Origin of the sequence: Colwellia sp. C1TZA3 (assembly GCF_007954265.1) — a bacterium.
In the GTDB taxonomy this organism is placed as follows: domain Bacteria; phylum Pseudomonadota; class Gammaproteobacteria; order Enterobacterales; family Alteromonadaceae; genus Cognaticolwellia.
In genome coordinates this window covers 1-51,899 of record NZ_VOLS01000030.1, presented here as the reverse complement: position 1 = coordinate 51,899, position 51,899 = coordinate 1, and the positions used below count along the sequence as shown (strand labels likewise).

Here is a 51,899-nt window from a genome sequence, read left to right as displayed (position 1 = left end):
TTAACGCTTATCACGGCAGACTTCACGGCTGGATAGCTCGGTTTCACGGCGTAGCAACGAAATACCTCGATAATTACCTAAGTTGGTATAGGTTTATTGAATCAAGTGATAACCCCAATGAAAACAGTCTGTTGTTATCGCAGACACAGTTAATTGGGACATAGCCAATCAAATTGGTATTAGTCGATGAACCTAGCTTTACAGGTTAGTGACGTCGACTTGGTAACAGTAGGCATTCCTTCTTTAAGTAAGCCGTGCCGTATTCGATTACAACAATGGTACGTTGTTGATAACAAAAGTAAATTGAAAGGCCACTTTCAAAGTGCCCTGCAATAGCTTTACCAACTTGATAAGAGGTTGTGACGATATCTTTATTGATTCTAAAAGCATTTTTAACGACAAAGTCACGGTTAAGCCACCAAATAACTTGTAACTTATTATCTTCAGCATACTCTGATAATTTGCCAAATAAGGTTTCACCAAGGCGAAATGGATGGTTATCAGTTTCGCCAATCCAATTTTTAGGTAAGGGTCGAGTGATTAAACCTCGTGCGGTTAATATTTTTTCTAAATCACCTTTTGGCTCTGGTAAATAGACAATATTATTACGAATTTGAGGGCCATCTCCAGTCATGTCGCCGCGTATGCTAGCGTAATAGCGAGAAAGTCCATCAGCAGCAGCATTGGTATTTTCTTCAGTTTCAACAGTTTCTTCTTGTGCTACTGGCTCAGTTAGCTCTTGCTCTTGATTGTTCAGGTCGACCTTTGTGGTAACCACTCCTTCAGTTGGCTGTTGGTTGTCTGAAAATAATGGCGTTTGGTTTAGCCATAATGCTGATGCCAAGGCAATTAGGATCAAGCCTAAAATAATGTTTCGTAACCAAAATTTCATAAATTACTTATAGTTAAATTTATATTTTGATCCACACAATAGCTAATGTTAGCTATTTATACAATGAGGGATCATCTTCGTTCGGGCGAGTTTTAAAGCGGCGATGTAACCACATATATTGCTCAGGTTTCATCATGATTGCTTTCTCTAACTCCTGATTTACTCTTAATACGTCTGCGGTGTCATCACCGGTTGGAAAATTTTCCAGCATAGGTTTTATCTCTAGCGTGTAACCACTGCCGTCGTCATTGCGAGTAGGGATTAGTATGTGTGTTTGGCTATTTTTTTGCCGAGCAAAGATTAATGTACCTGTGGTTGATGCTGCTTCAGGTACCGCAAAAAAGGGTACAAAAACACTGCGACTGCGACCATAATCTTGATCAGGTAAGTAAATACAGGCTTCACCATCATTTAGTGCCCGAAGTAAGCCTCTGACATCACGTTTGCCCAACATATATTTATTTGACCGGCCTCGACCACGAAACTGAAAGTATTCCATTAATTGATTATTATGAGGTCGGTAAAATACTACCATGGGATGACCGTACCCAATGCCTCGGCAATTGATTTCAACACTAAGATAATGCATGGTCAGTAACAGTATACCTTTACCTTGCTTTTGTGCTGCTTCAATATGCTCAAGGCCAATAACTTTGGTATGACGTTTTACACGCCAATTTGGCCACCACCAACCCATCCCCGTCTCTAATAAGGCAATACCAGTATTTTCAAAATTGCGTTTTAGCATAATTTGGCGTTCAGCGTTCGGCATCTCAGGGAAGCACAGCTCTAAATTTCGTAAGGCAACTTTTTTGCGGCTTGAACCTATTTTGTATAGCAAACGACCAATCATTTTACCAAGAAAAAGCTGAAACCGATAAGGTAACCAAGAAATGGTGTAAAGAATAAATACCCCCATCCAAGTTGGCCAATATTTAGGTAACAGGTAGGATATTTTAAAATTTGGTTGTAAAACTTTGTTTTTACTCACGGGATGATTTCAACTCATTGAATTGCTTGTGATACAATATTACTTATTATATCTGTTATAGGGTACAGGATGAAAGTAGATATTCCTGCTTTTGAAAAAGCACGTGTTTTAGTCGTTGGTGATATCATGTTAGATCGCTATTGGTCTGGACCAACACAACGTATTTCACCCGAGGCACCTGTGCCGATTGTTAAAATACTGCAAGACGAAGATCGCCCAGGAGGCGCAGCCAACGTCGCTTTGAATATTGCGTCACTAAATGGTCAGGTAACCTTACTGGGCATTACTGGCCAAGATGAAGCGTCGACAACATTGCAAACTCAGTTGTCAGCAATGAATATAACTTGTCAATTTATTCACTCGCAAGCTCACCCAACGATCACTAAATTGCGTATTTTAAGTCGTAACCAACAATTATTACGCTTAGATTTTGAAGAATCATTTGCCGAACTTGATAAACAGCCGCTGATTGAACAAACCAAAAGCTTAGTTGCCGAGCATGATCTTTTGCTATTGTCGGATTATAACAAAGGCACTTTGTCAGAAGTTCAAGCGCTGATAGAAGTGGCCAAAGCACAAAACATTCCGGTGTTGGTTGACCCAAAAGGCACCGACTTTTCACGCTATCGTGGTGCGACGTTAATTACGCCTAATTTAGCAGAATTTGAAGCGGTAGTTGGACATTGTAAAAGTGAAGCAGAGATTGTTAGTAAAGGCCAAGCACTGCTAAAAGCATTAGATTTAACTGCCATGTTAGTCACTCGTAGTGAACAAGGCATGACCTTGTTACGACATGATCAAGAAGAATTTCATTTACCTACGCAAGCGAAAGAAGTTTATGACGTTACTGGCGCGGGAGATACCGTTATTGCCACCCTTGCCCTTGCCATAGCGGCAAAAGCTGAGTTAACCCAAGCCAGTGCTTTAGCTAATATTGCTGCGGGTATTGTTGTCGGTAAATTAGGCACCTCGACGGTAAGCGAAGCTGAATTAAGTGCCGAGTTATTATCGGGTCAAGAAAGTGGTTTCGGCGTAATGTCGGAAGAACAGTTAAAAATTGCTGTTGAATTAGCGCAAGCACGTGGTGAAAGCATTGTAATGACCAATGGTTGTTTTGATATTCTTCATGCCGGCCATGTTTCTTATTTGACCACCGCAAACACGCTAGGCAGTCGTTTAATTGTTGCGGTAAATGATGACGCTTCTGTAACCCGATTAAAAGGCCCAGGTCGCCCTGTTAACCCAGTCGATCGCCGAATGGCGGTATTAGCCGGTTTAGGCGCTGTTGATTGGGTAGTACCCTTTAGTGAAGATACCCCGCAGCGCTTAATCGCCAATATATTACCCAACACCTTAGTTAAAGGGGGCGATTATAAGGTAGAAGATATTGCTGGCGGTCAAGAAGTTATTGCGGCGGGTGGCGAAGTGAAAGTACTTAATTTTGAAGATGGTATTTCCACCACTAAAATTATTAATGCGATAAAACAAGAAAATTAGTCACATTGATTGTGCTGCTAACATCGTCACTCTTTCATATTGAAGTACTAGATGTCAGTTATTAGCGTAATGCAGGAGCAATTACCAAGGTGTGCTAGTGCCTAAAAGACTAGATGTCGAAGAACGGCCATGCGAATACGACATTGCTTACATGAACCTAAGCACTTAGCTTTTGTCGGGAACAAAAAACTGACTATTCGTCCTGAACATCGTTGTTCTTTCACATCCATGTGAACACAACATACTGTTCGTCCTGAACATAAAAAAGCAGCATTACTGCTGCTTTTTTATTGCACTTTATTAAAGACAAACAAATATATTAATTTATTTACTTTCAAGTCTTAAGCTAAGGGGGTTATTTAGCGGCGATTAAACCTTGGTTTATGTCAGCTAAATCTTGCTCGGTAATGGTGCCGCCAGCACGCTTTAATGCTAATACATTTTGAATATAATTATATCGCGTTGACGATAAATTACGTTTGGCGTCATATAAATTTCTTGTACTGTTTAAGACATCAACAATGGTACGCGTACCTACTTCAAAACCTGCTTCAGTTGCTTTTAACGCACTTTGTGCACTAACCACGGCTTGCTCTAACGACTTAATCGCTGAGACAGCAGTAATAACAGTATTGTAGGCATTACGGGTGTTACGTACTACGTTACGATGCGCTTGTTCCATATTCTGGCTGGCGGCAACATAATTACTTTGCGCTTGACGAACGCTGCTTGATATTGCTCCGCCTGAATAAATAGGCACATATAAAGACACCCCAATTGAGTGGCTGTCTAGTGCTGGGTTATTAAAGTTGCGACCATTTACTTCATTATCTTGCTCGCGACTACCGTAACTGCCATTTAAGCTTAAGGTTGGGTAATGTCCTGATTTCGCGATGTTGATATTTTCTTTGGCAATATCAATACTGATTCTTTCTGCGATAAGCTCTAAATTTTTCGCTTCTGCGGTCTGCTGCCATTCGTTTGCGCTATCTGGGTATGGGCGAGAAGTACTAAAGCGTTCGGTATTTAAAATGTTCAAATCACGGGGATAAACATTTGTAATAACACGTAATGCTTCTTCGGCATTAAACACTTGATTTTTTGATCTAATTTCACCCGTTACGGCATTGTCATACTGAGCCTGAGCTTCATGTACATCGGTAATCGCTGTTAAACCAACAGAAAATCTTTGTTTTGTTTGCTCTAACTGACGTTCAATGGCCGCTTTTTCAGCAATCGAAAATTCCAAATCATCTTTTGAACTAAGCACCTGAAAGTAGGCTTGCGTTACACGAACAATTAAATTTTGTTTAGCTAATTGGTATGAGACATCACTTTGGTGCGCAACTTTCTTTGCATTATCAAGTTTTAACCAAGTACTATGATTATATAACTCCATGTCTAAGTTAATACCATAACTAGTCGTATCACTTTTATTAGTCAGTAATAGACCTGACGACTGTCCAGTATCAGAGGTAGGAATAAACTCACTTTCACTTTCTGAATAGCTTGCAGACGCACTTAATTGTGGCAACAAAATAGCACGCGCTTGCTCAATACCTTCTTCTGTTGCTAAATATTGCGCATGGGCTCGAAGAACAACCGGATCACTAGTTTGAGCTTGCTGGTATACTGACAGTAAATCTTCGGCATTAGCTAAAGAGCTACTTGCAGCATAGGCAAGGCCAATAAATAATGCGGTTATTGTTTTTTTCATCTTGAAGAGGTTCCTATAATAATGAACTGGCTATTATTTTTCTAATCTGACTATCTTATCGCGAAAAAATAATTAGCTAAATAAAATAAGTGTTTAGGAAAGTATTCTAGTGTAACAAAATGTTAAATGCTAGGGTATCGAAAAATTGCCTAACAGCCTAAGAGAGAACTAACGATGAGTATAACCAGAGACGCTTTATTACGCTTTAATTTAACAGACGTAGAGGTGATTAAAAAATCGAGAAAATACCAAGGATTTTTTGCGCTTGATGAGTACCAATTACGTCATAAACTTCATGCTGGTGGCTATAGTAAGGTATTAACACGGGAAGTTTTTGAGCGCGGTGATGCGGTGGCCTTATTACCCTATGATCCGATAAGCGATTGTGTGGTGTTAATTGAACAATTTCGCCCAGGGGCATTACGCAGTAAAACAGGGCCTTGGCAACTAGAACTCATCGCGGGTATGTTTTCAGCAAACGAAGTGGCATTAGACGTTGCGATTCGAGAAGCCAAAGAAGAGGCAAACTTGGATGTGGAGCCTGAAAACGTGATTAAAGTGCTGGATTACCTTTCAAGCTCAGGTGGTATGAGTGAATGCATTCACCTTTATTGTGCCTGTGTTGACAGTGAACATATTTCTGGTGTTCATGGTTTGGAGACCGAAGGTGAGGATATTTTAGTGCATGTTGTTACACGCCAAGACGCTGAAAAGTTACTTGCAGAGGGAAAGATAGCTAATGCTGCCACTATTATTGCGTTACAATGGTTAGCTCTAAATCTTGATAAGCTCAAAGCTAGCTGGAAATAAATGTCAGTTGTTGTAAAAAAATATCGTCCTCATTTACCTACTTTAATGACCTTGTTTGAGGTTAACTATATGTTATTGTTGCGCGTACTTGCTGATAAAGAGCAGGTAGGCGAACAACGCTGTTTTTTTATCTCTGATTTTTTGAGCTATCGAGTGAGAGTCGATGAAGTCACTAAATACACAACTTTACTGACGATTAATCAAGAAGCAAATATTCAAGGTTATAATTTAACCGAGCTATTTCGCCCTAAAATGGTGATCCGCTTATATCATGACGCTCGTATGGCTGAAGTGATCAGTAATCAAGATGTACAGCAAATTAAGCCGCGTTATGATTACCCCAATAACAAAATGCATTTGCCTGATGAAAAACAGCAAATTAACTATTTCTTAAAAGAGTGGTTACAGCTGTGTCTGCAATTAGGCCAAGTGCAGATCAATATTAATATCCTGAAAAACTCCTAAGTTAATATTAAAGAAACTAAAGTGAAGACGCTTAATGTCAGATAAAACTATGTCCAATAGCTCAAGGTCAAAAAAGCTCACCTTAGCGCAAATTAGTGATAGTCATTTATTTGCTGACTACAATGGCTTGCACCACCAAGCTAATGTTTACCAGCATTTAAAAGATGTGCTGTTGGCGATCAAAAAGCAGCCGTCAGTCGATGTCATTGTTTTTACCGGTGATTTAACACAAGATCACACACCAGAGTCTTATCAGCTCTTTGTCAGGGCCTTTGAAGCATGTGAAATTACCACACCGGTTTATTATATTGCCGGTAATCATGACGAGCCGCTGTTATTATCACGCTATTTGTCAGGCGGACCTTTTTGCCAAGACAACATAATCGAAAATGATGATTGGCAAGTGTTATTGTTGGAAAGTAAAAGTGCTACGCCTGCTGGTGAAATTAGCAAAGCACAGTTTGCTATGGCGGGTGGCACTATTGACCCAACCAAAGCTCAGTTGTTATTAATGCATCATCATCCGGTTGATGTTGGTTATTTTATTGATCAGCATGGCTTAACAAACCCAGCAGAATTTCAACAGTTTTTAACTGACTATTCCTCGATAAAAGCCGTAGCGTGTGGCCATATTCACCAAGCATTGAGTTTGTCGATAAAACTACCAGATAGAACGGTGAGTTTATATAGTTGTCCGGCAACATCGATTCAATTTGACATTAATGCAGAAACCGCCAAGTCAAATGGCCAACCGCCTGGTTATCGAATATTTACCTTGGCTAGCAATGGCGAGCTCACCAGTAGGGTCTATTTTGTTTAAATTAATCACAGGAAACAAATTATTATGATTAATATATTGTACATTCATGGTTTTAACTCCTCACCCCGGTCCATGAAAGCCGAGCTCACGCGAAAGTTTTTCGCTAAAAACCATCCAGAAATAAACTTCCATTGCCCACAAATAGCCTCTTCACCCCATACTGCTATAGCGCAACTTGAGGCTATTATTACCCTTGAACCCCAGGCGACTTGGTTATTAATAGGCTCGTCTTTAGGCGGATATTTTGCCACCTATCTCGCTGAAACATATCAAGCAAAAGCGGCGCTGATTAACCCTGCTGTTAAGCCATTCGAATTGATAAAAGGTTACCTCGGTGAGCAAGTAAACCCTTATACAGACGAGTGCTATCAAGTTAAAGCGCAACATATAGTTGAATTAAAAGCGCTTGAACAGGAAAGAATTTCTAATAATAATTACTTGGTCATGGTACAAACCGGCGATGAAGTGTTAGATTACCAACAAGCTGTTGAAAAATACCGCCAGTGCCAATTGGCAATAGTGCAAGGGGGAGATCATAGTTTTATTGATTATGAAAATACCTTGCCTAACATAGCGTCATTTTTCAACTTACCTCTATACCAGCCTAATGATCAGAACCTATAAATGAGCGAACAATATAATTCCGACTCCATTGAAGTCTTAAGTGGCCTTGACCCGGTACGCCATCGTCCTGGCATGTATACCGATACTACTCGTCCTAACCATATAGGCCAGGAAGTTATCGATAACTCTGTTGATGAAGCATTAGCCGGGCATGCACAAAATATTACTGTCATTCTTGATAAAGACCAATCATTAGAAGTGATTGATGACGGTCGAGGTATGCCAATTGATATTCACCCAGAAGAAGGTGTGTCAGGGGTAGAACTTATTTTTTGTAAGCTCCATGCGGGTGGTAAATTTTCTAATAAAAATTATCAATTTTCTGGTGGTTTACATGGTGTGGGTATTTCTGTTGTCAACGCTTTATCTACCCGTGTAGACGTGTCGGTCAGGCGTGACGGTAAAGTCTATGAAATGGCTTTTGAAAGTGGCTACAAAGTAGAAGAGTTAAGAGAAACTGGCACTGTTGGTCGTCGTAATACCGGCACCCGGGTGAAATTTTGGCCTGACGCCAGTTATTTTGATTCTGCCAATTTTTCAGCACGCCGGTTAGTACATTTGCTAAAAGCTAAAGCCGTACTTTGCCCCGGATTAACCATAAAATTTCATGATAAAAATGAAGATAATAAATATCAATGGTGTTATGAAGACGGTTTAGTCGACTATCTAAAAGAGTCAGTTAAAGGTTACCCAAGCTTGCCAGAAGAGCCTTTTGTTGGCAATTTCACCTCAAAACACGAAGCCGCTGAATGGGCGATAACCTGGTTGCCAGAAGGCGGTGAATCAGTGGGCGAAAGCTACGTTAATTTAATTCCTACTGTGCAAGGCGGTACCCATGTTAATGGTATGCGCCAAGGCTTATTAGAGTCAATGCGTGAGTTTTGTGAATTTAGAAGCTTACTGCCACGTGGTGTTAAGTTAACGCCAGATGATATTTGGGATAAGTGTTGTTATATTCTCTCAGTGAAGATGGAAGACCCCCAATTTGCTGGACAAACTAAAGAGCGACTCTCTTCACGCCAATGTGCAACATTTATTACTGGGGTAGTAAAAGACGCTTTTAGTTTATGGTTAAACGAGCATACTAGCATTGCAGAAACATTAGCTGAATTTTGTATTTTTAATGCCCAACGACGTTTACGTGCTGGCAAAAAAATCATACGTAAAAAAGTCACTCAAGGGCCAGCTTTACCGGGTAAGTTAACCGACTGTGGTAGCCAAGATATTTTGCGTACAGAGCTATTTTTGGTCGAGGGTGACTCAGCCGGCGGTAGTGCAAAACAAGCCAGAGATCGTGAAATTCAAGCCATCATGCCGCTACGGGGTAAAATCTTAAATACCTGGGAAGTTGACTCTGGACAAATCTTAGCCTCTGAAGAAGTACATAATATTTCGGTGGCTTTAGGTATTGACCCTGATAACGATGATTTATCAGGACTGCGCTATGGTAAAATTTGTATACTTGCCGATGCCGACTCTGATGGTCTACATATCGCTACTTTGCTTTGTGCGTTATTTACACAACATTTTTTGCCTTTAGTTCAAGCTGGGCATGTCTATGTGGCTATGCCACCGCTGTATCGCGTTGATGTCGGTAAAGAAGTATTTTACGCTTTGGATGAAGCGGAAAAAGACGGTATTTTGGATCGAATTGAAGCAGAGAAAAAGCGTGGTAAAGTCAACGTACAGCGATTCAAAGGTCTAGGTGAAATGAATCCATTACAATTACGTGAAACCACCATGGACCCCAACACCCGCCGCTTAGTGCAGTTAACGGTTGATGATCATAGTGAAACTATGGAATTGATGGACATGTTGCTCTCTAAAAAACGAGCCGGTGATCGGAAAATTTGGTTGCAATCTAAAGGTGACTTGGTTGAATTGGATTAAGTTTTCAGCATGGAATCAAAAAAATCAGTGGATTATTTTACAATATTAATGAATATTAATGAATATTAAAGCGCTTTAACACCATATGTTTTTTAGATTGAATATGTACCTTCTAGCTTATGTAAGAATAATTTATTATTGAGTAGTGTCTTTTACCCAATAGATGCTATGCGTCAGTGACCACTAATAATTTATATGGCTAATATTACCAACCCGTGTTGCTAATATTAGCCATCGAATTCGTTCACCAGTATCAACACCCTGTGGCATAGCCTAAGGATTACCCTGAGTTTTGGTTACAGCAACTTTTTGATAAAATGTTGGTGCCAGCGGGTAAAGGCGTTTATGTTGGTTTTATTGCGTTAAGTTAGCAGGCGAACGATGACTTTTATTTATGTGCTGTGACATTAGGTAGGCGTTGCAACGTCGAACTCAAAGCAAGGGCATGATAGGGTGCAGCTGATTATGGTTGCCTTGTTGTTGACTTTTATGGTGGTAAAGTAGTAGCAAGTAACTGAAAAATAATTAAAAAAACAATCTTGATGATAGGTAAGTTATTGCTTTTTAGTATAAAAAATAATAGTTATCATTTACCTAAATTCGTTTTATACTATTAATTTCATATTATCACATGGATTGTTGGAGCACAGATTTGTTAAGAAGTTTTGTAAAATTAACCTTTCAAAATAGTGCCCTGATTTTTTTTGTTTTTTTGTTAATATCTTGTAAATCAAATGCTTTGCAGTCTTTAACTAAGAGCGATTTTAATAGTGTTTTATTACGCGCAGAACAGCTTAATAACAGCGATCCAAAAGCTGCATTGGTTTTATTAAATACACATAAAACCGAGCTAAACACCCAACCTATCACCAATCAAGTAAATTACTATCGTATTGAATCTGCGGCCTACGCCGACCAAGCGTTATACAGCTTAAGTGAGGCATCGTCAGTGCAGGGCTTAAAACTTGCTAAGCAAATGAATAACCCTAGTATATTTATTGCTGAGCTCGCTTACACCAAAGGTTTTTCGATAGAAAGCCTCGGTGATTTTGAAGGGGCTTTTTTAATTTATCAAAACGGATTAGACGTTGCTCGCTCGATGAATAATCAGAAATTAACCGCGCGTGGTCTGATGAATATTGGGGCAATATTATATTTACAAAAAGATTATAAACAGTCATTAATTACCCTTAATCAAGCGTTGGAACTGGCAAATGACATTGCAGAGGATACACTTTTAGGCCACATCAATAATGAGTTGGGTATTTTATATAAGCGTTTAGGTGAAAAAAGCCAAGCAAATGATTATTTTCAGCAATCGTATCAGTATTTTAAGAGTGCGGGTAAGCATAACTATGCGCTCAAAAGTTTGATGAATGTGGCTAATAACCACACTAACCAAAAGCGTTATGAGCAAGCTATTAGTGTTTATCACGTGTTAGAAAGCGAAATTCAGCCTAATACCAGTCATGAATTTATCTATAGCGTCTATTTAGGTCTAGCGTGGGCACTGAGCAATAAAGATAATGCTGATCAGGAAAAAGCCTATCAATATATTCTACTTGCAGGTGAATATGTTAAAGATGTAGAGCAACATTTACTCAAACTTAAATACACCATAGATAAAGCTTATTTTTTAGAAAAAATGGCGCGTTACCAAGAAGCATTAGCGAGCCTTGAGCAAGCTGAAATATTACTTGAGCGTAAAACCAGTAATATTTATGATACTAGTGAGCTGAAAATTCTTTTTTTAAGCGCTAAATTGCATTATGCCTTAGGCAATTATAAGCAAGCATATCAAATTCAAACTGAACATTTTACCCAGTTTATAGCAGGTGAGCAGGTACAAGAAACCACTGAAATTGATGAGTTAATATTGCAATATGAAAGTGAAGCTGCTCAACGACATAAAAATATTTTAGAGAGAAAGCAGCGTATACAAGACTTACAACTTCAACAAATGACACTTGACGTAGATAACCGTAAGGCATTTGTTGGCATATTAGCACTGTGTACTTTGCTATTAGCTTGGTACTTATATCGTGTTATCAAAGGGCAAAGAAATTTAATTCATGTTACTCGCACCGATAGTCTTACCGGCGTAGTTAATCGACGTAGATTACTTGAGCTAGGTGAAGAGTACTTTATAAACGCCCAAAACAATCAACAAGCCTTTAGTGTTTATATGATTGATATCGATTTATACAAAAAAATTAATGACCAGTTCGGTCACATTATTGGTGACAAAGCGTTAAAAGAAATTGCTATTCAAGGTCAAAACCTAATGCGAACTAGTGATGTTTTTGGCCGCTTTGGCGGTGAAGAATTCATTGCTTTATTGCCAAACACCGGAAGCAGTGAAGCATTAGAAGTGGCACAGCGACTACAAGAAAACATCGAACAAGCAAAATGGCAAACTCAGCAAATCAAGCTGTTAAAGGTAAGTATTGGTGTCGCAACATTTGAACAAGATAATTATACCAACTTTTCAGCTTTGTTAAAAATTGCCAACGAGCAGTTACTAAAGGCCAAACAGTCTGGTTGTAATACAGTGAGTTACCATGAATAAATATTCGCTGCTTAAGGGCGTGACTTTATATTTTTTGATGATCTTTATCAGTACGGCTGTGAACGCTGAGGAAATTATTGGCCAGCAAGAGGTCTTTAATCAGCTTGATAGCTTCTATGCTAAACAGCAAAGTAGCACTGTTTTTTTGGCGATCAATAACAAAATATTATCACTCAACACCTTGAGTTTGCGTGACAAAGTGGCAGCACAAGTTAAGTTTTTGGCTTTACAAGAGTTGTCTTTAACATTTAATGTCGCTGAACAATACCTCTTATATGTTGTACGTGCCAATATTGATGATACTGCAGGGCAGGAATATAAAGTTATTAATTGGCTTAATAAAGCGCTTAAACTTGAACCGTTACTGGCTAAAAATCAACTCAACACACCCTTATTTGCAGGTGCTTATTTAACCCTTGCAAACATCTATGCAAGTCAAGGTGAAGATAAAAAAGCCTTTGATAGTAAAAAACAGTACATTACAAAGTATTTTGCCTATTTGAAACAACAAAAAGCATACCGTGTTAAAGGTTTAAATGAAAAATATCAGATTGAAAAAAAGCATGAAGAAAACGAGTTACTGACACAAAATAGCCAAATACAGCATTTTGCACTTGCCCGTGCTGAATCTGAACGTAGTCAACAGCATCTTAACATTGCCATTTTTATTGCCGTAGGAAGCCTGTTTCTCTTATTACTTTTACGACAATTTAAAATTCGTCAAGCGTTAAAGTTACTGGCAAAAACCGATAGTTTAACGCTATTGCCTAATCGTCGTTCATTTTTTAATAACGGTGCTACTTTTATGACCCAAGCATTAACTGCTGATAAAGCACTTAGTGTTTTAGTTTTAGACATCGATAATTTAAAGGATATAAACGACAACTTTGGTTATGATGTGGGCGACAGTATTATTTGTCATGTTGCCGTGTTGGCCAGTGAAACGATGCGTTCTCGAGATTTTCTGGCACGTATTGGCGGAGAAGAGTTTGCCGCTATTTTACCCGAAGCCAATATCGAACAGGCACGTGCTATTGCAGAACACATACGTGAGAAAATTCAAGCTAATGTTAGCAAAAATCAAAACAATAATATTGAAGTTACTGTCAGTATAGGTATTGTCAGTATTGCTGATGTTAGAGAAAATTTTGATAGTTTGTTACATGCGGCTGATTTGGCTATGTATCAAGCAAAGGCCAAGGGTCGCAATCAAGTTTTTAGCTATGCTATAGAAAGAAAAGAAAATCAAGATTAATCACTTTCGAGCGATATTTATCGCCTAAAAGTGTTCTTTCCACTGGTATAATCAGCTAAGCTACCCCAGATCAATAATAATAAAAGTGACGCTTAATAATTCGGCATTAAGTGAGCTTTTTAGGAAAATACTTTCATGTCAGATGCAATCGACTTTAGTTTAGACGGCGTTGAACAACGCCCTCTAAGACAATTCACTGAAGAAGCTTATTTAAATTACTCGATGTATGTCATCATGGATCGTGCCTTACCCCATATTGGCGACGGCTTAAAACCGGTGCAACGTCGTATCGTTTATGCCATGTCAGAATTGGGCCTGTCCGCATCAGCAAAATATAAAAAATCTGCCCGTACTGTCGGTGACGTACTAGGTAAGTTTCATCCCCATGGTGACTCTGCCTGTTACGAGGCTATGGTATTAATGGCGCAACCCTTTTCATACCGTTATCCATTAGTTGATGGGCAAGGCAACTGGGGCGCTCCTGACGATCCAAAGTCATTTGCCGCCATGCGTTATACCGAAGCGCGTTTATCACGCTTTAGTGAAGTTTTATTAGCAGAGTTAGGCCAAGGTACGGTTGATTGGTCGCCTAATTTTGATGGTACCATGCAGGAGCCTAAAACCTTACCTGCGCGCCTACCACATATTTTACTGAACGGTATTACTGGCATTGCTGTCGGCATGGCAACGGATATTCCACCGCATAATGCTAGAGAAGTGGCGAATGCTTGTATCCATTTAATTGAGCAACCAAAAGCTGAATTAGCTGATCTACTCGATATTATTCATGGGCCAGACTATCCGACTGATGCTGAAATTATCACCCCTAAAGCAGATATTGAAAAAATTTATCAAACTGGTCGCGGCAGTATTAAGATGCGTGCGGTTTATGAGCAGTTGCATGGTGAAGTGGTTATTACTGCATTACCACATCAGGCTTCTGGCGGAAAAATATTAGAACAAATTGCTAATCAAATGCAGGCCAAAAAGCTGCCAATGGTGGTTGATTTACGTGATGAATCAGATCATGAAAATCCTATTCGTTTAGTGATTGTACCCCGGTCAAATCGTGTTGATATTGAACAACTGATGCAGCACTTGTTTGCCACCACTGATTTAGAAAAAAACTTTCGTGTGAACTTAAACATGATTGGTTTGAACAACAAACCTGCCGTTAAAGATATTAAAACCATATTAAGTGAGTGGTTAGAGTATCGACGTGAAACAGTACGTCGTCGTTTGCAGTATCGATTAGATAAAGTATTAGCTCGTTTGCATCTTTTAGATGGCCTATTAATCGCTTATCTTAATATTGATGAAATTATTGAGATCATAAGAGGCTTTGACAACCCAAAAGCTGAGTTAATGTCGCGCTTTGAGCTGTCAGAACGCCAAGCCGAATCAATATTAGAAATTAAACTGCGCCAACTCGCTAAGCTTGAAGAAGTTAGAATTCGTGCTGAGCAAGATGAGCTAAATATAGAACGTGAATACCTTGAAAAAATACTCAGTTCTAAAGTTCGCATGAACACTTTAATGAAGAAAGAAATTTTAGAAGCCGCTGAAAAATACGGTGATGACCGTCGCTCGGTTATTGTTGAGCGACAGGAGGCAAAAGCTTTATCTGAAAAAGATCTTATGCCGAGTGAGCCTGTTACCGTTGTGGTCTCCCAAAAAGGCTGGGCACGTTGTGCAAAAGGTCACGACATTGACGCACAAGCATTAAGCTATAAGTCAGGTGACGAATACTTATGCTTAGCAAAAGGGCGTAGTAATCGTCCTGTGGTATTTTTTGACTCCGCGGGTAGAGCTTATGCCACTGATGCCCATAGTCTACCTTCAGCGCGCAGCCAAGGCGAACCGCTAACCGGACGTTTTAACTTGGTGAGTGGTGAAAGTTTTGAAAAAGTGCTAATGGCTGAAGATGAATGTCGTTACTTACTCAGTAGTGATGCTGGTTATGGGTTTGTGGCTAGCTTTGCCGATATGGTCAGTCGTAATAAAAATGGTAAAGCATTATTAAGTCTGTCTGCAGCGGCGAAGGTGATGACACCAAAAGTGATTAGCAATTTAGAGATGGAATTAGTGCTTTCAATTACCTCGGAAGGGCGCATGCTGGTTTTCCCAATCAAAGATTTACCTATTCTGAGTAAAGGTAAGGGTAATAAGATAATTAATATCCCTACTGCGAGGGCTAAAGCACGTGATGAATATGTAACATTACTTGAAGTGTTACCACCCGATAGTGCCATCACCTTACATGCTGGTAAGCGCAAGCTAACGCTAAAAGCGAGTGACATTGAACATTATAAAGGTGAACGTGGCCGTCGAGGTAATAAATTGCCAAGAGGTTTACAACGGGTTGATCATATCGTTGTCGAGCAACAAAACTCAGATATAGAGCCTGAAACTCCTGAGAGTTAACACTGGTTGTTTAGCAACTAAGAGTTAATAAAAAAAGCCTTAAGGTTAAATACCTTAGGGCTTTTTTATGCTCAGGACGAGCGGTATGTTTTTTTGTTTACGGTAGTAATACCAGTTCCATTAAGTTTGTGATCTTGTTGTGCGCAGGAAAAATAATTCAAGGTAAGGCGCTCGATTGAGCAATAGCTGGCTATTGGGAGTGAGAGCAACACAGCCTTGAGCTATTTTAACTAGTACAAGTGAGCAATAACTTAATGGGATTGGTATAATACCAAGTTGATTAATTACCTACTCATTTTTAATGGTTAAAATGAATAACTACTTGTTCAGGACAATAGGCTCCTGCATTGTCTAATAAGCTGCATCCATGCACCCACCCATGCATCCATGCAGCGATAATGATTAAATAAATAACGCCGTAGTGGGTTGTTTTAATCAGGTGAAATGATCAGATAATTAATGAGATTGGTATAAGGACAAATAGTAACGCCTAGTTCAAGATTAATGGCGAAATCATGACTTGGCCAAGTGCAATTATTACACCATTCTAGTTGCTCAGCGTAGCCTTTGCCTAATATAGGTGTAGTTTTGATTAGGCTTAGAGCTTAATAAACTAGAGCTTAATAAACCAGAGCTTAATAAACCAGAGCTTAATAAATCAGGGGCTGAAAAAAGTAAGCAATGATTACTTTCCGCTTGTAATAGCAGCTTGTCTTTTAAGTCTTGCTAGCAAGTAAACTTTTCTGGTGATAATTCAAATAGCAACTTAGCGTAGACATTAAAAGTCTTGCGCCAATGGTTACCGGTTTCATCAGTGATATGGGCAATTTCATCTGCCACTAAAGCTTTAACGCTAGTCAGGTTTTGGTAATACGGCAGTGGTGGACAGTTTTTTATATAGAAAAAATTGTGCTGTTAAGAGCGCCTAAACTTACAGCTTTATTTTTCATTGACTTCCTTCAATAAAAATCCAATAAAAAACCCGGTACAATCCGGGTTTTTAGTCGTTTCTATTAGCCATACTAAGCTTAATTAAAACTCTTTCAACATGTTTTCCAAAGAATAATCATAAGCCTTTAATTCTTTTTCCAGTTGAAATTTTTCTTTCAGTTGTTCAATTTCACGCCACTTTCTTTTTTTATTATTACTTGAACTTGATTTAGGCCGTTTGCCTAAAGAGTCCAATACTTGTTGAAAATTTTCCATGGTATGCTCCTTATTTCTACAACTGTAGTATTTAGTATCACAGTTATTAACAAAAAAGAAACATTATTCGCATCTTTGTTACAAATTCATGGATTTCACAAGCTTCCTAATTTAAAAATTTAAAGCATTGCCTTTAATTGTTGCTCAAGTTTAACTTGGTCAATGGTAAAGTTGCGAATGCCTTCTGCGAGCTTCTCTGTTGCCATGGCATCTTGGTTCATTTGCCATCTAAATTGTACTTCATTAAGTGCAGGTTCATTGGCTACTGCTGCGTGGTCGCTGAAAAGTTTTTGCGATAATGTCGCTGTTGAATTGGCTAACTCGTCCATTAAGTTTGGGCTGATCGTTAGTCGATCACAACCGGCTAATTCAAGAATCTCACCAATATTGCGGAAACTCGCACCCATCACCACAGTTTTGTGGCCTTTAGCTTTGTAATAGTTATAGATACTCGTTACTGACACTACGCCCGGATCTTCGCTGGCTGAGTAGTCACTACGGCCAGTATCTTTTTTATACCAATCTAAAATACGACCAACAAAAGGTGAAATCAGATAAATATTGGCTTCGGCACAGGCCTGTGCTTGAGCAAAGTTAAACAACAACGTTAAATTGCAGTTAATGCCTTCAGCTTCTAATTGCTCGGCTGCTTTAATGCCTTCCCAAGTCGAAGCTATTTTGATTAAGATACGATCATTACTAATGCCAGCTTCGTTGTACATAGCGATAAGTTTATAGGCTTTAGCAATCGATGCTGCTGTATCAAAAGATAAACGCGCATCCACTTCTGTTGAAATTCTACCTGGGACTATCTTTAAAATTTCTAAGCCAATGAGGACTGAAAACTTATCAGCAGCATCAGTGACTTGCTGTTCAGCACTTGATGATTGAGTTTTTGCCCACGTTACAGCGCTAGCAAGTAGTTGCTGATAATTAGCTAAAGAAGCTGCCTTTAATAGTAAAGACGGATTGGTGGTAGCGTCTTGTGGTTGAAACTTAGCAATAGCTTCAATATCGCCCGTATCAGCAACAACCGTGGTCATTGCTTTTAGTTGAGAAAGTTGAGAAAGTTGATCGGTCATAATATGTCCCTTGACGTTAATAATGTAATCAGGTGGTTTTATTGCGTAAATTTTGGTGAAATATTACAACATTTACAAGCATTTTGATTAAAAATAGTGAGGTTTCACTGTTATTCTTTCCTATTTGTATCAAATTTTCATAATTTAGCAAGTGTGATGATGAAATAATCTAGATAAAACGCCTTATTATCTGTTTGTTCGCTAACAGTTCAGTGAGCAATTCATCATGAAGATAATTATATTCGTTTTTTCCTGTGTTATAGTGGCAAAAACTTTAAGATAGAGTAGATAAATAATGTTACTTGTTGTTTCTCCGGCGAAGAACTTAGACTATGAATCCCCTGTTGCTACCGAGCGATATTCACAACCTGAACTATTAGCACATAGTAAAGTGTTGATGAAAAAGTGTAAAACATTAACGCCTGCGGATATTAGTTCATTAATGACTATTAGCGATAAACTAGCTGGCCTAAATGCGGCGCGTTTCGGTGAATGGGCAACGCCTTTCACGCCAGAAAATGCTCGACAAGCGGTGTTAGCTTTTAATGGTGACGTATACACTGGTTTAGATGCTAAATCGTTTAGTGAAGATGACTTCAGCTTCGCTCAGCAGCATATGCGGATATTATCAGGCTTGTATGGCCTATTAAAACCGCTCGATTTAATGCAAGCATATCGATTAGAAATGGGTAAAAAATTAGATAATGATCGCGGTAGTAATTTATATCAATTTTGGGGCGATATTATCACTGAGCACTTAAATACCGCTATTGCCGCCCAAGGCGATGATGTGTTAATTAACTTAGCGTCAAATGAATACTTTAAAGCGGTTAATAAAAAAGTATTAAAAGCCGAGGTGATAACGCCAGCATTTAAAGATTGGAAAAATGGTCAATTTAAAATCATCAGTTTTTTTGCCAAAAAAGCTCGAGGCTTAATGGCGCGTTATATTATTGAGCACCAAATTACTGATCTTGAAAAGCTAAAAGACTTTGATGTTGCAGGCTATCAATATTCCAGTGAATTAAGTAAAGCTAATGACTGGGTGTTTACCCGTAAAGAGGTCGGTTAAACCAATTTATTACAGGGTCATTTATTTTACTCTTATAGCACTACGGAGTGCTTAACACTTTACAAAATATTACTCATTAACTCTACATTAGTGGTCATCTTGACTAAGCTACTAGATGTAGCTTAGTCAATTTATCATAATGACAAGAAGATAATAGCCAAAATAGGTCAATATCATTAAGTCAGCAATATTGACCTACTATTGACTTTTTAGACTGAGTTTTTATGTATTGAAAGTATATCTTCAATAACAGCGTACCCTGTTTCCAAGCGACCAGCACCTGGACCAATTAAGGTAATATCACCGAGTAACTCTGTTGAATAAGTAATAGCATTTGTTGCGCCTTTAATCGACGCTAATGGATGTTCACTCGATACCATCTCAGGTTTAACTGATGCTAAGAATCCATCGTTATGCTTTTCAACGGAGCCAATTAATTTCCAATGCTTATTTAAAGCAGTAGCGTTAGCGATATCATCATTTGTAATGTGGCTAATGCCTTCACGATCTATATCATCTAATGTAAGCGATAAATCCATTAGAAGATTTCCTAAAATAACAACTTTTGCAGCAGCATCATAACCTTCAACATCGCCGGTAGGATCTGCTTCAGCATAACCAAGTTCTTGAGCTTGTTTAAGAGCATCTTCATACTTAGCTCCTGAAGACATCTCACCTAATATATAATTTGTTGTACCATTAAGGATCCCTTGAATTTTTGTTATTCCTGCGGCTAACAGCATCTCACTACCTAAATTTATGGAAGGAGTTCCACTCATTACAGTGCCTTCAATACCAATTTGAACATTTTTGCTTAATGCCAACTGGCGAAGTTCAGGAAAGTGTAAAGCAACGGGGCCTTTATTAGTCATAGAGACATGCATACCATTATTTAATGCTTGTCTAATATGACTTACTGCGGGCTCACCTGTTCGTAAATCGGTAAAAGCAAGCTCTACCAGAATATCAGCTCCACTGTTATCGATTGTTTCAGTCGCATTCCAACCTGTAATTGGAGCAAGTGTACTTTTTAGATCGCCATTTTTTTCTAAATCAGATAATAAAACTTCAGGATCCAAACCACTAGGGTTAGAAATACTGCCTTTATATAAGTCACACACAGCTACGATGCTTAAATTGATACCAAACTTTTCTATTAATAGTTTTTTTTTGTCACTAATAATTTTAGTTAAGCCTTGACCTACATTGCCAAAACCGATGATTGCTAATTTGTATGTTTTCATTATCTTCTTCCTAAGTTATATCTTTAAAATGTTGAATGCTTTTATGACCATATTATTTTCGTAAATTAAAACAATAAGTTTTTATGTCTGTCATTTCTTTAACAGCATTCATCACACCTTCTCGACCAACACCTGAGCCTTTAACTCCGCCAAATGGCATTGCATCAATGCGATAATCACTGCTGTCGTTTATCATTACGCCACCACAATCCATCGAGTCTGCAAGTTCAAAAGCTAGTTCAAGGTCATTGGTAAATATTCCAGCTTGTAAGCCAAATTCGACATCATTTGCTTGAGCTATTGCTTCTGCTTTATCAGAAAATCGATACAAGACAGTAATAGGTCCAAACACTTCTTCTTTGGCAATTAAGCAATCATTACTTACATTTTCAAAAACAGTAGGTTGAAAAAAGTTTCCCTCTCTTTTACCACCACACAGTAATGTCGAATTTTTTTCAAGCGCATCTTGTACCATGGCTTCAAGTTTAAGCGCTGCGTGATTATTAATCATTGGGCCCATCTGTGTAGACTCAGATAGCTTATCTCCCATAGAAATCTGGCTTGCACGAAGACAAAATTCTGCGGCAAACTGTTCATATAGTTCATCTTGAATAAAAATTCTTTGAACGTGTAAACAGTTTTGGCCCGCGGCCCCGAAAGCTCCACTTACACAGGCCTGCATTGCCATTTCAACATTCGCATCATTCATGACTATCGCTGGACAATTACTGCCAAGTTCCATTGATATTTTCTTTAAACCGGCGAGACTTAAAATTCTTTCTCCTACACTTTTTCCGCCAGTAAATGAAACCATATTAATACGAGGATCTGATACGATCATATCGCCTATATTTACTCCATACCCGGTAACTAAATTTAAGATACCTTGAGGTAAATCTGTTTTATTAAAGAGTTCTACCAGCAGTTTTGCTACCAGAGGCGTTTCATGGTGGGGTAGCAGAATTACTGAATTTCCTGCCGCTATCGCGGGACCTATTTTATGAGCGACTAAATTTAATGGATCATTAAAGGGAGTAATAGCGGCAACAACACCAAGCGGTATTCTACGATAATAGCCAAACCTATGTTCAGAGCCAGGGGCTTGATCAAAAGCAATAGTCTCTCCGGTTAAGCGTCTAGCTTCCTCTGCGCTGATGCGTATAGTCTCTACACACCGAGAAACCTCTTTTCGGGCTTCATTAATAGTTTTAATACCTTCACGTGCAATCATTTGAGCGAAAAGTTCTTTTTGATTACTTAAATTATCAGCAACTTCATTAAGTACAGTCATGCGAAAATTTGAAGAAAGTTTTTTAGCTTTCTGGGCTCCTATGACTGCTGCCTCAATAATAGAGTCAACTTCACTTACAGAGTTGTTCACAACTGTACCGACTAAACTGCCATCTTCAGGGTTTAATACTTGTATCAGTGCTTGTGAATTTTTTATATCTATAGTCGTTGTAGGAGACAAACTTTGTATTGTAGGCATGGAGATATTCCTTTTTTAATGGTTTAGCGAACTACAGATAGTTTAGCTAGCACTTGTGGTACACATCAGGCTTTATTTTAAAAAAAATGAGTTTATATTCGTGCTTTTTAAGCGATGTTGATAGAATCATATCAATACTGACGAAAGTGTATTAAATGATGAAATTAAGTAAGCAAGATCTAAAAATCTTAGAATTATTGCAAATAGATGTAAAAACGTCTGTTGAGCAGCTTTCTGAAGCAGTGGGATTATCGACGGCAAGTATACAGCGGCACTTAAAGCGCTTAAGAGATAATAAAGTTATTGCTCAGGAAGTAGCGATAATATCGCCTAGCGCTGTAAATCAATCAATGACTTTTATTATATCTGTACAACTCAATAGAAATTATAATGATTGTTTCAATTATTTTAAAAACAAAGTAAAAAACAATAATAATATCCAGCAGTGTTATTACATTACAGGTGAAGCAGACTTTGTCCTGATAGTGACAGCAAAAGGTATGGAAAACTTTGAAGAATTTACTCAATTATTTTTTTTTAGTGATATTGCTGTACTCCATTTTAAAACATCTGTTGTTATGGGTAGAACAAAAGTTAGCTTAGCATTACCGCTTAATTGTGTAGAGCTATGAACTATGTTGCTAAATTATGCGGGTGAGATTATGACAGGTACAGATTTTTATGTGAGCTATTTTAACTAGTACAAGTGAGCAATAACTTAATGGTATTAGTAAGCCAAGTTTGATATTTGTATAGCAAATGGCGTCAGCGATTGAGTTTTTAGGGTAAAGGTAACATATTAATACCAGCTACCCTTGAAGATAGTGGATATAATACCAGTTCCATTAAGCTTGTGATCTTGTTGTGCGCAGGAAAAATAACTCAAGGTAAGGCGCTCGATTGAGCAATAGCTGGCTATTGGGATTGAGAGCAACACAGCCTTGAGCTATTTTAACTAGTACAAGTGAGCAATAACTTAATGTAATTGGTATAAGAACCTGGGTCGCTATTTCATTAAGCAATCAGCTATTAAGATTAATCAAAAATTGTCAGCTTTTAGTGAAAAGAGGTTATCAGTTAATCATTGATGGCAATATCAGTTTGGATAAAACGCTGTTATTAATTAAACTACTAAGCTCAAATACTGACTAATCGATTTAGTTCGTTCACCATTAATTCAGCGCGATAAAACAAAAAACCTAAACGGGAAGGTTTAGGTTTTTTTAACGATTAACCGAACACTTATGATTAGTAGTGCTCGTTTTTAGTGTCTAGCTTTTACTGCGTTTCGCTACTTTTTTCGCTTTAGCTTTCTTTTGAGCTACGGTTCTTTTTACTTTGGTTTTTTTAACGGCAACACGTGCTTCTTTGTATTGTGGTCTTAAGGTTTCAATAACACGGCGGGGTAGGCGCTCTTTAATATAGCGCTCAATTTTACCGATAACGGTCATGTCATGCGCTTCAACCAGTGAGATAGCGGTACCTTTATTGCCGGCTCGGCCAGTACGCCCGATGCGATGTAAATAAATATCGGCGGTGCGTGGCATATCAAAGTTGATCACATGGGTTATATCGTCAATATCAAGACCACGCTCTGCAATATCGGTAGCGACTAATACTTTAACCGTACCATTGCGTAAACGCTCGACTGAAGTATTGCGTTTATCTTGTTGCATTTTACCTTCAAGCCAAACACAAGGCACGTTATCAGCATACAATTTACCGGATAAATATTGCACGGTTTCACGTTTATTGGCAAAAACCAGCGCACGTCCTACTTCTTCTTGTTTCAATAAGTTAAGCAATAAGGCGAATTTATGATCTTTGTCATCGGCTAGATGCATCCATTGATGAATTTTTGCTTTTTCTTTTCGAGAAGGACTTGCTTCTAAAAATACTGGGTCGTTTAACAGTTCGCGAGAAAAACGTACTACAGCAGCCCCTTCTAGGGTGGCAGAAAATAGCATGGTTTGTTTGCGCCAACGTGCTTCGCCAACAATGCGATTAATGGTTTCAGCAAAACCCATGGTGAGCATACGGTCAGCTTCATCTAGAATAAGGATTTCAATTTCACGGCTGTCAAACTGCTCACTTTCAATGTATTCCATTAACCGGCCAGGTGTAGCAACCAAAATATCGGTGTTACCGGTGAGTACTTCTTTATGGCTGCCATAATTAACACCACCGGTAATAACGGCAGATTTAATATTGGTTAGCGCAGTTAACTTCTCACATTGCTCATGAGTTTGTATGGCAAGCTCGCGGGTTGGCGACAAAATCAGTACACGTGGAAAACCTTGTGGTGGGCGAGGATAATCAAGCAAGTGTTGAGCAGCTGGCAAAATAAACGCTGCTGTTTTTCCTGTTCCTGTTGGGGCCGAAGCTAATACGTCTTTACCTGTCATAGCGACAGGAAGTACTAATTCTTGGATAGACGTTGGCTTTTTATAGCCTGCATTTTCAATGCCGCCCAATAATGCGGAATCTAGGTCAAACTGCTCAAACATGTAATAATTTTCTTTGGGGATTAATAAGGGTGATTATAATGGCAAAATACGATTTATCCTAAAGATCTTGCCAAATTTGTCTAATTATTATGATATTTAACTTAATCTACTAGAATATCTGCGATTTCAGCGCTAATTTGTTGGCACCACTGTTTGATCCGTGCTTCGCTAGCATCGTATTGGTTGTCTTCATCAAGGGCTAAACCAACAAAATGTTGCTGATTTGCTGTTAGTGCTTTTGACACTGCAAAGTCATAACCTTCATTGAGCCAATAACCGATAACATAGCCGCCTTGTGCCAGCACTTGATCATGTAACATGCCAAGCGCATCTTGAAACCAATCGGTGTAACCAATTTGGTCTCCCATACCATAAAGAGCAACAATTTTCCCCTCAAGATCAATGTTGGCGATTTCTGGCCAATGTGACTCCCAGTCTTCCTGAATTTCACCATAGTCCCAAGTAGAAATACCTAAAATTAAGATGTCGTGATTCGCCATTTCTGTCAGTGGTATATCTTTAATATTAAATAAGGTGACGTTATCTATGCCTAGTTCAGCTTGAATTTTTTCTGCTGCTATTTCGGTATAACAAGTGGTTGAGCCGTAAAATAATGCGATGTTCATTGATAAATTACCGAGGTTTAACGAACCACTCTAGGTGGTTGCTGAGCGAGTGGTGAGATTTTAGCAAAATTCTCGCCAATAAGATGCTGTACATTGCTATTGAAAGTCATATTTTATCAGATCAGTTAGCTATTGGCTGGTGTAGTGTTATTGCAATTATGGCTTTTTCACTGTAATTTTAGAGGCATTAGAGCGGTCTTGGTATTTATCTAAAATTACAAAAGTAATTTTCCGCTCATTTTCCGTTCATATAGTTAAGGTATGGTATTGATTTATGTCTAAGAAATTTTTATTGGCTGCTGCATTTGGCTTGTTAAGTATGACCCACAATGTTGCCGCGTATGCTGAGCCAGCAAATAACAGTGTGATGTTACCTGTTACACAGTCGCCTGAGTTGCAAGGGCTAAAAGCAAAGTTGTCACAAATGTTAGGGTTTAATGTTGCTAGTATCAAATCATCTCCCATGCCTGGTGTTGTTGAAGTGCTGACCGATCAGGGCTTATTTTATGCTAGTGCCGATGGCAATTTTTTATTGCATGGTAAAATGTATGGATTAGGCGAAAACGTGAGTAATTTAACTGAAGAAAGTTTAGCGCAAGTGCGGGTTGACGGTATGGTTCAATTCTCTGATGCTATGATTGTGTATCCCGCTAAAAACGAAAAGCATGTAGTAACAGTTTTTACTGATATCACCTGTGGTTATTGTCGTAAAATGCATAAACAAATGAGCGCTTATAACGACAAAGGCATTACGGTGCGTTATTTAGCGTATCCACGTGCTGGCGTAAAAGACCAAACCGGCAGTTATTCACAAGGCTTTAAAGATTTACGCTCAATATGGTGCCATGAAGATCCTAAGTCAGCGTTAACAAAAGCGAAAAGTGGCTCTTCAGTGGCGGCACGTATTTGTGATATGCCTATTGAAGACGAATTTGACTTTGGTCGTCAAGTAGGCGTTTCTGGCACACCGGCCATTGTATTAGCCAATGGCATGATGGTGCCAGGTTATCAAGACCCAAGTAAATTGTTTACCTTATTAGAGACCTCTCAACAAGGTGGTTAATATCGAACAGATTCATCAATTTATTCGATTGGTATAACTTAATTTTTTGATAAAATGGCAAGTCATTCACTTGCCATTTTTGTCTCTAGCGTTTCAAGTATAAGGTTCATTCATGCATAAAGAGATCATTCGTCGAGCGCAAGTTAGCGATGAGCATTTACCCGATACACTACATCCACTTGTTCGACAAATATATGCACGACGTGGTGTTACCAACAAAGAACAACTTGAATTAACCGCGTCACATTTATGTGCTGTTGATTCGCTAAAAGGCTTACCTGAAGCATGTGAACTGTTGTATCAGGCACTGCAAGAGCAAAAAAACATTACAGTGATTGGTGACTTTGACGCTGACGGAGCCACAAGTACGGCATTAATGATGGAAGCATTACAAATGCTAGGTTCAACAAACCATCATTTCTTAGTGCCCAACCGATTTAAGTACGGCTATGGCTTAACCCCTGAAATTGTTGATATTGCTAACTCACAAGGCGCGCAAGTATTGGTGACTGTTGATAATGGCATTAGCTGTATTGCTGGTGTTAAAAGAGCGAAGGAGCTAGGGCTGCAAGTGGTGGTTACTGACCATCACTTACCTGGCGCAAATTCACCACCTGCCGATGCCATTGTTAACCCAAACCAAGTGGGTTGTAATTTTGCCAGCAAGTCGTTGGCCGGTGTTGGTGTCGCATTTTACTTTATGTTGGCGTTAAGAAAATATTTACGTGAACAGCAATGGTTTGAACAGCAGAATATTAAAGAACCTAATATCGCACAATTACTTGATTTAGTTGCCTTAGGCACGGTTGCTGATGTGGTGTCACTTGATGCCAATAATCGAATTTTAGTCGAACAAGGACTCAAGCGTATTCGAGCAGGAGCTACGCGCCCAGGTATTCAAGCCTTAATAGAAATTGCCGGTAAAAATCAGCAAAAATTAGTCGCCAGCGATTTTGGCTTTGCCTTAGGCCCACGTATCAATGCGGCAGGTCGATTAGACGATATGGCGTTTGGCATTAACTGCTTACTGGCAAAAGATTTATCAAGCGCTAGAGTGATGGCAGCCGATTTGGATGACTTAAATAAAGCGCGCCGAGAAATAGAGCAGGGCATGCAAATTGAGGCAGAGCAAGTACTGGCTAGTTTACAATTTAGCGAAAGCAATTTACCCCATGGCATTAGTTTGTTTCATGGTGACTGGCATCAAGGCGTCATCGGTATTGTTGCTGGGCGCTTAAAAGAAAAGTATCATCGCCCGAGTATTGTTTTTGCCAAAGGTAATGATGACGATGACCTAGATGCTCAAGCCGCTGATAGCGATAGCATTGAGATCAATGAGAATGAAATAAAAGGCTCAGCGCGCTCTATTCCAGGTTTACATATTCGTGATTTACTTGAGTATATTGACAGCCAACACCCTGGTATTATTATAAAGTTTGGTGGTCATGCCATGGCGGCAGGTTTATCAATACCGGCAAATAAATTTCAACAATTTTCAACGCTATTTGAGCAATATGCCGAGCAGTGGTTAAGTAAAGAAGCTTTAACGGGTGTGCTGGCCTCAGATGGCGAGCTATTAACTAACAATATGACACTGGCTTTTGCACAGGTCTTACGTGAGGCTGGGCCGTGGGGACAAAACTTTCCAGAGCCGGTGTTTGATGACGTTTTTACGCTTGTTCAGCAACGCATTGTTGGCGAAAAACACTTAAAGCTTGTGGTAGAGAAAGACCAGCAAGTATTTGATGCCATCGCCTTTAATGTTGATATTAAGCGTTGGCCAGACAACCAAGCCAAGCAGGTGAAGCTAGCCTATCGTTTAGATATCAATGAGTTTCGCGGTAAACAGTCGGTACAATTAATGGTTGAACAATTAGACTGAAGGTTATCAATACCATTATCAGTTTAATCGGTGAGAAAAACATCATAAAAACAGTATTTCATTATTCAAGCAAGCGTTTATTTAATCGCATAATTAGGCTATAATGCGCGACTATTTTTTTTGTTTTTCCCTTTATTCATTAATTACGGCGTGACAGTTAAAAAATATGCTAGAAGTTAACCCAGTACTCAATAAAATTAAAGAAATTCGCGAACGCACCAATTTACTTCGGGGGTATCTTTGACTACGATCAAAAGTCAGAACGCCTGGTTGAAGTAACTCGAGAGCTAGAGTCTGCCGATGTGTGGAATAATCCTGAACGCGCACAAGCACTGGGCCGTGAACGTGCGGCATTAGACGCGGTGGTTGAAACCATTGCACAAATGGATTCAGGTTGTGAAGACATTGAAGGTTTGGTTGAACTTGCCGTTGAAGCCGACGACGAAGAAACCTTTAATGACGCCGAAGCTGAAACAAAAACCTTAGAAGCCAGCCTTGAAAAACTAGAGTTTCGCCGGATGTTTTCTGGTGATCACGATGCCAATAACTGCTATTTAGATATTCAGTCAGGCTCTGGTGGTACAGAAGCACAAGATTGGGCAGAAATGCTGATGCGCATGTATTTACGCTGGGGTGAAGCCAATGGTTACAAAACAGAAGCTATTGAAGTGACTGGTGGTGATGTCGCCGGTATTAAAGGCTGTACTATTAAATACACTGGCGAGTATGCTTTTGGTTGGTTACGCACAGAAACCGGCGTACATCGTTTAGTGCGCAAGTCACCCTTTGATTCAAGTGGTCGTCGTCATACCTCGTTTGCTTCTGCGTTTATTTACCCAGAAATAGACGACAATATTGAAATTGATATTAACCCAGCAGATTTACGCATAGACACCTTTCGTGCCTCTGGTGCCGGTGGTCAACATGTTAATAAAACCGATTCTGCCATACGTATTACCCATGAGCCAACAGGCGCAGTAGTGGCTTGTCAGGCCGATCGTTCACAGCACAAAAACCGTGCTACCGCGATGAAGTTGCTCAAAGCTAAATTGTATGAAATGGAAATGCAAAAGCAGAATGAAGGCAAACAAGAATTAGAAGATGGCAAGTCAGATATTGGTTGGGGTAGTCAAATACGTTCTTATGTTTTAGATGACAGCCGTATTAAAGATTTACGTACCGGCATAGAGAACCGAAATACTCAAGCCGTATTAGATGGCGATTTAAACAAATTTTTAGAAGCTAGCTTAAAATCTGGCTTATAAGTTCTTAATTAATTTAAACTATTTTTAATAAAATATACCTTTAATAGCAAAATTTGAGCGCTAAATAGCTTAGCTTAAATAAATACTACGTTAAAATACGAGACATAAAATGACTGATCAAGCACACCAAGACGAAAATAAATTGATTGCCGAACGTCGTGGCAAATTAGCAAAAATTCGAGAAAACTGTCCGGCTAATGGCCACCCTAACAAGTTTGACCGAAAACATTATGCTGCTAATTTGCAAGCTGAACACGGTGAAAAAGATAAAGAAACGCTTGAAGCTGAAACCGGTCTTTACAGCATTGCTGGTCGCGTAATGGCAAAACGTGGGCCATTTTTAGTCTTACAAGATATGACTGGCCGTATTCAGGCTTATGCACATAAAACAGTGCAAAAAGATATTAAAGAGCGTTGGGGCACTTTAGACATCGGCGATATTATTGGTGTTACCGGTACTATGCATATGTCAGGTAAAGGCGACTTATACGTTAATATGGATAAATACGAGCTGTTAACAAAATCGCTGCGTCCATTACCAGAAAAGTTTCATGGCTTATCAGATGTTGAAACAAAATATCGTCAACGTTATGTTGATTTGATCATTAACGAAGACACACGCAACACGTTTAAAATTCGTTCTAAAATAGTGGATGGTATTCGTAAATTTTTAACTGACCGTGATTTTATGGAAGTTGAAACACCGATGCTACAAACCATCCCAGGTGGTGCAACGGCGAAACCTTTTGAAACGTTTCACAATGCCTTAGACATTCAAATGTATATGCGTATTGCGCCAGAGCTTTACTTGAAGCGCTTGGTTGTTGGTGGTTTTGAGAAAGTGTTTGAAATTAACCGCAACTTCCGTAATGAAGGCTTATCATCACGTCATAATCCAGAATTCACCATGATTGAATTCTACCAAGCTTATGCTGATTATCATGACCTAATGAACCTTACAGAAGAAATGTTACGTACCCTAGCCGAAGACGTTATGGGCTCAGCGGTTATTCGTAATACCGTTAAAAACGCTGACGGTGAAGTAGTAGAAGAGAAATTCTATGACTTTGGTCAGCCGTTTACCCGTTTGTCTATGGTTGATGCAATTTTACAATATGGTAACGACCTTGATGAGGCGGTTTTACGTGACCCAGAAGCTAACTTTGATGCCTTGAAAGCGATGGCTAAACAAGTGGGAGTTAAGGAAACTGAAGCATCTAAAGTCTGGGGTGCTGGTAAGTATGTTTGTGAGATTTTTGAAGAAGTTGCTGAGCATATGCTTGACCAACCGACCTTTATCACAGAATACCCGTGGGAAGTATCGCCATTAGCTCGCAGAAATGATGACAACTCATTTATCACTGACCGTTTTGAGTTTTTCGTTGGTGGTCGTGAACTAGCCAACGGCTTCTCAGAGCTTAATGATGCTGAAGATCAAGCGGCGCGTTTTAGAAACCAAGTCGCAGGTAAAGATGCAGGTGATGACGAAGCCATGCATTTTGACGCAGATTATATTCAAGCACTTGAATATGGCTTACCACCAACAGCGGGTGAAGGCATTGGTATTGATCGATTAGTGATGTTATTCACTGATTCACCTACCATTAAAGACGTTATTTTGTTCCCACATATGCGTCCACTTGCTGAGTAATTAATTGGCGGCAATACTAGCTGAATAAATTTAGCTAAACGCATAATAAAAAAGCACCTTAGGGTGCTTTTTTATGTTCAGCAAGAAGGGTATGTCGTGATCACATGGATGTGAAGGAACGACGATGTTCGGGCCTCTCCTAAACATCCTGCCTTTCGAGGCATTAGTGCATCCTGGTAATTGCTCCTGCATTACTCTACTGACTTATACCCCTGTAGGAACCGTCATTCCGCACCAATCTCAAGCTTTAAAATTAATTAATATAAATCACGTACTCCTCACGAATAGTCAATAGATCACAAGAATTATTGCCAATGGATCACAAGAATTCTCTTGTACTTATGTAACAATACTGCCCTTAGTTTCTATTTTTAATGAAAGCTGTATGTCATATCCGTTTAGCGCCATCAACAATATCGATATTAATGAAGATATCAACATTGAGTCTCTTGACTACCACGGGATCACGGCGGGCTTTATTAATAAGCTTAAGTTGGTCGAACGTATCGACGCCAGATTGCCTACCTCAAAAAAACATGGCGCCATTCTTTCTCATGGGCAGCGTGTTAAGGCGATGATCATCTGTGGCTTGGGTTTTACCCAAAGTCCTATTTATCTATCCCATCATTTCTTTGAAAACAAAGCACTAGCCGTTTTATTTGGCAAAGGTGTTAAGCATGAGCATTTCAATGATGATGCACTGGGTCGGACCTTAGATGCTATTTATGCTTATGGTGTTACCGAGTTATTCGCCGAAATTGCCAATGAAATAGCGCAAGAATTTATGCCGGCGACTAAAAGGCAAAGATTGCACCTTGATACCACTAGCCTAAAGCTTAGTGGTGATTATGATGTGAACGCTGACGGTGAAGAGGACAAAAACCAGCCCCCTCGACCCATGCATGGTCATTCAAAAGACCATCGGCCCGACTTAAAGTCGCTTACCGTCACTGGCCCGGCTAACTTACCCCTTTGGATAGAAGGGCTTAATGGCAACAGCCAAGATAAAACGAACTTTCACCAAACGTTAGCGCGGATCGAACAATTCAGAGCAGCATTAGAAAAAAGTCCCGATATATTAGTGATCGCAGACTCAGCACTTTATGTGCAAGACAAGCTAAGTAACACCTTTTACACGTGGCTCACTAGAGTCCCTGAAAGTGTCAAAGTAGCTAAGCAGTTAGTTATTTCTGAAGAGGAAATATTCGCTTGGCAAACGCTTGGTAATGGTTACAAAGGTGTTTGGCTTGGACAAGAAGATCGTGGTATGCGTCAGCATTGGGGGCTCATTTATTCAGAGCAAGCTAACAAACGGGAAACAATCACGTTAAATAGGCGGATCGAAAAGGCGCAATTAACGGCAGAAAAAGAAGCAAGAAAACTGAAAAACGAGCCTTTTACTTGTGAAAAAGATGCACAGCGAGCCGCTATCGCCTTTGAAAAGAAGCTTAAATATCACCAAGTGAATTATCAACTTGTTCCTATAAAGAAATTTACGGGTCGAGGACGACCAAAGGCAGGTGAGCAACGCTCAATTGTGCATTATGAGTTGCACATGACACTGAGATCCTGTGAAGAAAAACAAAGGCCGAGCAGAAATAAATTAGGTCGATTTATCTTGTCAACGAACGACCTGAATAATCAAGACATGGATCTAGCCACATTACTCGTGAGTTATAAAGAACAGCAAGGTGTGGAGCGAGGCTTTCGTTTCATTAAAGATCCACAGTTTCACCTCAACAGTATTTTTTTGAAAAAGCCTGAACGTATCAATGCACTCATGATGATAATGACACTGTGTTTGATGGTTTATAACACAGGAGAATATGAAATAAGGGAAACCCTAAAAAAGGAAAACGAAACGGTATTAAATCAAGTAGGTAAGGCGACAAGCAAGCCCACAATGAGGTGGTTATTTCAACGGATGAATGGGATCAATGTACTGTTCTTCCAAGGGAAAGGTGCGTGTATAACGGGGCTGTCCGAAGAAAAAAGAAGATTTTACGCCTGTTTGGATCTGACATAGCGACGCTTTATAATTTAGTGTAATTGAGCAATAGAAAGTTGCTGTCCGCAAAGGACGGCAGGTTTGGCGATCCTAAAATTTGAGTCAATAAAAAGTGCGGGCATGATTTAGCTGACAGAGATGCTTGATGATCACGCTGATGGACAAAATAATTGAGTGAATGTCAATTGGTGCGAAATGTTGGTAGGAACATGGCTTCACGGCATTAATACATCCAGGAACGACGATGTGCATACCTCTTGTCTTGCGATAAATGTTCACAAAGAGCACTTTGAGTTTACCTAATGGTTATTTTTATTGATAAGTTAACCATATTACTAATATTATTTTAATGATGTTAAACATAAATTTAGTTTTCTGTATTAAGATTCCTTAGTAGCAATATAATAAAAAAACTATCTCTATCAACAAGATATATTTCAAAAGTACTTTAAATACAACAGCTGTTATTTTAATGAATTGTTAATATTTGTCTGCATTGGTGGTGTATTGAAAAATCTCTGTTAAATTTAAAAGGTTACTGATCAAAGTAAGCCAAATATGAGGAAAATTATAATGGCATTTGAAGTTACCTTCGAGTTGAAAGAATCAGATTTAGAGTATTTTCGTGATGTCATGAGACAATCTAGGTTAGGAGGAAAAAATTTAACTGAAGCAGAAATTATAGTAAACGCAAAAATCTTAGTAATGACATTAAAGTTGATGTGCCGTTATTCGTCAGCGAAAGAATTAAAAAATTAGTAACCTTAATCGCAATGATTGAAGATTAAGAGTGGAAAATACCAGATGAAAAACGCGCTGACGTATTAAGTGCTTTAGCTTACTTTAGTGACCCTGAAGATTTAGTGCCTGATCATATTCCGGTGCTAGGCTTTTTAGATGACGCGATTATGATTGAGTTAGTTGTTGAAGAGCTGAAAGATGACATTGAGGCTTTTTAGATGACGCGATTATGATTGAGTTAGTTGTTGAAGAGCTGAAAGATGACATTGAGGCTTTCTTAGATTTTTGCCACTATCGTAAACGTGAAGAAGGTCGTCATAGTGATGAAAAAATTACTCGATATGAGTGGTTAGAAGCTAAGCGTAAAGAATTGCACAGTAGAATAAGAAACCGTCGTTCTGGCCGCAGTAGTGCTCGCTCTGGTTTTCGCTCAGTTTTTTAATTGAAAATAAGTCAGTTTACTTTATTGAACTTAGCGTTTAAAAAAGCCGCAGTGTGCGGCTTTTTTTATTTTTCAGATAGCTAGATGAATTAATGCGTTATAAATAACATTAAAACAAAAAATGCGATAATAGTCGCGTTAAAAGCAAAGATATAACCAAAGCCTTTTATGCCCTGTTTAATGGTGTAATTTTTACTATTTAAATACCAATACCAAATAGCACTCATAAGTATGGGGATAAGAAAAAATAGTTGGATCATATTTACGCTGTCTCCTGCGTTACTGGTTTAGAGGGCTCACGCCATGGTGCAACTTTTAATAGCATTAACATACCGGGTATCGCTAATGCCGTACATATAAAGTAAAAATTAGTCCAACCTATTTGCTCAACAATAACGCCTGTGGTGGCATTGGCAAATGTTCTTGGTAGTGCCGTTAAAGCGGTAAATAATGCAAATTGTGTTGCTGCAAATGCTGGGTTAGTAGCTCTGGCAATAAAGGCGGTAAAGGCTGCTGTGCCAAGGCCAACACCCAAATACTCAAAGCCCATAGCCACAGCTAAAGCGTAGGTGTTGTGGCCAATTTCTGCCAGTGCTGCAAAACCTAATATACTGATTATTTGCACAAAGCCAAACAGCCAAAGGGCACGATTAATGCTTAATTTAATCATTACTATACCACCGATTGCCAAACCTATAGTCATAGCAATTAATGATGCTGTTTTAGCCACCACACCTATTTCGGTTTTAGTAAAGCCTAAGTCGATGAAAAATGGGGTTTGTAAAGCGGTTGCCATACTGTCGCCAAGTTTATATAAAAATAAAAAAGCAAGAATTTGTAGTGCAGATTTTGTCCCTTCCCTATTAATAAAGTCTTTAAAGGGTAAGACAACGGCTTGCTGTAATGTTTTTGGTGCTTGGGCGGTGTTATTAAGCTCTTTGATTGAAAGACTCAAGACAACGCCTATTAGCATAAATGCGGCGACAATAATAAATACGGCTTGCCAACTAATGTGGTCAGAAAGAATAAAGGCCAGTGAACCCGGCACTAAGCCAGAAAGCCGGTAGGCTTGTACGTGAATAGAATTACCTAGACCAAGTTCATGCTCAGGCAGTAATTCGCGCCGATAGGCATCGAGCACAATATCTTGACTAGCACTAAAAAATGCCACTGCAGCTGCTAGGTAGGCAACATTCCAGATATTCATTACCGGGTCAACAAAACCAAAACCTGCAATAGAGAACAGCAATAATACTTGGGTGAGCAACATCCAACTGCGGCGGCGTCCCAATACCGGTAATGAATATCGGTCCATTAATGGCGACCAAATGAATTTCCATACGTATGGAATGCCGATCAGGGAAAATAAACCAATTTCAGTAAGACTAACCCCCTCTGAACGTAACCAACCCGGCACTAGTTGATAGAGAATAAATAAGGGCAGTCCTGAGCTAAAGCCGGTGAATATACAAATGAGCATGCGGCGATTAAGTATTGCCTGCTTAAAGGTTGGGGATTGCATTGCTCAAAGCCTAATGAATGCGAAAAGATAATGCCGTTAGGCTACCAAAATGTATTAGTAAACAGAAGTTTAATCTTCTGAAACCGGCAATTAGTTATGACTGATTATCTGTGGTTTTTGATTTTAATGTTGTAATATTAAGGTATTGGGCGCCAACCTATACAATCAATAGGGTAACTGCCCGTTCCAGAGAAAAACTCTAAACAGGTGGATATCTCACTTTTAAGGTATAAATCATAGTCAAGTTCATTAGCGCTGTGCAAACTAAGTTCATGCATTATGTGCCAAAATACGCGTTCTCTAGCATTATTGGGGGTTTCGTCACTTACCTGAAGTAAAGTCCATTCTGCCATGGTATTTTCGACAAATTTATCAAGCTCAGTGTAGTGCAGAGAATGATTAATAACAGCGGTAATATAGGCCCTAATTTGTGTGATTTTTTCATTGATAAACTGCTCAATTATCATGGTTTTCCTTTTGTAATATGTAGCCAATAAGGCGACTTAGCTGAGCTATAATACAGCTTGTAATATGCCTTAATACTGTTTAGTTATCGTAGATAAAACTAAAATTGTCAACGTTGACCTGTTGTTGACCTGTTGTTGACCTGTTGTTGACCTGTGATTTATGGTGGGTGTTAAAATGCGATTAAGCCATTAAAAGATATTTGGAGGCGTGTTTTTTTATCAACGTAAAGTTATCTATCACCTGCTTTAGCATCATTTTAAAGGCTTTTATAAAAACTAATAAGCCCATTATATAATTAATCAACTTCGGGTAAGTACTTTATATAGATATAGCAGGCAACAAACTGGCCTTGATTAGCATAATAGGCTCAATAGGCACATCGTCCCAGCCCATTTCGCCATTATAATCTGTTTTCACTAAGGCCATAGCATCTACAACGGCTTGGCCTTCAACGATAGCACCAAAAACGGCGTAACCCCAATGCCTGCCGGGATCTAAACTGCTATTGTCGGCGACGTTAAAAAAGAATTGTCTGTTAGCGGTATGAGGACGGTTTTCTTTTGCCATGGCAATTGTGCCTATTTCATTTTTTAAACCATTGCCTGATTCATTTATGATGGTTTTTTCAACTTTCTTAAGTTCAAAGTTTTGGCTATAGCCTCCGCCTTGAACAATAAATTCGGGCACAATACGATGAAAAATAGTGTTGTTGTATTCGCCTTTAACTACATAGGTCAAAAAATTATCAACCGTAATCGGAGCGCGTATTCTATCAAGCTCTACAATAATGGTGCCCATTGAGGTTTCTAACTTAACCTGTGGGAATAAATTATCAGGATCAATAGCTAAATTTTTGGCACTACAGGTGAATGAAAGTAATAATAATATCACTGAAAAAATTTTCATTATGGCTCTCTCGATAGCAATGTTGTTAAGTTATTAAGTTATTAAGTTATTAAGTTATTAAGTTATTGAATAAATTGCTGCAACTCTTTGCTTTGCACTATTTGGCTTAATAGCCTTGTGAGCTGTTGGTTAAAATCGCGCTCTAATACCGCAAGGTCTGCTTTGAGAGGACCATTGCTGGTACCGGTAATTTTAAATGTTTTTGTTAAGGTGTTTTTGCCATTGTTGACAATCACACGAAAACTCATCTGATTACTGGCACTATATTTTAATATTTGTTGTTGAACACTTACCAAGGCATTGTCGATAATGACTTCGACTTGATTAACGGCTAGCGGCTGTATTTGTAGACCATTAGCTATTAATGCTGGGGTAAGTGCCGCTGATACTACATCAACAATGCGCTGTTGAGGTGAATATAACTGTGTGGCTTCGCCGGTATGTAAAATTTGGACAATATGGTTTGAGCGGCGCAGATCACTAAAGCGTAATTGCACTTGCTTTTGTTGAAATGCATTACTGCTACCTACATTGATTTCAGGGCTGACAATCACTTGCTTTATTGGCGTACTACAGGCCAGTAACAAAGTAGCAGCGCTTAAAAACAGTAAATTAATTATACTTGATTTCATTTTATATCCTGCAGAGTTCAAGGTGTAAAATTAACGTTTTATTGCTGAAATAGTGACAAATTTCTCATTACTGGCAATCAACTTTTCATTACCAAAAATACGTTTTAATTTTATATGGTAACCTAGCTGACGGTTGCCAATAATGCGCAACTCACCACCTTTTTTCAATACCCGGTGGCTGTCTTTAAACATCTGCCACGCGATATGATCTGTGGTAGCGGTTTGTTGATGAAATGGCGGGTTACATAACACAAGGTCAACACTACCGCCTTCAACACTAGTTAAACAATCATTGACTTGAAAATGGCATTGTTCAATAGCTGCTGGTAAGTTCTCAGTCATATTTAATTTTGCTGACGCGATCGCCATGTATGACTCATCGATAAAGTGCACTTGCGCTGCTGGCTGCTTTGATAATACCTGTAAGCCAATAACACCATTGCCACAACCGAGGTCGATAACCTCAGTGTTTGCAGCAACATTGGGTAAGTTCTCCATAAAATAACGCGCGCCAATATCAAGTTTTTCTCGGGCATAAACGTTGGCGTGATTATGTAAAGTGAAATCGGTGTGCTCTAATGGCCACGAGGTTGGAAATACTGCTGATATTGCTTTGTCATTATCGAGTTGACTAAAAACCAGTCGGGCTTTTTTTACTGCTAATGATGTCGTCGTGGTGCCTAAGTAATTCTCAAACAATTTAAGTGTCGAACTGTGAATTTCCTTAGCGCGATCGCAGGCGATAAATATAACATCTTTACTCAGTTGCTGTTTTATTGCGCTTAGTTGTTGGCAAAGTAGGCCTTTGCTTTTTGGAATTTTATAAAGCACGAGGTTAATATCGCTAGGCAAATCATCGAGGCTGCTTAGTAGCGTGATATTTTCGTCTGATAAACCATTTTGCTCTAGATTAAGCTCAATACCTTGATGACTTAAAAATGAGTCACTAACACAATACAATTGCTGTTCAGTTAAGTTGCAGCTTATCGCGCCAAAACTATCATTGAAAATAAGAATGTTTTGTTTTGCACTGGTTAATAGCTGTTGCTCTACATAACTAATAATATATTCATCAGCGGCATCCCACGCTTGCAAGCTTCGGTTGACTTGGCCGGTTGGAAAACGATCGAGAAAAAGGTTTTTGTCGTTGAGAATAAAAGGGCTGATCATAGTGATAAATACTTGGTTGGCGTTCCTGATATTGTGACAAAATTTATCACTACGAGCTAGTTAATTGCGGATTTTATCGAGATAATAGCGTTAAATAAGACAATCTCATCATTAAAACATCATAAGGAAGCTATTGGTTTGAAAATACTATCTCCAGATGCTGATATTGATTACATCGAAAACTTTTATGCTCCAGACGAAGCACAAATACTTTTTCAGCAATTAGAACAAAAATTAGCTTGGCGCCATGATGATATTAAAATGTTTGGCAAGGTGATGAAAATACCAAGATTACAAGCTTGGTATGGTGACAATAATCTCAGTTATCGTTATTCAAATATAACCTTAATAGCACAACCTTGGACAGAAAATTTACGGGCACTAAAAGCAAAAGTGAGCGACTATTGTGATCATGAGTTTAATGCCGTATTAGCAAATTTATATCGTAATCAACATGATAGTGTTGGTTGGCATAGTGATGACGAGCCTGAACTAGGTCTAAGGCCAACTATTGCCTCGTTATCTTTTGGCGCAGAACGTGAATTTCAACTTAAACATACCATCACTAAAGAAAAAATAAACATTGCGCTTACGCCAGGTAGCTTGCTGATTATGCGAGGAAATACACAAAAATATTGGCAGCACTGCTTACCTAAAAGAAGTAAGGAAATAGCACCACGTATTAACCTAACCTTTCGTAAAATATGCCTTTAAGGTTTATTTTGGCAATTTTAAAAGACTTAGGCAGCAAGAATAATATGTAAAATAACGCTGTCAGCTGTCTAGATAAATGGCATAATTATCAGTAACGACTAAAATCAAAACTGATCCATTAGCCGATCAACCTTAGGGAAAATACTATGACAATCGAAGCTATTATTGAAGAAAAATTACTTTCTGCTTTTTCACCCCTTCATCTCGATGTAATTAATGAAAGTCATATGCATAATGTTGCACCGGGTAGCGAGTCGCACTTTAAAGTGATTATTGTTTCAGATGAATTTGAAGGTGAACGTTTGATTAAGCGCCATCGCGCCATCAACACATTATTAGCGGCAGAGCTTGCAGATAAAATTCATGCACTAGCCCTACATACTTATACTGAACAAGAGTGGAAAAACTATTACGCTGAGAACACACCTTTATCACCTAAGTGCTTAGGTGGTAGTAAAAAAACAGGATAAATTATTCGTGTATCTCTGCTAAAGCACTCGTTATTATATTTTGCACCGTTAATGTTATGTTAACGGTGCTTTTATGTACAGGATGTACGGTATGCTGCGCTCACAGGGATGTGAAGAAGCAGCGATATACAGGATGTACGGTATGCTGCGCTTACATGTTTGCCTCGAGCCATCTCAGTATGGCTTTATGAATTTTTTGAACGACATTATCTATTTAATAACTAGCATCACAACACTTTTGTCGCTTACATTACTAGATATTACCACTGGTCGCATCTCTTAAGAGGTAAAGCCAGAGTAGACTAGTCGGAAAATTGCTTGTAGACAGTCAATTAAGCTTAGTTAATATTAATTAAGCATTTTTCAAACTCAAATTGTAGCTTTGAATAACTCCGTATCACCATACGACTTTGTGTTGTATATTACTGGAATTTTGAAGTGACACTAAGAAGGTATAGTTATGGTTATTAAGCCAAAAATTCGTGGTTTTATTTGTACTAATGCTCATCCTGCCGGCTGTGCAGCGCATGTCAGTGAGCAAATTGCTTATGTAAAAAGTCAGCCTCAAGCCGATGTTAAACCTAAAAACGTGCTAGTTATTGGTGCCTCAACAGGTTACGGCTTATCATCTCGAATCACAGCGGCTTTTGGTAATGACGCTAAAACATTAGGCATTTTCTTTGAAAAGCCACCGACAGAAAGAAAAACCGCATCAGCAGGTTGGTATAATACCGCAGCCTTTCAAGCAGCGGCTGACGAAGCGGGCTTATGGTCAAAAAATATTAATGGCGATGCTTTTTCTCATGAGATTAAAGCAAAAGCTATTGCCGCCATAAAAGCAGAGTTAGGTGAAATTGACCTGATTGTATACAGCTTAGCGTCACCACGTCGTACGGATCCAGATACCGGCGAAGTTTATTCATCAGCACTTAAACCTATCGGGGAAAGTGTGACTACGAAAAACTTAAATACCTCTAAACGTACGATTGATTCAATGTCAGTTGATGCCGCTTCAGCAGCAGAAATTCAAGGCACTATCGATGTCATGGGCGGCGCTGATTGGGAACTGTGGATTAAAGCACTCGGTGATGCTGGTGTATTGGCGGATGGTTTTAAAACTGTGGCTTATACCTATATTGGTAAAGAATTAACTTGGCCAATATATGGGCATGCAACTATTGGGCGTGCAAAAGAAGATTTAGATCGCGCGTCAACGGCAATAAAAGCAACCACAGCTAATCTTAAGGGTGAAGCTTATGTTACATCACTCAATGCGGTAGTAACACAAGCCAGTTCGGCCATTCCTATTATGCCATTATATATTTCAGCGATGTTTAAAGTGATGAAAGCTGACGGTACTTACGAAGGTTGTATCGAGCAAATTCAAGGCTTATTTAGAGACAATATATACGGTAAAAATCCTATTATTGATGAAGCAGGGCGCTTACGTCAAAACAACAAAGAACTTGAAGACAGTGTGCAAAAACGTGTTACCGACATTTGGAACACGGTTGATAGCGACACCATTGATGAGTTAACCGATTATGTTGGTTATCATCAAGAGTTTTTGAAGTTGTTTGGTTTTGGCGTTGTTGGCGTTGATTATGACGCAGATATTAATCCTGAATTAGCGATCAATAACTTGCTTTAACTTGTTTTAAATGACATACAACCAACATTGAGCACTATATAGCCTAGTGACTGATGGATTAGTAACCTAATCGTTGTGATAAAAAAACCGACAAACTGTCGGTTTTTTTATATCTTAGATTCAAATAATAAGTGTTATACCAGTTCCATTAAGTTTGTGATCTTGTTGTGCGCAGGAAAAATAACTCACGGTAAGGCGCTCGATTGAGCAATAGCTGGCTATTGAGATTGAGAGCAACACAGCCTTGAGCTATTTTAACGAGTACAAGTGAGTAATAACTTAATGGGATTGGTGTTATTAATTCTTTTTAAACTTTCATCTTTGCAACTTTCTTCTTTAAGAACGTCCGTCAGTTTTGAGCTAAAATTGATGACCTGTCGTGCTAAGTTTTCGCTAAAAAAAGAAAATTTTGTTTAATTAATGCGCGAATTAGAGGTTATACGACTAAATAGTTATTTTTTGTGCTGCTTAATATGGCATCAAAATGTGGTTTTGTGCTAGAATCGCGCCAGAAATTTTAACTAGAGCCAGTGAACCTTGATTTATCAAAAGTAAATTAAGACTTTACTGAAATACACTGAAATCGGTCGTTTTGTTAACTTTCTGCGCTCATTGTTGTGATATTTTGCAACATAAAGTGTGGTTAAATAGCTCGATAATTGATTTTGATTACTCCCATCAAAAGTAGTGCAAGTGTTTATGATTACGATAAAAAAAGGTCTGGATGTTCCTGTCGTAGGTGCCCCCCAGCAGGTAATCCATGATGGTCCGTCCATCAAAACTGTTGCAACATTAGGTGAAGAGTTCGTGGGTATGCGCCCAACCATGTTTGTTAAGGTTGGAGAAAGCGTTAAAAAAGGTCAGGCACTTTTTGAAGATAAAAAGAATCCTGGCGTTAAATTCACGGCTCAAACTTCAGGTGTTGTTAAGGAAATTAATCGCGGTGAAAAGCGCGTATTTCAATCAGTTGTCATCGAAGTTGGTGGCAGTGAGCAAGAAACGTTTACTCGCTATGGCGCTAACGAACTCGACTCCATCGCGCGTGAAGATGTTGTTGCAAACCTAGTTAACTCAGGTTTGTGGACGGCATTACGTACACGCCCATTTAGTAAGATCCCTGCGGTAGATGCTACCCCTGTTGCCATATTTGTCAGCGCTATGGATACTAATCCATTGGCCGCAAATCCAGCAATAATTATCGCTGAGCAAAGTGCAGCATTTACTAACGGTTTAGCTGTGCTTGCACGCTTAACTGATGGTGAGGTTTTTGTTAGTAAAGCACCAGATAGTGATATTGCGGTTAATTCATCTGCCATTGTTAATGAATTTGCTGGAAAACATCCTGCTGGTCTAGTTGGCACTCATATGCATTTTCTCAAGCCAGTGAGTGCTGATAAAGTTTCATGGCATGCGGGCTATCAAGACGTTATTGCTATCGGACATTTGTTTATTACTGGCGAATTAGACAGTAGCCGTATCATTTCTTTAGCCGGTCCTGCTGTAAAGAACCCTCGTTTGGTTCGTACCGTATTAGGTGCAAATGTTGCAGAAATTATTGCTGATGAAACACTTGATGGTGAGTTACGTGTAGTCTCGGGTTCATTGTTACTAGGCTCTATAGCTTCAGGCGTTAAAGGTTACTTAGGGCGCTATCATACGCAAATTTGTTTGATCCTCGAAGGTAGACAAAAAGATTTTATCGGTTATATGTATCCAGGTCCTAATAAATTTTCAGTAACGCGTGCCTACATGTCACACTTTTTTCCTAAGAAGTTGTTTAACATGACCACTACAACTAATGGTAGTCCTCGCTCTATGGTGCCTATTGGTAATTTCGAACGTGTTATGCCGTTAGATATTTTACCGACATTATTATTGCGTGATTTATGCGCCGGTGATACTGACAGAGCGCAACAGCTTGGTGCTTTAGAGCTTGATGAAGAAGATTTAGCCTTGTGCACGTTTGTTTGTCCAGGCAAAACGGATTACGGCGTGATCCTTCGTGATTGCCTAACCATAATTGAGAAGGAAGGTTAGTCATGGGCTTGAAAAAGTTTATTGAAGATATTGAACCGCAATTTGAAAAAGGCGGTAAATTTGAAACTTGGTATGCGCTTTACGAAGCCGTTGCAACAGGGTTATTTACTCCTGGCCAAGTAAACAAAGGTCAAACTCACATTCGTGACAGTATTGATCTTAAACGTATTATGATCTCAGTATGGTTAGCAGTTTTCCCTGCCATGTTCTGGGGTATGTACAACATTGGTTTTCAAGCGACTGACGCCCTAGCGGCAGGTTATGCTTTACCTGATAACTGGCAAGTCGGTTTCTTTGAAATGTTGGGCGGTAGTTTATCTGCAGAATCTGGTTGGTTCAGCAAGATGTGTTACGGTGCAGTATTCTTTTTACCTATTTATGTAACAGTATTTATTGTTGGTGGTTTTTGGGAAATAATGTTTGCCTCAGTGCGTAAACATGAAGTTAACGAAGGTTTCTTTGTTACTTCAGTACTTTTCTCTCTAATTTTACCGGCAACCATTCCGTTATGGCAAGCCGCTGTCGGTATTACTTTTGGTGTTGTTATTGCCAAAGAAATATTTGGTGGTACAGGTAAAAACTTCTTAAACCCAGCGTTATCTGGTCGTGCGTTTTTATACTTTGCTTATCCAACAGATATTTCTGGTGACTCTGTTTGGGTTGCTGTTGATGGCTACTCTGGTGCAACAACGTTAAGTGCAGCAAGTCAAGGTATGAACGATTACACCGTTGGTACTGATTGGTGGAATGCTTTCTTAGGCTATATTCCAGGCTCCGTTGGTGAAGTTTCTACCGCAATGGTTCTGCTGGGTGGTGCTTATATACTTTATAAAGGTATTGCCTCATGGCGCATCGTGTTGGGTGTGTTTACGGGAATGGTGTTAACGTCAATGCTATTTAATGCTATTGGCAGTGATAGTAATGCTATGTTTGCTATGCCTTGGTATTGGCACCTAGTGAGTGGCGGTTTTGCTTTTGGTATGATGTTTATGGCAACAGACCCAGTAACGGCTGCATTTACCAATAAAGGTAAGTATTGGTACGGTGCAATGATTGGTCTGATGACGGTACTGATACGTGTTGTTAACCCCGCATTCCCAGAAGGTATTATGTTAGCTATTTTATTTGCTAACTTGTTTGCGCCATTACTTGATTACTTTGTGGCTCAAGGAAATATCAAACGGAGGCTTGCTCGTAATGTCTGATACTAAAAAGAAAGAAACTTTCGGCGGAACTGTTGGTTTCGTATTTATAATTTGTTTAGTTTGTGCTGCCTTAGTCTCAATTTCGGCGGTTGGTTTAAAACCCTTACAAACCGCCAATAAATTGCTTGATAAACAAACTAAGATTCTTGAAGCTGCGGGTCTGTTAGCATTTGCAGGTGATGATGTTGTTGCAACTTATAACAAGTTTGTTGATGCAAAAATGATTAGCTTGGCAACAGGTAAAGTTATTGAAGGTAATGTTAAAACCTTTGATGAACGTGCCGATGCGCGTGATACAACTAAAAGCTCAAAACCTGAAGATGACATTGCCGGTATAAATCGTCAGGCCGATAATGCTGTGGTTTATTTAGTGAAAGATGAGCAAGGTGAAGTATCAACCATAGTTTTACCTATTGTTGGTTCTGGCTTGTGGGATCTAATGTATGGCTTTGTTGGTTTAGAGTCTGATTTAAATACCGTGAAAAGTGTTATCTACTCTGATCTAAAAGAAACACCGGGCTTAGGTGCTGAAGTACTTAACCCCAAGTGGAAAGCTTTGTGGCCAGGTAAGAAGATGTTTGACGAGCAAGGTAATATAGCAATTGAAATTGTTAAAGGCGGCGCCAAAGCTGGTAATGTTTATGGGGTAGACGCCTTATCTGGTGCAACGTTAACCAGTAATGGTGTTGAGAATACATTGCATTTTTGGTTAGGCAAAGAGGGCTATGGTCCATTTATTACTAACTACCGCGATGGAGGATTAAACTAATGTCTACAGATACTAAGAAGGTATTATTTGGACCGGTTGTCGACAATAACCCTATTGCCCTGCAAGTGCTTGGTGTTTGTTCTGCGTTGGCAGTTACAAGCTCATTAGCGAATGCCTTGGTGATGACGCTTGCTGTAATGCTAGTGACGGGGTTTTCTAATTTATTTATTTCACTTATACGTAATCAAATACCGTCTAGTGTTCGTATCATAGTACAGATGGTGATTATTGCTTCACTGGTTATTTTAGTTGACCAAGTGTTAAAGGCGTTTTCTTATCAGTTATCAAAAGAGCTCTCGGTGTTTATTGGACTGATCATTACTAACTGTATTGTGATGGGCCGTGCTGAAGCTTTTGCGATGAAAGAAAAGCCAGGTGTTAGCTTTTTAGATGGTATCGGTAATGGTTTAGGCTACGGTGCTGTGCTAATGGTTGTTGCTTTTTTCCGTGAACTATTTGGTTTTGGTACCTTATTTGGTTTTGAAGTTTTCACTTTGATACAAAATGACGGTTGGTACCAAGGTAATGGCTTATTAGTTTTACCATTTAGCTCATTCTTCATTATCGGTTTAATTATCTGGGCAATTCGCCAGTTCAAGCCAGAACAAGTAGAGAAGGATTAAGCAGTCATGGAACATTATTTAAGTATATTTGTTAAGGCTATATTTATTGAAAATATGGCATTAACCTTCTTCCTAGGTATGTGTACATTCTTAGCGGTTTCTAAGAAAGTTAGCACAGCCATAGGTCTAGGTGTTGCAGTTGTTGTGGTATTAGGTATTGCAGTGCCAGTTAACCAAATCATTTATCAAGCTATTTTAGCGCCAGGTGCGTTAGACAGCCTAATGGGTGTTACTGAGGCGAAAGACTCTATTGATTTGAGCTTCTTGTCTTTTATTACCTTTATTGGTGTGATCGCGGCCTTAGTGCAAATTCTTGAAATGGTATTAGATAAATACTTTCCTGCGTTATATCAAGCGCTGGGTGTTTTCTTACCTTTGATCACTGTTAATTGTGCCATCTTTGGTGGTGTGTCGTTTATGGTAGCGAAAAACTTAACCCTAAGTGAAAGTGTTGTTTACGGCATTGGCTCAGGTATTGGTTGGATGTTAGCAATAGTATTAATGGCGGGTATTCGTGAAAAAATGAAATACTCGGACGTACCTGACGGCTTGAAAGGTCTAGGTATTACATTTATTTCTGCAGGATTGATGGCCTTCGGCTTTCTTTCTTTCGGTGGTATTTCACTTTAGGTTTATGTTGGTTTTAGCGAACGCTTACTTTCGAGTAAATTACTTAGTTAAAACCCTTAGAGAAAATTAAAGGAAAAGTCGATGGAAATTATTATTCTCGGCGTATCGATGTTTACTGTGATAGTGCTAGCCTTAGTAGTGGTGATTTTACTTGCCAAATCTAAGTTAGTTTCTTCAGGTGACGTTACGATTAGCATTAATGGCGATCCAGAAAAAGCAGTAGTAACCCCTGCTGGTGGTAAGCTTTTAGGTGCACTCGCTGACCAAGGTATTTTTATACCTTCAGCTTGTGGTGGCGGTGGTACTTGTGGCCAGTGTCGTGTAGAAATACATTCAGGTGGTGGTGACTTGCTACCGACTGAATCAGGCCATATTAACAAACGTGAAGCAAAAGAAGGTTGTCGTTTAGCTTGTCAAGTGGCAGTTAAGCAAGATATGGATATCGTGCTTGAAGATGAAATCTTTGGTGTTCAGCAATGGGAATGTGAAGTTATCTCTAACGATAACCAAGCAACCTTCATTAAAGAACTTAAGTTACAAATACCCAATGGTGAGTCTGTACCTTTCCGCGCTGGTGGTTATATTCAAATTGAAGCACCAGTTCACCACGTAAAATACAGCGATTTTGATATCGATGAACAATACAAAGGTGACTGGAATCATTTTGGCTTTTTTGACGTAGAATCAAAAGTTGACGAGCCTACATTACGTGCTTATTCAATGGCGAACTACCCAGAAGAAGAAGGCATTATCATGCTGAACGTGCGTATTGCTACGCCACCTCCAGGGCGCTTACACTTACCAGCAGGTAAAATGTCGTCTTATATCTTCAGCTTAAAAGCTGGCGATAAAGTGACTATTTCAGGTCCATTTGGCGAATTCTTTGCCAAAGAAGGCGAATGTGAAATGGTCTTTATTGGTGGTGGTGCCGGTATGGCGCCTATGCGTTCTCATATCTTTGATCAACTTAAACGTTTGCATACTAAACGTAAAATATCGTTTTGGTATGGTGCTCGTTCTAAGCGTGAGATGTTCTATGAAGATGATTATAACGGCCTTGCAGCTGAAAATGACAACTTCAATTGGCATGTTGCACTATCCGATCCACAACCAGAAGATAACTGGGATGGTATGACAGGTTTTATTCATAACGTATTACATGAAAATTACTTGAAAGACCACGAAGCGCCAGAAGATTGTGAGTACTACATGTGTGGTCCTCCAATGATGAACGCTGCCGTTATTCATATGTTGAAAGATCTGGGTGTTGAAGATGAAAACATCATGTTAGATGATTTCGGTGGCTAATTAAGCTCGCGAATTCATTAAGTGAAAAGGCGGCCTAGGTCGCCTTTTTAATACCTATCATCCTGTAATTTTACTACTGAATTTATTTAGCTAAAACAATATGCATTTTTTGATGAATTTATGTTGTTTTAGCTAAATAAACTTTTATCAAGGATATTGTAATGCCGTATAGTTTTAACCTAACTCAGCACATATTAGCCGCTAAATTATTGGCAATAGCAACCCTGCTAGTGGTGCTTAGTGGCTGCTCCCCAAGTAATGATTTTGCTCGTGAAGAATATTTGTTGCAAGGCAATACTATGGGCACCACCTATAATATTAAACTGGTGGGACAAAACATCGACGTCGTTAAAATTCAGCAAGGTATTGATAAAAAGTTAAAACAGCTAAATCAGGAAATGTCGACTTATATTGCAGATTCCGAATTATCAACATTTAACCAATCAACATCACTTAAGCCGTTTAATGTATCGACAGGTTTAGCCCGGGTAATTAAAGAGGCTGTTCGTTTAGGAGAGCTAAGTAACGGAGCGCTTGATGTAACCGTTGGGCCGTTAGTTAACTTATGGGGTTTTGGGCCAGAATATCGTCCTGAAACAGTGCCAAGTGAGGAATTACTAGCGGCAACCAAAGCACAAGTAGGCTTAGATAAGTTAGCATTTAAAAACGGCAGGTTAAGTAAAAGTATTCCCGAACTTTACATTGATTTATCCACCATTGCCAAAGGCTATGGTGTTGATTTAGTCGCTGAGTTCGTCGAGGCGAACGGCATCAATAATTACCTTGTCGAAATTGGTGGAGAGATGCGTCTTAAAGGTTTTAAACATACCGGTGAGCTGTGGCATGTTGCGATTGAAAAGCCTTTAAGTACTGAGCGCGTTGTCCATCAAATCATTGTGCCAAAAGATAACGCGGTTGCTACTTCAGGTGACTACCGCATTTACTTTGAAGCTGACGGCCAACGATTTTCGCATATCATAGATCCAAAGACCGGCAAGCCGATTAATCATAAGTTGGTCTCTGTGACGGTAATTCATCCATCATCAATGACTGCTGACGGTTTAGCTACGGCAATGATGGTGATGGGTGAAGAAAAAGCGCTCGCGTTTGCAGAGGCTAATGAACTTGCGGTTTACATTATCGAGAAAACTGATCATGGCTTTACTGAGCAAAGCACGGTAAAATTCATGCAGTACCTCAAGTAGGTTTGCAGGGTTTTATTAAAGTTACTGACGTTATTCTCGTTATTTAAAAAGTGATTTTTATAATCAACTTATTAAAGTTTTATCAAATAGGTAGGCATTCATTATGGTTATGTTTTTAATCACCTTAGTTTTTTTTCTTGTTATTGTTATGGCAATGGCGGTGGGTTATATATTTCAGAACAAAACGCTTGCCGGTAGTTGTGGAGGCCTAGCCAATGTCGGCATCGATAAATCATGTAACTGTGACGATCCCTGTGAAAAGCGCCAAGAACGTGATCGAGTAGCAGGCTTAAAAATTGGCGATATTAGTGTGAAAAATATTTAGGTTGTTGGTGTAAACAACGTCTATATCGCACTAAGTTATCGCGTGTACATGATGTTTTTTTAGAAAAAGGTGAGCTTAGCTCACCTTTTACGTTCAGGGCTCTCCCATACATCCTATCTTTTGAGACGTTAATGTATCTGGGTACTTCTCCTGCAGTGCTTCTTCTTTTCTCCCTGTAGATTATTTTATTATTTCTTACAGGAAGGAAACAATGAGAAAAGAATGAGGGAAGACTTCAAAACTTTTAGGGCAGGTTGTATTTAAAAACCTGCACGTTGATGTGAAAGCACTAGGATGTTTATTTATACCAGTTCCATTAAGTTTGTGATCTTGTTGTGCGCAGGAAAAATAACTCAAGGTAAGGCGCTCGATTGAGCAATAGCTGGCTATTGGGAGTGAGAGCAACACAGCCTTGAGCTATTTTAACTAGTACAAGTGAGCAATAACTTAATGGGATTGGTATTAATCACCGCTTAATTTAGATAAGTCGTTCAATTAGCCAATACATAGCGATTACGGCAATAGCAATATTAAGCGACATCACTAGCTTTGTTTGATACCAATTTTTATTCATCAAGGGGTATAAACACATAAAAGCGAGGGCAATAACCGTAAGTTGTCCTAGTTCAACACCAAGGTTAAATGAGAGTAAACTCAAAGCATATTGGCTCTGCGGCAATCCCACATCACCTAATACCGAAGCAAAACCTAAACCATGTAACAAACCGAAGGCAAATATTATTGGCATACGTGTATGGCTAATGGTTTTTGTTCTTGCTCGGTAAATGTTTTCAACTCCTACATAGACAATAGATAGGGCAATGAGTGGCTCTACAATCGTGCTAGGCAGCTCTACAATGCCATAAATACCCAAAGCAAGTGTAATGGTGTGTGCTAGGGTAAAGGTCGATACTTGCCATATTAAGGTAGAACGGCGTTTAGCAAAAAGCAAAAGAGCTAAAACAAAAAGAATATGATCTAAGCCTTGTGGCAGAATATGAACAAAACCCTGATAAATATAATCAGCGGCAAGTTTTATTGTTTTAGGCACTATCGTGTTACTTGCCGCTAAGTTGGCGTTCGTTGGGCTGATTTTATAACGCTTACTTAGGGTTGCTGAGCTGATTATTTCTTGCTGTGGTCGAATTACTTTAAGCACAATATCACCAAGTAGTGGCGAAAATTGCACCGCAACCTCATCCATCCCTTGTAAAATATCTCCGGTTACGCTTAATTGCACTTTATATTCTGTTAAGCCTGCTTGTTGAGATAATATTCGTTTTAAATGCTGCAATTGTAAGCCTTTAAATAGCGCGATATTGTGCTTTAGGTTTTGTTCAATGTTCCCTTCAATGCTGCCTTTAATATTTTTATGCTCATTTATATCAGTAAAATGCAGACTAGTTTGCTGGCTTAAAATAACTTGCAGATGTTCAAGTAGCTTTTTTTGTTCAACAAATGAGTGCTGCTTGAGTAGGTTAATTACCTTAGTATCATCACCTGAGATTGCTAGATGTTTTTTTAATAAATGTATAAAGTCGACTGTAACAACAAGTTGATATTGCTCACTGTTATTTAACGATAAAGTCGCCTTATTAATGTCATCACTATGGGCAGAGCTAGAGCATGAAAACAGTGCCATGGTAAATAAAGCAATGAAAATATAAAGTTGAGAAAGTACTCGCGTATGCAAAATAAAAACCTTTATGATGAAAAAATAGCGCTAAGCTATCGCATCTTTTATAAAATTAACAGTGATTTTAAAGGCAGGGGGATATTTTTCAATTTATATACAATAATTTACTGCTTTAATTATTTATATTGATAACCTAAGCTATTTCTTCATTATTTTATTTTACTATATTGACGGTAGCTTAATAAATGCTAAGGTAACTGTGTTTATATGGCTGTGTTGTAGTTTAGTGTGGGTAATAGAAATTTCATTTTATAAAGCCTCTTTTATCCACGTTTGATCTGAATATTCTTTGTTATTCTCCATAAACCTAAACCAACTCAAATAATTCTCAATGTA

47 protein-coding genes and 1 pseudogene are annotated in these 51,899 nt (G+C 39.0%); 31 read left to right on the top strand and 17 right to left on the bottom strand.

Going from position 1 to position 51,899, the window contains the following annotated elements; genetic code table 11:
* Positions 1 to 164, top strand: a pseudogene (locus tag ESZ39_RS10440) (IS1595 family transposase); the annotation flags it as partial.
* A 41-nt stretch (positions 165 to 205) separates the two neighbouring features.
* Here ESZ39_RS10440 and ESZ39_RS10435 read toward each other — a convergent pair.
* Positions 206 to 892 carry a TcpQ domain-containing protein gene (locus ESZ39_RS10435; RefSeq protein WP_146879851.1) on the bottom strand — a complete coding sequence of 229 codons (687 nt, stop codon included), beginning with the start codon at positions 890 to 892 and terminating at the stop codon, positions 206 to 208.
* A 52-nt stretch (positions 893 to 944) separates the two neighbouring features.
* Complete coding sequence (lpxL, locus tag ESZ39_RS10430) at positions 945 to 1,883, bottom strand: LpxL/LpxP family Kdo(2)-lipid IV(A) lauroyl/palmitoleoyl acyltransferase (RefSeq protein WP_146879850.1); 939 nt, start codon at positions 1,881 to 1,883, stop codon at positions 945 to 947.
* Positions 1,884 to 1,952: 69 nt separating this feature from the next.
* Between lpxL and hldE the strand changes: the two genes are divergently transcribed.
* A complete protein-coding gene (hldE, locus tag ESZ39_RS10425; RefSeq protein WP_146879849.1) occupies positions 1,953 to 3,380 on the top strand; it encodes a bifunctional D-glycero-beta-D-manno-heptose-7-phosphate kinase/D-glycero-beta-D-manno-heptose 1-phosphate adenylyltransferase HldE in 1,428 nt (475 codons plus the stop codon).
* Between the two features lie 355 nt (positions 3,381 to 3,735).
* Here hldE and tolC read toward each other — a convergent pair whose 3' ends face one another.
* The gene (gene tolC / locus ESZ39_RS10420; protein WP_146879848.1) at positions 3,736 to 5,097 is read right to left on the bottom strand and encodes an outer membrane channel protein TolC; all 1,362 of its coding nucleotides are present in this window, start codon (positions 5,095 to 5,097) and stop codon (positions 3,736 to 3,738) included.
* A 174-nt stretch (positions 5,098 to 5,271) separates the two neighbouring features.
* Here tolC and ESZ39_RS10415 point away from each other — a divergent pair, with 174 nt between their 5' ends.
* The 8 genes from ESZ39_RS10415 to parC all read left to right on the top strand — a co-directional run bounded on the left by ESZ39_RS10415 (position 5,272) and on the right by parC (position 15,954).
* On the top strand, positions 5,272 to 5,907 hold the full coding sequence (locus ESZ39_RS10415) for an NUDIX domain-containing protein (protein ID WP_146879847.1): 636 nt from the start codon (positions 5,272 to 5,274) through the stop codon (positions 5,905 to 5,907).
* Entirely contained in the window at positions 5,908 to 6,372 is a 465-nt protein-coding gene (locus ESZ39_RS10410; protein WP_146879846.1) for a DUF1249 domain-containing protein, read from the top strand.
* Positions 6,373 to 6,406: 34 nt separating this feature from the next.
* On the top strand, positions 6,407 to 7,192 hold the full coding sequence (locus ESZ39_RS10405) for a metallophosphoesterase (protein WP_223270345.1): 786 nt from the start codon (positions 6,407 to 6,409) through the stop codon (positions 7,190 to 7,192).
* A gap of 24 nt (positions 7,193 to 7,216) precedes the next feature.
* The gene (locus tag ESZ39_RS10400) at positions 7,217 to 7,816 is read left to right on the top strand and encodes a YqiA/YcfP family alpha/beta fold hydrolase (RefSeq protein WP_146879845.1); all 600 of its coding nucleotides are present in this window, start codon (positions 7,217 to 7,219) and stop codon (positions 7,814 to 7,816) included.
* A complete protein-coding gene (gene parE, locus ESZ39_RS10395; RefSeq protein WP_146879844.1) occupies positions 7,817 to 9,706 on the top strand; it encodes a DNA topoisomerase IV subunit B in 1,890 nt (629 codons plus the stop codon).
* Positions 9,707 to 10,358: 652 nt separating this feature from the next.
* On the top strand, positions 10,359 to 12,275 hold the full coding sequence (locus ESZ39_RS10390) for a diguanylate cyclase (protein WP_191321756.1): 1,917 nt from the start codon (positions 10,359 to 10,361) through the stop codon (positions 12,273 to 12,275).
* The gene (locus tag ESZ39_RS10385; RefSeq protein ID WP_146879842.1) at positions 12,268 to 13,530 is read left to right on the top strand and encodes a GGDEF domain-containing protein; all 1,263 of its coding nucleotides are present in this window, start codon (positions 12,268 to 12,270) and stop codon (positions 13,528 to 13,530) included. The genes ESZ39_RS10390 and ESZ39_RS10385 overlap by 8 nt, the downstream gene beginning before the upstream one ends.
* Before the next feature lie 135 nt (positions 13,531 to 13,665).
* Positions 13,666 to 15,954 (top strand): DNA topoisomerase IV subunit A, encoded by a 2,289-nt coding sequence (parC, locus tag ESZ39_RS10380; protein ID WP_146879841.1) that lies wholly within the window; start codon positions 13,666 to 13,668, stop codon positions 15,952 to 15,954.
* A 726-nt stretch (positions 15,955 to 16,680) separates the two neighbouring features.
* Here parC and ESZ39_RS18370 read toward each other — a convergent pair.
* The 3 genes from ESZ39_RS18370 to tal all read right to left on the bottom strand — a co-directional run bounded on the left by ESZ39_RS18370 (position 16,681) and on the right by tal (position 18,242).
* Positions 16,681 to 16,851: a DUF6942 family protein gene (locus tag ESZ39_RS18370; protein ID WP_411266875.1), complete on the bottom strand. Its 171-nt coding sequence runs from the start codon at positions 16,849 to 16,851 to the stop codon at positions 16,681 to 16,683.
* Between the two features lie 135 nt (positions 16,852 to 16,986).
* Positions 16,987 to 17,160, bottom strand: a complete 174-nt coding sequence (locus ESZ39_RS10375; protein WP_146879840.1) for a DUF3545 family protein — start codon at positions 17,158 to 17,160, stop codon at positions 16,987 to 16,989.
* 119 nt (positions 17,161 to 17,279) lie between these two features.
* The gene (gene tal / locus ESZ39_RS10370) at positions 17,280 to 18,242 is read right to left on the bottom strand and encodes a transaldolase (RefSeq protein ID WP_146879839.1); all 963 of its coding nucleotides are present in this window, start codon (positions 18,240 to 18,242) and stop codon (positions 17,280 to 17,282) included.
* A gap of 295 nt (positions 18,243 to 18,537) precedes the next feature.
* On the opposite strand from tal, the gene yaaA reads away from it, so the two are divergent.
* A complete protein-coding gene (yaaA, locus tag ESZ39_RS10365) occupies positions 18,538 to 19,314 on the top strand; it encodes a peroxide stress protein YaaA (RefSeq protein ID WP_146879838.1) in 777 nt (258 codons plus the stop codon).
* Between the two features lie 209 nt (positions 19,315 to 19,523).
* Here yaaA and ESZ39_RS10360 read toward each other — a convergent pair whose 3' ends face one another.
* Both ESZ39_RS10360 and ESZ39_RS10355 read right to left on the bottom strand, forming a co-directional pair.
* Positions 19,524 to 20,558, bottom strand: a complete 1,035-nt coding sequence (locus ESZ39_RS10360; protein ID WP_146879837.1) for a homoserine dehydrogenase — start codon at positions 20,556 to 20,558, stop codon at positions 19,524 to 19,526.
* Between the two features lie 52 nt (positions 20,559 to 20,610).
* Positions 20,611 to 22,047 (bottom strand): aldehyde dehydrogenase family protein, encoded by a 1,437-nt coding sequence (locus ESZ39_RS10355; RefSeq protein ID WP_146879836.1) that lies wholly within the window; start codon positions 22,045 to 22,047, stop codon positions 20,611 to 20,613.
* Positions 22,048 to 22,202: 155 nt separating this feature from the next.
* On the opposite strand from ESZ39_RS10355, the gene ESZ39_RS10350 reads away from it, so the two are divergent.
* Positions 22,203 to 22,679, top strand: coding sequence for an Lrp/AsnC family transcriptional regulator (locus ESZ39_RS10350; RefSeq protein ID WP_223270344.1), 477 nt, complete (start codon positions 22,203 to 22,205; stop codon positions 22,677 to 22,679).
* 639 nt (positions 22,680 to 23,318) lie between these two features.
* Here ESZ39_RS10350 and srmB read toward each other — a convergent pair.
* Together srmB and fldB are read right to left on the bottom strand one after the other, a co-directional pair.
* On the bottom strand, positions 23,319 to 24,554 hold the full coding sequence (gene srmB, locus ESZ39_RS10345) for an ATP-dependent RNA helicase SrmB (protein WP_146879835.1): 1,236 nt from the start codon (positions 24,552 to 24,554) through the stop codon (positions 23,319 to 23,321).
* 101 nt (positions 24,555 to 24,655) lie between these two features.
* A complete protein-coding gene (gene fldB / locus ESZ39_RS10340) occupies positions 24,656 to 25,180 on the bottom strand; it encodes a flavodoxin FldB (RefSeq protein WP_146879834.1) in 525 nt (174 codons plus the stop codon).
* 274 nt (positions 25,181 to 25,454) lie between these two features.
* Here fldB and dsbC point away from each other — a divergent pair, with 274 nt between their 5' ends.
* From dsbC to ESZ39_RS18030, 8 genes are all read left to right on the top strand, one after another.
* Complete coding sequence (dsbC, locus tag ESZ39_RS10335; protein ID WP_146879833.1) at positions 25,455 to 26,243, top strand: bifunctional protein-disulfide isomerase/oxidoreductase DsbC; 789 nt, start codon at positions 25,455 to 25,457, stop codon at positions 26,241 to 26,243.
* Between the two features lie 112 nt (positions 26,244 to 26,355).
* On the top strand, positions 26,356 to 28,125 hold the full coding sequence (recJ, locus tag ESZ39_RS10330; protein ID WP_146879832.1) for a single-stranded-DNA-specific exonuclease RecJ: 1,770 nt from the start codon (positions 26,356 to 26,358) through the stop codon (positions 28,123 to 28,125).
* A 166-nt stretch (positions 28,126 to 28,291) separates the two neighbouring features.
* A protein-coding gene (prfB, locus tag ESZ39_RS10325) for a peptide chain release factor 2 (RefSeq protein WP_191321755.1) occupies positions 28,292 to 29,390 on the top strand; the annotation gives its coding sequence in 2 pieces (ribosomal slippage) (positions 28,292 to 28,366 and positions 28,368 to 29,390; 1,098 coding nt in all).
* A 109-nt stretch (positions 29,391 to 29,499) separates the two neighbouring features.
* The gene (gene lysS / locus ESZ39_RS10320; protein WP_146879830.1) at positions 29,500 to 31,041 is read left to right on the top strand and encodes a lysine--tRNA ligase; all 1,542 of its coding nucleotides are present in this window, start codon (positions 29,500 to 29,502) and stop codon (positions 31,039 to 31,041) included.
* A gap of 385 nt (positions 31,042 to 31,426) precedes the next feature.
* Positions 31,427 to 33,067, top strand: a complete 1,641-nt coding sequence (locus tag ESZ39_RS10315) for an IS1634 family transposase (RefSeq protein WP_146879829.1) — start codon at positions 31,427 to 31,429, stop codon at positions 33,065 to 33,067.
* 555 nt (positions 33,068 to 33,622) lie between these two features.
* On the top strand, positions 33,623 to 33,808 hold the full coding sequence (locus ESZ39_RS18040; protein ID WP_223270343.1) for a hypothetical protein: 186 nt from the start codon (positions 33,623 to 33,625) through the stop codon (positions 33,806 to 33,808).
* A 104-nt stretch (positions 33,809 to 33,912) separates the two neighbouring features.
* Positions 33,913 to 34,008 carry a DUF1232 domain-containing protein gene (locus ESZ39_RS18245; RefSeq protein ID WP_262984491.1) on the top strand — a complete coding sequence of 32 codons (96 nt, stop codon included), beginning with the start codon at positions 33,913 to 33,915 and terminating at the stop codon, positions 34,006 to 34,008.
* Between the two features lie 11 nt (positions 34,009 to 34,019).
* Positions 34,020 to 34,232, top strand: coding sequence for a hypothetical protein (locus tag ESZ39_RS18030; RefSeq protein ID WP_223270342.1), 213 nt, complete (start codon positions 34,020 to 34,022; stop codon positions 34,230 to 34,232).
* An 89-nt stretch (positions 34,233 to 34,321) separates the two neighbouring features.
* Here the strand turns inward: ESZ39_RS18030 and ESZ39_RS17775 are convergent, their stop codons facing one another.
* From ESZ39_RS17775 to ESZ39_RS10285, 6 genes are all read right to left on the bottom strand, one after another.
* Entirely contained in the window at positions 34,322 to 34,492 is a 171-nt protein-coding gene (locus ESZ39_RS17775; RefSeq protein ID WP_191321754.1) for a hypothetical protein, read from the bottom strand.
* A 2-nt stretch (positions 34,493 to 34,494) separates the two neighbouring features.
* A complete protein-coding gene (locus tag ESZ39_RS10305; protein WP_146879828.1) occupies positions 34,495 to 35,754 on the bottom strand; it encodes an AmpG family muropeptide MFS transporter in 1,260 nt (419 codons plus the stop codon).
* 137 nt (positions 35,755 to 35,891) lie between these two features.
* Positions 35,892 to 36,221, bottom strand: coding sequence for a hypothetical protein (locus ESZ39_RS10300; protein WP_146879827.1), 330 nt, complete (start codon positions 36,219 to 36,221; stop codon positions 35,892 to 35,894).
* A gap of 319 nt (positions 36,222 to 36,540) precedes the next feature.
* A complete protein-coding gene (locus ESZ39_RS10295; RefSeq protein WP_146879826.1) occupies positions 36,541 to 37,128 on the bottom strand; it encodes a peptidylprolyl isomerase in 588 nt (195 codons plus the stop codon).
* 62 nt (positions 37,129 to 37,190) lie between these two features.
* Positions 37,191 to 37,760 carry a YajG family lipoprotein gene (locus ESZ39_RS10290; RefSeq protein WP_146879825.1) on the bottom strand — a complete coding sequence of 190 codons (570 nt, stop codon included), beginning with the start codon at positions 37,758 to 37,760 and terminating at the stop codon, positions 37,191 to 37,193.
* A gap of 30 nt (positions 37,761 to 37,790) precedes the next feature.
* Positions 37,791 to 38,930, bottom strand: coding sequence for a methyltransferase (locus tag ESZ39_RS10285; RefSeq protein WP_146879824.1), 1,140 nt, complete (start codon positions 38,928 to 38,930; stop codon positions 37,791 to 37,793).
* 138 nt (positions 38,931 to 39,068) lie between these two features.
* Here ESZ39_RS10285 and ESZ39_RS10280 point away from each other — a divergent pair, with 138 nt between their 5' ends.
* From ESZ39_RS10280 to nqrM, 11 genes are all read left to right on the top strand, one after another.
* On the top strand, positions 39,069 to 39,644 hold the full coding sequence (locus tag ESZ39_RS10280) for an alpha-ketoglutarate-dependent dioxygenase AlkB (protein WP_317615708.1): 576 nt from the start codon (positions 39,069 to 39,071) through the stop codon (positions 39,642 to 39,644).
* A 146-nt stretch (positions 39,645 to 39,790) separates the two neighbouring features.
* Positions 39,791 to 40,114 (top strand): BolA family protein, encoded by a 324-nt coding sequence (locus tag ESZ39_RS10275; protein WP_146879822.1) that lies wholly within the window; start codon positions 39,791 to 39,793, stop codon positions 40,112 to 40,114.
* Positions 40,115 to 40,574: 460 nt separating this feature from the next.
* Positions 40,575 to 41,765 (top strand): enoyl-ACP reductase FabV, encoded by a 1,191-nt coding sequence (gene fabV / locus ESZ39_RS10270; protein WP_146879821.1) that lies wholly within the window; start codon positions 40,575 to 40,577, stop codon positions 41,763 to 41,765.
* A 699-nt stretch (positions 41,766 to 42,464) separates the two neighbouring features.
* Positions 42,465 to 43,802, top strand: coding sequence for a Na(+)-translocating NADH-quinone reductase subunit A (locus ESZ39_RS10265; protein ID WP_146879820.1), 1,338 nt, complete (start codon positions 42,465 to 42,467; stop codon positions 43,800 to 43,802).
* Between the two features lie 2 nt (positions 43,803 to 43,804).
* A complete protein-coding gene (locus ESZ39_RS10260) occupies positions 43,805 to 45,007 on the top strand; it encodes an NADH:ubiquinone reductase (Na(+)-transporting) subunit B (RefSeq protein ID WP_146879819.1) in 1,203 nt (400 codons plus the stop codon).
* On the top strand, positions 45,000 to 45,776 hold the full coding sequence (locus ESZ39_RS10255; RefSeq protein ID WP_146879818.1) for a Na(+)-translocating NADH-quinone reductase subunit C: 777 nt from the start codon (positions 45,000 to 45,002) through the stop codon (positions 45,774 to 45,776). The genes ESZ39_RS10260 and ESZ39_RS10255 overlap by 8 nt, the downstream gene beginning before the upstream one ends.
* Complete coding sequence (locus ESZ39_RS10250; protein ID WP_146879817.1) at positions 45,776 to 46,399, top strand: NADH:ubiquinone reductase (Na(+)-transporting) subunit D; 624 nt, start codon at positions 45,776 to 45,778, stop codon at positions 46,397 to 46,399. The genes ESZ39_RS10255 and ESZ39_RS10250 overlap by 1 nt, the downstream gene beginning before the upstream one ends.
* A gap of 6 nt (positions 46,400 to 46,405) precedes the next feature.
* Positions 46,406 to 47,029, top strand: a complete 624-nt coding sequence (gene nqrE / locus ESZ39_RS10245) for an NADH:ubiquinone reductase (Na(+)-transporting) subunit E (RefSeq protein WP_146879816.1) — start codon at positions 46,406 to 46,408, stop codon at positions 47,027 to 47,029.
* An 81-nt stretch (positions 47,030 to 47,110) separates the two neighbouring features.
* Positions 47,111 to 48,337, top strand: a complete 1,227-nt coding sequence (gene nqrF / locus ESZ39_RS10240; RefSeq protein ID WP_146879815.1) for an NADH:ubiquinone reductase (Na(+)-transporting) subunit F — start codon at positions 47,111 to 47,113, stop codon at positions 48,335 to 48,337.
* 161 nt (positions 48,338 to 48,498) lie between these two features.
* Complete coding sequence (locus ESZ39_RS10235; RefSeq protein WP_146879814.1) at positions 48,499 to 49,542, top strand: FAD:protein FMN transferase; 1,044 nt, start codon at positions 48,499 to 48,501, stop codon at positions 49,540 to 49,542.
* A gap of 103 nt (positions 49,543 to 49,645) precedes the next feature.
* Positions 49,646 to 49,867, top strand: a complete 222-nt coding sequence (gene nqrM, locus ESZ39_RS10230) for a (Na+)-NQR maturation NqrM (RefSeq protein WP_146879813.1) — start codon at positions 49,646 to 49,648, stop codon at positions 49,865 to 49,867.
* Between the two features lie 478 nt (positions 49,868 to 50,345).
* Here nqrM and ESZ39_RS10225 read toward each other — a convergent pair whose 3' ends face one another.
* Positions 50,346 to 51,560, bottom strand: a complete 1,215-nt coding sequence (locus ESZ39_RS10225; RefSeq protein WP_223270341.1) for a HupE/UreJ family protein — start codon at positions 51,558 to 51,560, stop codon at positions 50,346 to 50,348.
* Between the last annotated feature and the right edge of the window lie 339 nt (positions 51,561 to 51,899).

Coding starts and splice junctions, on each gene's coding strand:
- fldB (WP_146879834.1), bottom strand. CDS start 25,180: ATGAACATCGCATTATTTTACGGCTCAACCACTTGTTATACCGAAATA.
- ESZ39_RS10375 (WP_146879840.1), bottom strand. CDS start 17,160: ATGGAAAATTTTCAACAAGTATTGGACTCTTTAGGCAAACGGCCTAAA.
- nqrM (WP_146879813.1), top strand. CDS start 49,646: ATGGTTATGTTTTTAATCACCTTAGTTTTTTTTCTTGTTATTGTTATG.
- nqrE (WP_146879816.1), top strand. CDS start 46,406: ATGGAACATTATTTAAGTATATTTGTTAAGGCTATATTTATTGAAAAT.
- ESZ39_RS10435 (WP_146879851.1), bottom strand. CDS start 892: ATGAAATTTTGGTTACGAAACATTATTTTAGGCTTGATCCTAATTGCC.
- ESZ39_RS10400 (WP_146879845.1), top strand. CDS start 7,217: ATGATTAATATATTGTACATTCATGGTTTTAACTCCTCACCCCGGTCC.
- parC (WP_146879841.1), top strand. CDS start 13,666: ATGTCAGATGCAATCGACTTTAGTTTAGACGGCGTTGAACAACGCCCT.
- ESZ39_RS10265 (WP_146879820.1), top strand. CDS start 42,465: ATGATTACGATAAAAAAAGGTCTGGATGTTCCTGTCGTAGGTGCCCCC.
- ESZ39_RS10350 (WP_223270344.1), top strand. CDS start 22,203: ATGATGAAATTAAGTAAGCAAGATCTAAAAATCTTAGAATTATTGCAA.
- ESZ39_RS17775 (WP_191321754.1), bottom strand. CDS start 34,492: ATGATCCAACTATTTTTTCTTATCCCCATACTTATGAGTGCTATTTGG.
- ESZ39_RS10410 (WP_146879846.1), top strand. CDS start 5,908: ATGTCAGTTGTTGTAAAAAAATATCGTCCTCATTTACCTACTTTAATG.
- ESZ39_RS10405 (WP_223270345.1), top strand. CDS start 6,407: ATGTCAGATAAAACTATGTCCAATAGCTCAAGGTCAAAAAAGCTCACC.
- recJ (WP_146879832.1), top strand. CDS start 26,356: ATGCATAAAGAGATCATTCGTCGAGCGCAAGTTAGCGATGAGCATTTA.
- nqrF (WP_146879815.1), top strand. CDS start 47,111: ATGGAAATTATTATTCTCGGCGTATCGATGTTTACTGTGATAGTGCTA.
- lysS (WP_146879830.1), top strand. CDS start 29,500: ATGACTGATCAAGCACACCAAGACGAAAATAAATTGATTGCCGAACGT.
- ESZ39_RS10295 (WP_146879826.1), bottom strand. CDS start 37,128: ATGAAAATTTTTTCAGTGATATTATTATTACTTTCATTCACCTGTAGT.
- ESZ39_RS10235 (WP_146879814.1), top strand. CDS start 48,499: ATGCCGTATAGTTTTAACCTAACTCAGCACATATTAGCCGCTAAATTA.
- ESZ39_RS10285 (WP_146879824.1), bottom strand. CDS start 38,930: ATGATCAGCCCTTTTATTCTCAACGACAAAAACCTTTTTCTCGATCGT.
- ESZ39_RS10305 (WP_146879828.1), bottom strand. CDS start 35,754: ATGCAATCCCCAACCTTTAAGCAGGCAATACTTAATCGCCGCATGCTC.
- ESZ39_RS10355 (WP_146879836.1), bottom strand. CDS start 22,047: ATGCCTACAATACAAAGTTTGTCTCCTACAACGACTATAGATATAAAA.
- hldE (WP_146879849.1), top strand. CDS start 1,953: ATGAAAGTAGATATTCCTGCTTTTGAAAAAGCACGTGTTTTAGTCGTT.
- ESZ39_RS10300 (WP_146879827.1), bottom strand. CDS start 36,221: ATGATAATTGAGCAGTTTATCAATGAAAAAATCACACAAATTAGGGCC.
- tolC (WP_146879848.1), bottom strand. CDS start 5,097: ATGAAAAAAACAATAACCGCATTATTTATTGGCCTTGCCTATGCTGCA.
- dsbC (WP_146879833.1), top strand. CDS start 25,455: ATGTCTAAGAAATTTTTATTGGCTGCTGCATTTGGCTTGTTAAGTATG.
- yaaA (WP_146879838.1), top strand. CDS start 18,538: ATGTTACTTGTTGTTTCTCCGGCGAAGAACTTAGACTATGAATCCCCT.
- ESZ39_RS18030 (WP_223270342.1), top strand. CDS start 34,020: ATGATTGAGTTAGTTGTTGAAGAGCTGAAAGATGACATTGAGGCTTTC.
- ESZ39_RS10275 (WP_146879822.1), top strand. CDS start 39,791: ATGACAATCGAAGCTATTATTGAAGAAAAATTACTTTCTGCTTTTTCA.
- srmB (WP_146879835.1), bottom strand. CDS start 24,554: ATGTTTGAGCAGTTTGACCTAGATTCCGCATTATTGGGCGGCATTGAA.
- fabV (WP_146879821.1), top strand. CDS start 40,575: ATGGTTATTAAGCCAAAAATTCGTGGTTTTATTTGTACTAATGCTCAT.
- ESZ39_RS10385 (WP_146879842.1), top strand. CDS start 12,268: ATGAATAAATATTCGCTGCTTAAGGGCGTGACTTTATATTTTTTGATG.
- tal (WP_146879839.1), bottom strand. CDS start 18,242: ATGACCGATCAACTTTCTCAACTTTCTCAACTAAAAGCAATGACCACG.
- parE (WP_146879844.1), top strand. CDS start 7,817: ATGAGCGAACAATATAATTCCGACTCCATTGAAGTCTTAAGTGGCCTT.
- ESZ39_RS10415 (WP_146879847.1), top strand. CDS start 5,272: ATGAGTATAACCAGAGACGCTTTATTACGCTTTAATTTAACAGACGTA.
- ESZ39_RS10360 (WP_146879837.1), bottom strand. CDS start 20,558: ATGAAAACATACAAATTAGCAATCATCGGTTTTGGCAATGTAGGTCAA.
- ESZ39_RS10290 (WP_146879825.1), bottom strand. CDS start 37,760: ATGAAATCAAGTATAATTAATTTACTGTTTTTAAGCGCTGCTACTTTG.
- ESZ39_RS10315 (WP_146879829.1), top strand. CDS start 31,427: ATGTCATATCCGTTTAGCGCCATCAACAATATCGATATTAATGAAGAT.
- ESZ39_RS10255 (WP_146879818.1), top strand. CDS start 45,000: ATGTCTGATACTAAAAAGAAAGAAACTTTCGGCGGAACTGTTGGTTTC.
- ESZ39_RS18040 (WP_223270343.1), top strand. CDS start 33,623: ATGGCATTTGAAGTTACCTTCGAGTTGAAAGAATCAGATTTAGAGTAT.
- ESZ39_RS10250 (WP_146879817.1), top strand. CDS start 45,776: ATGTCTACAGATACTAAGAAGGTATTATTTGGACCGGTTGTCGACAAT.
- ESZ39_RS10260 (WP_146879819.1), top strand. CDS start 43,805: ATGGGCTTGAAAAAGTTTATTGAAGATATTGAACCGCAATTTGAAAAA.